Raw genomic sequence first — 40,681 nt, 5'->3', positions numbered from 1 at the left:
AACGCCGCTGAGTGCGTGCGTCGGGTTCGTTTCGTCATTTCCTCGGTTCCTTTGCCTGCATTATCGCTGGCTCAGGCCCCGGCCGTTCCACTTATCCCGCTGTCTGATTTTGCGCGGCCACCTCTCAGCGATTCAGATTTACCAAAGAAAAAGGGCCTAGCCATCGGCTGAGCTCTGTTGGGCGGAGGAGGATCGAACTCCCGACCTTCGCATTGCGAATGCGAACAAGTCGACATTGATTGAGGTGGATTAGCGCATACCGAAGTCATCAAATACATGAATTTAAACGAACTTATCTGATCTCACCTCTCATTCCTGTTGATCGAAATTCCTCCATTGGCGCATAATCCGGTTACATGGCGGTTACATGGAATCGCCGACTTATGGGTAAGGAGGTTGGGTGGCGAAGGTCAACTTCACTGCGGCTCGTGTAGAGGCGCATCGCTGCGAAGAGGGTAAGTCGCAGTCATTTCTTTGGGACAGTAAGACTCCCGGGCTCGGCTTGCGAGCCACGCCTAGCGGAGCCAAGGCTTACATCTATCAAGGGAAGATCCATGGCTCGACGGTCCGGATGACTATCGGCGATCCGCGGAGCTGGACGATCGACAAGGCGCAGGAGCGCGCTCGCAATCTCCAGACGCTTATCGACGGCGGAGTTGATCCGCGCGAGCGAGAGGCCGAGCAGAAGGCCGAACACGAAGCCCGTCAGGCCGCGAAGCGTCGTCAGGACGTGACTGTCGGCGAAGCATGGGAGCATTATCTAGAGCATCTGCGAACGAAGATCTCCCCCAAAACGAAAAAGCCGCGGTCCGAGCGATACATCATCGATCACATCAACCTTTCCTCACCTGGCGGCGGTATTGCGAAACGCGGCGGCAAAGAAAAGGTGCGCGGGCCATTGGCGCCGCTCATGCCGCGGAGGTTGACCGAGATCACGGCAACGTCGATGTCGGAGTGGCTCGAGTCTGAGATACCCCGGGGACCGACAAATGCCGGTCATGCCTTCGGTCTATTCAAGGCATTCATCCGATGGTGTGACAGTGACGAGGCATATGCCGGAATCATTCCGCACGACGCCTATTCGTCGCCGAAGGTCAAAGGCATTCTCCCCCGCAGCGCCGCGAAAGACGACTGCCTACAGCGGGAGCAGCTTTCTGTTTGGTTCAGCGCGGTACGTGGCATTGCGAATCCAGTCATCAGCGCATACCTGCAGGGCCTCCTGATCACAGGAGCCCGCCGGGAGGAACTAGCCGCATTGCGCTGGGACGATGTGGACTTCCGATGGAGGAGTCTTACGATGAACGACAAGGTGGAAGGGACAGGTGGTCGAACTATTCCGCTCACCCCATACTTAGCGAGCCTACTGCGTCACCTTCAGCGTCTCAACGAGATGCCCCCAAATAGACGCCAGGCCGCTCGGCTCTCAGAAAGGGGCGAACGATGGGAGCCTTCCGAGTGGGTGTTCGCCAGCAAAACCGCGGCGGACGGCAAGATAGCTGAGCCGCGTCATGCGCACAATCGAGCGTTGACTCCGACGGGTTTGCCTCACCTTTCCCTGCATGGCCTCCGCCGCTCCTTTGGCACGCTTTCGGAGTGGGTCGAGGTTCCGGTCGGTGTCGTCGCTCAAATCCAAGGGCATAAGCCGTCCGCGCTTGCTGAGAAGCACTATCGCCGCCGCCCTCTCGACCTGCTACGTGTATGGCACGACAAGATTGAGGCCTGGATGCTTGAGCAGGCACAGATTGAGTTCGGACTGTCAAAGTGATGGTCTGCGCACGAGCGCATCGGCTGAACACCGAACAAAGGGCAGGTGTTCAGCCATAAATCGAGGTCCATCATGCCTCTTACCGATCTGGAAGTTCGACGTGCAGCGCCACGGGAAAAAACATACCGGATCTATGATGGTCGCGGTATGTATCTTGAAGTTGCGCCCACAGGTGGAAAATACTGGCGCTTAAAGTATCGATTCAATGCTCGCGAAAAAAGACTTGCATTGGGTATTTATCCGGACGTAACGCTAGCTCACGCACGCAGGAAGCGGGACGAAGCACGGGCCATGCTGGCCGATGGAATCGATCCAAGCCAAGCCAAGAAGGAGAAAAAGCGCCTCGCCCAATTGAGCTCAGCAAATACATTCAAGGTCGTTGCGCTGGAGTGGTTTGAACGACAAGCGCCAGTATGGACCGGCAGCCACTCGGAAAAAATTATGGGGCGCCTCATGAAGGATGCGTTTCCCTTGCTGGGGCCGCGCCCAATAGCGGAGATCACTGCGCAAGAAGTTCTCGAAGTGTTGCGCCGCGCCGAATTGCGTGGCGCAAACGACACCGCACATCGGCTCCATCAGACTTGTGGGCAGATCTTCCGTTACGCAGTTGCAACAGGACGCGCGATGCGTGATGTGAGCGTTGATCTACGCGGTGCTTTGCGGCCCAATCAGCACACACATTTTGCAGCCTTTACGGACCCGGACAAGGTGGGTGAAATGTTACGAGCGCTAGACGGATTCTCCGGTACGTCCGTTGTCGGTTCTGCATTGCGGCTAGCGCCTCTGTTGTTCGTCCGCCCCGGAGAGCTGCGTCAGGCCGAATGGTCACAGTTTGATCTTGATCGTCGAGAATGGCGTTACATCGTATCGAAAACAAAAACTGAGCATCTCGTCCCACTTGCGAAGCAGGCCGTGGCTATCTTAAGAGAGCTGCATGTCCTTACCGGGAATTTGCGATATGTATTTCCTGGCCGAGATCGCAGGAAGCCGATGAGCGGAGCGGCGATAAACGCAGCATTACAACGGCTAGGATTTGATACGAAAACAGAAATCACTGGCCATGGGTTTCGCGCTATGGCGCGAACGATTCTTCATGAACGTCTTCACTTCCCAGCTGAAGTTATAGAGCACCAGCTTGCACATAGGGTGCCCGACATTCTCGGTTCAGCCTATAACCGCACCAGGTTCCTTGATGAGCGTGTGAAGATGATGCAAGCTTGGGCCGACTATCTGGATCGCCTGAAGTCCGGGACAGACACAGAAGCTGAAAACCTAAACGAGACCGCCCAAACGGCCACGACCGCTAAGCGGGACGACACCTGGTGCCTACTCAATGCTTTCATTGACCAATCTTTTCTGCCCGGATCGGTAGCGGGAAAAACCTCGCTCTCAATTTCCTACTTAGCTATTGCAAAGTTGCTGCGTCATTTAGCACGTGCGTTTGCCGTTGCCCATTACGCGGATCGCGTCAACGATCGCCTCAAAAGACCTTAGCGTGATCTGGGACACATATCGAAACCTCCGTGACACGCGCTTCATCGCACCGACTAACAGACGACAGTGGCCCTCACTTAGATCACTCGAGCAGCCATTCGACCTATTTCGCAACGCCCGCCTTTACTCTACGGACGACCTGAACGGGGCGTATAACACATTTGTCCGGCCAATCGGATCGCTACGATCTCGCGATGATGCGGCTTTCATGCAAGCGGCGGCTCAATTAGCGAAGGATATGGAAAGAATAGCCGGTAGCCACGTTCAATCCGATGAGGGCTCCCGGCGACGGTCCATCTGAACTGCACCAGCTACTGGAACGATTGACATCTTCTGAACAATTTTGCTTTCAGAGGACGAAGTCGAGGCAGCGAATGAAGATCCGCTCGCCTGGCGGGGTACGCCGGTGCAGAACTCCGGCTCAATCGCTGTCGTTGCAAAATCATTCCCAGTGACCGGTCATCCATTGCCGGCACCAGCCAGACAAGCTAGAGTGTTCCGCAAACTAAAACCAAAGACCAATTCGCTTTTCTGGCAAGCCATGTTCCGCTTTTACGTCAAGCAGATCGACACGCCACTATTCGGCGTAGTAGAAAATTCTAACCAATCGAACTGGCATTCGCACTTCTCAGCTGGCGCATCCACGATACCAGTGGAGCTGGACCACAGTGCCCTCGATATGATCGCTGAGGACTTGGAGCTTGATATCGAAGGTCTAGCCATCGATGCCCAACGCTATGCGCAAGGCCTATATCGATCAAAGGCGAGAGGTCTAACTGGCTCGCGACTCGGGGACCTAGGGGAAATCATTTCTTTTTTGACAAATGCGCACCAATACAAAACCATTACCCGCGTGGTCTCGTGGCGTGCGGGTGCCGGACAGACGGTCAAGGGATCTCGATTCCCCCAACCAGACTTCCTCGTCACAGACACGACAGGACTTGTGGCGGCGCTTGAGGTGAAGTCCACGGAGTTGTTCGATTTCGTTGATTGGCGGGACAACACAAAAAGCTGGAGGTTTTTGCAGCCTTGCTCGTCAGTAGCGGGATGCCGTGAGCAAGCCCTGCCACAACTAGGTTTTGTCGGCAATGTGCCAGCGACCCAGCGACACAACCTGGTGATCAAAGACGGCGCAATCGTCCCTTTCCCCGTGACCAAAGGCATCGCCAACGCAGTCTTGGCACTTGACGGACGAATGAATACCCTTCGCACCGACGCGAGATTCCGGACCCCACCCATATGCCGTTCGGAGAACCGCAGTTGCTGGGATTGTGTTCCCGAAGGTTGCCACTTCGTAATCGTGAAGATGCCGAATGCACCGGGCATGTTGTCCCTTGGCGGTCCTACCGAAAACAGTGAAGGCTGGATTCACGCTTACGCCCGATGGAGCAAAGCACTTTCATCTCAAAATCCTTACGCGGTGGAACGTGAGATAGGCAAGCTCGCCGGACACCTTGAGACGTGGCTGCGCCCTCAAGAAGTTGCTTACTCCGACGTGCTCAGCGAATTCTGGATGACATATCTGTGGGACTCGATGCGCGGTCGGGGGCTAGAGACAGCCTTGCCGCAATCGCTCGTCCCCCCGGAAAGAGAGGCCCTGATCACGGGTTCCGCCACTTCACGTTTGACAGGACCTGTTGTATCGACGTCAACGTTCGAAAAGATCAAAGACCTGCTCAGCCGAAAGCAATCCCAATCTCCATTCGTGGTCTGCGCCGCGCTCACAGGTACGAACCCAGGCAAAGGCACGGTTACCGTCAAGCGCAACCGAGATACCGTCGAATTTTGCTATATGCCGCCGGAGTGGTGGACTGACAGGCCTGTGCAGTCGCGCGAAGAGGCAAAAATCATCGCGGAGCAGTTGCTTTCATCGACGCTGCAGCTATTGAACTGGCATGGACAGCAAAACTACCGGGCGTATCTAAAGGAGATAACCGTCAAGGTTGGTGAGAGAAGCACGCACTTGGGCTGGGATTGGCACCCGGTTCCAGCCGGCGTACCGTGGGAATCAAGACCCTGGTACGCTGGTCCCCATTGGTTAAGGGCACTTCCGTTGGGACTATCAGGTGTTCGATTGAAGGTGCGGCCAGACGGGCGCGCCACACTGAGCATTCCGTCCACGTTGATCTGACAGAGATGCTGGCTAGGATGACCCCAATGAGGCGGCGTTGCGCTCACGGCGACCATGTACACTTCGATGAAAGCGCAATGTATCAATGTATGCGACAGCACGCCCCTCAACTCCGCCCTCGGATAAACCAGCTGCTAGAGCATCGGCTCCCTTTGAGGTAGTGCGTGGCTTGGATCCCAGCCGCGTCCGGCTAAAGGCGTCCTGCTTTGTTTAATCGTCGCCCGTCTTATCCGTCATTCGGGAGGGTGACGATGGGGTGCGCCCGCACCGCCATCGCGACTCTCTCACAGGCGGAATTTATGCCCAAATAGACCAATCAACTGACAATCGTCAGCCTACAGAGGGGAAAAGCAATCTACTTTGCAAACGCAGCGCGTTCGACGCTCAAATCACGGACACAACTCTCGTATCGACCAGCGCCTCCAAATGCTCGTGAAGCAGCTTTGGAATCGTGCCACCTGAAATCAGAACCCCGGCTTCCATGTTTCGCTCCATTGCATGCCCCGTCAGATTGGCGCTGGTAATAAAACAAACGTTACCGTCAGCGACGGCGACCTTGGAGTGAACCCGTCCATCGGCAAACGGGGCAGCACGCTCCACCCACGCATAGAGCGTCACGGAAGGTAGCAACTTTCTCATCTTGCCGATCGCGTCGAACGAGATGCTGCCTCCATGATCCAAAGACGATTCAAGCAGCATCGAGATACTCGCGCCGCGCACGCTTGCGTCGTTCAACGCCTGTACGATGGTCGAGACGTGGTAGGCCACGAAGCTGGTGATGAACAAAGTCTGCGTTGCCGCGCCGATGACTTGTAGCAGCGCTTGCTCTGTTCGACGGGCGGAGACGAACGGTGTCGTCGGCCCCGTCCACACGAGTTCGGTAGACTGCTGCTTCGACGCGCTATCGAATGCGTGACCGGCGGCCAGCAACATTGAGGCCAACTCGCCGGGTTCGACGGACGTGGCCTGCCATGCAACAATGAGCCGATCAATGACGGCTTTGGCCGTGGCCGTGCCGACGACATCCGACAGCGAGACGCTCGCCTTCGCGTCCTTGCCCCTCCGAAGTCTAGCCGCTAGCGCGCGAACCTTCTCCGGTGAAACCAGACCCACCACGGCCGTGACGGCTTCCAGCAGGCTTTCCATGTCACAGTCCCGCGAAGAACGCAGCATTCGCACGTTCGAGTGTCTGCACTAGCAACGATCGGTCGAGGTACCGATTGCCTCGTTCACAGGAGGTTTCGGCAACCAGGCTACATGCATGGCACGCGGCGGCGTGCAGCGATCGATCTTTGCTTGGATCATGCTCCGAGCAGAGAGGATCCGACGAGCAGACCTTCGATCGATTCAGCGCCTGCCGAAGCAGCCGACCGAGGTTTTCCGGTTTGCCGAGATCGACGAGACCGCCCAAGGTCCCATCGGAGTCGGCGGCCGCCGTGTAAATGAGGATACCTGCCTGGGGATTTCCCCCCGACACGTCAGCGTAGATCCGTTCGCGGATGCTCGCCGCGTTGTAGCCACATTCTAGTGCCAGTTCACGGATAAGGAGGTGCGAGAGTGTGTGAAGCATGGCGTAGCGGATACCCGGGTAGCCACCTTCGCTGGGTTCTAGGCCGCGCGAATTGCGCCACCCGCGGTGACCGCCTTGAAGCATTCGATCCACACTGCCAACGCCATCGAACCCCGCCCACCTTTGAAGCTCCTCTTCGTCGAACTGGATGAAGATGCCCTCGCCGTGAACCTGATTCGCGGGAACCCATTCTGGGTTGCGCCGAGCAAGGCCCGCCATCTGCGGGCGCCCGTTCCGATCACTCGCTTCCTCAGGCGCTTCCACGCGGGTGAAACCCAATAAAGCATTGACCTCACGCAGCCTCTCAAGCAGCAGAACTCTGCCGATGTGCTTTTCGAAGCCAGCGGGCGTAGCGACCTTCTTACTCATGAAGTATGGGTAGTCTGCAGGCGGGTTGGCCGCCGTTAGCACTTCCCACTCCGGCCCCTTGATGTCGGAGTCGCCAACAGTGTCTTGCTCGCCCTTGCGATGGGCGTCAATGGCCGACCAGACTTCCGACGCTGGGTACTTGTCGATCCCCGGCAACGCGCCAGTCTTCTTCAGCGTCTTCACCGTCACGGCGACGGCCATCTCAGAATCCAGATCTTCAAAGTACTCCCAGCCGTCCAAAATTAATTGGTCGAGCGGGTTTTTGGCCTCGGGGATAGCGAGAGCAGACAACGTAATCGGAAACCAGCTATTTGTCGAACCAAGCAGAACCGCGCGAGCGTCCTCGTCGCACTCGTCGTCAAAATGATCAAGGTGCGGATGCCTGCCTCGACAGCTCGGCAAGTTTTCCTTCCCCGCCTTGCCAAAGGCGTGTGCCATGCTGCGCGATGCGCCGCAAGCATCGCACTTCACCCACAGGTTCTCAGTCTGCAACGATGCTCCGCTCTCGAAGAAACGCAGCATTCCCTTGCACGGGCTGTTGCCGCCGTGGACGAAGTAGCGCCAAGGGAAGTCGTCGAGATGGCCGTCGCGGCAGGCCAAGAGGAAACGCGCCGGAACAGCATCGGCATCCTTCGCAGGCTGGTCGCCCTTGGAACCTCGACATCCCTTGTGAACGAAACGGGTTCGCTCGGGGCGGTACCGGTTTTCCTTAATTTCGAACAACCCGGCGTCAAAGGGCGAAAGCAGACCGCACTTCACGCAGCGCATCCAGCGCGGAAAGGGTCGGACGGGGACACCAATGTTCGCCTCCGCCGACCACACATCGGCGAGCTCGTTCTTCTGGAAAGGCGCTACGCGCAGGTTCTCTACCTGCGGCCCGAGAACTTTGCGGACAGCAGCGAGCAGGCGCGGCTCTGGAATGGGTTGGCAACGATCTTTCTCCCACTGGTCGATGCCCAGCGTCACAACCGAAAGGCTCGGCAGATCAATCAATGCGCCCGGCCCGTATGTCCAGAGCAGTTGGCTGGGACGAATTTCCCCGACGGGTGTTCGATTGTTGGTCATGCTCAGTCCTCGTCCTTCGGCACCGGACGGGGCTTCCACCCGTGATCGTCCGAAATATGCCCCGTGTTCATGATCAGGCGCACGCCCGGCTCCACCTCGCGCATCGACATCGGAACCGTCCAGTTGCTCCAGGTTTTCGTTCCCGGCGCCTCGATCAAACCTTTTATCGTCGCTGCCTGTGCCCCGCGCTTCTCGTAGGCTAATGTACGGCCGGGAACGCTAACCTCCTTCGCCCATTCGTCCGCACGTTCCTTCAATTCACGCTCAGCCAGATTCTTGATGGTGTGCGTCTCGCTGACATTCCAAGCCCGCCTCACAAGCACGTTCATGGCTTCGGTAATCTCGGGCTTGTCAGACTTGTCCAGCTCGCTCGCGCCTATGTTCGGGCTGAAGGCATCGTTCTCCAGACGCATCAAGCTCAGGAGCGCGCCGGTCAGACCACGATCCATGGCGCGAGGCGAAAATGGCGTCACCGATTGTGCTTCCACGTGCTTGTAAAACGTCGCGTGGTAATGCTCAAAGGTTTCGTAATGAGAGAGGTCTCGCGGCCGCGCCCATGTGAGCACGGTGCAGACCAAGCCGGGAAAGGAGCGGCCCACGCGACTGGTGGCCTGGATGTATTCCGCCGTGCCTTTGGGCTGACCATTCACCGCCATCAGGCCCAGGCGATTCACGTCCACGCCGACCGATAGCATGTTGGTCGCGAGCACCACGTCGATCGCGCGGGGATCACCCTCATTCCACTTCGTAACGTATTGCCCACTCTCCGTATCGAACGCAGCCTTGAACTTGACCTCCAGATCGTCAAGGTATTTCGGGATATCCTGACTGGAAACGCGTGACGTCAGCTCACGAATGTTGTTGACACTACGCTGCGCGAGCGCGGGACGCTTGACCATGCTCATCTGCACGCGGTAGGAACGCGTCTGTACGTCATCCTCGGCCAAACGCCGCATACCGCCCAGTTCGCGTAGCGAGTTGAAGTAGCCGACCATCGTCATGTACGGGTCGGCTGCTTCACCGAAACGATCGAACAGGGCTTGGGCTGCTGTGAGGAAGGCTGTATAGACGCGGATAAGCATTGCAGGCCGCGAGCTGCCGGGGGAGCACACTCCGAGATAGAGTCGTCCGGGCCGCTCTTCGATTGAGCGCTGCACCGAGAAGTAGTTGTCCTCCACGTCCAGGCCGTGCGGCGGGAACACAGACACGCGTCGCATGAATACGTTGTTCACTTGCTCCTTGGCTTTGCGCACCGTAGCCGTGGACGCAACGATCTTCGGCTTGACTGTTTTGCCGTCGAATTTCCAAGCGCACAGTTCATCGACGGCGGATTCGTACAAACCGACCATCGTACCCAGCGGGCCGCTAATGAGGTGGAACTCGTCTTGGATGATCAGATCGGGCGGCCGAATCGCTGCGACGTTCTTGACCCTGACTGCAGACAGCCCTTTCGCGGCCTGATGATTACCATTGCAGCAGTCTGCTTCGTGCCAGAGCAGACCATGGCGCTCGCATTCCTGGCTGACGCGACCAAACAACGTGCGTACCTGACCACGCCACGCCATCATGGCGAACTTGTCCACGGTAGCGATCATCATCGTCGGAGGGCGGTGATAGATCTCTTCGTCCACCGTCAGCACCGGGATGCCTGGGTGCGGTAGATTACTCGATCTACCACGAGAAAATACACAGCTACTCTTCTTATCGCCACAATAAACCACAGTCCGACCGCGTTCCCTATCAACAACGACATCTTTCCCGGGATCGATAGAAGACCCGCACCAAGGACAACTCGTGAGCTGAAGAGGTGAAGTTCGACCCGCCTTGTTCTTACTCGGATCGCGAAGAGTTTGAATGGCGTAGTGACTTTCATCCGTCGTTCCTGGCGTCACCTTGTTGCCCACCCACAGTCCGATGGTGAAAGGTTCCTTGCCAAGCGATTCGTCGCCTTGCATAAGAGCGTCGCGCCGGAGCTTTTCCATCGCGCAGATCAACGCGGTGGCCCTCTGGAACTGCTGCAAGGTCAGCAGACGTAGCGTATAGCGCATGATCACGGCCAACCCGCGCGAACTGTCGTAGCCGCCGAGCCTGCCTTGCATGCGACGGATCGCCATGGTGAACGCCGCCACGCCCAGATAGGCTTCGGTCTTGCCACCGCCGGTCGGGAACCACAATAGATCGGCATGGGATTCCATGGGCTGCACACGATCCGGATGCGTGGGGTCGGCCAGCGACGGGATCGAAAGAAGCAGAAATGCCAACTGAAACGGTCGCCACTCCGGCCGTTCGAACTGATCGACTGTCACGTCCCGGCCTCGTCGGACTTCAAGCGCATACTGGCTGCGCACGCGCTGGATCGCCATAGCCCGGTTGGCGAAACGGAAGGCCGCTAAGGCGTTCTCGTCGCTCGTTAGGGTGTCGATGCCCTGCTGCAAGCGAGACTGAATTTCCTGACACCGATCCAGCGCCTGACCGGCCTGCGAGTCATAGCCGACAACGTCCGCGCCGATGCGAGCGCGTTGCAGAGCAATCCACGAGGCGTAATCCTTAGTCAGCATATTCAGGGCGTCGACCAGCTCTGCGACTCCGAGCGCGGCGAGGCGCTGCATGTCGAGTAGGCCGCTTGTGACCATCTCCTTCATCGCGGGGCGATCCGCTGGGTCTCGGCCCGGTGTCTCTGTGACTTGCACTTCGTACTGCGGGAGGACACTGGTCCGCACCTCGGTGGCCAACATCACGCCGTCAGACTCAGACGTCACGGCGTGTACGGCGACGCCATGCCCAACTGCGAACTCCACTCGGTTGCGGTAGATCATCTCCAGTGACAACCGCTCTCTGAGATCGTCCGTTTCGGTAGAGTCTGCTGACTCTGGCAGAAGCACCGGGCGGCGGCGGAAGATGGCGCGATTAGAGACATTGGCTTCCGCCCGAACGATCAGCTCCGGCTGAAACAGCCATGCCGTGTCGCGGTTGGTCTTCGGCTCTTCCTGTGCGTTGATCAGGAACAGCGTCACCAAGCGGTCTCCGTTGGCGTTCCTAGCGCGGATAGAACCCTGTACCCGCACCGCCGGACGACTCACGTCCGGTGCCTGATGTGGAATCACGCCTTCGATCAGCGGCAGCACCACCTTGCCGCCGCAGGGTACACGCTGCCAGACCTTGGCCTTCTGCCCATTGGGCCGCGTCAGCTCGTGCTCCTCGTTTGAAACGCGCTCATAGCTGCCCCAGCGCGCCTCGACCTCAATGCGCTCGGCATCGCCATCAACGCAAAAGGTCATACCGAAACTACTCGGCACCAGAGACTGATTGCTGGATGCGTCGATTTCGTCTGGAGGCTCGGCTTCGGAGGCGCCCTTCGGAACCGGTACGTCGCCCCCCTCCGGTTGCGCTTTGACGATCAAATCGTCGGCATCGTCCTCGACCTCATCAGGATCAACAGGAAACTCTTGGCCACGCTCGGCTGCTTCACGTGGTGCCAGCTTGCCGACCAGGTAGCGATCGCGCACGCCCATATCCACGATGAGCTCGTGTGGCCCCCCCGCCGGGCCGAGCAGGTCGTCTATCGCGGCCAGTTGTAGCAATTCACGGATGTAAGCAGGATTCTTGATCGGCGACACACCATCAATGGTCTGGTGCAATGCCGCGAACAAGGCTGCGACAAAATCTTGCCACTGGATGCGGCCGACATTCCCTGACGACGGCGGAGCCAGCGACAAGGTACCGATCGGCATGGGCGCATCGATGTTGGAAACTCGGTCGAAGTACAGCGTGGTCGTCTCGAGATCGGAGCGAATCCGCAACACACGTCCGACGCGGACGAGTTCCTCGGCCGCATTCAATACGAGGACCCAATCGTCCTCGGCAATGGCTTGATACTGAGAGCGAATTCCATTCAATTTCAAGGTATAGCGCGCGTTCCTGCTATCGGCACCGAGGCCGTGATCGATAGCGATCCAAGCATTGGGCTGCTTGTCGGCCGCTACATTCGATTCGTTCTTGTCATTTTCTTTCATCAGTCTCACCTCGTCGGCAGGCGCTTGAGTCGATATTGCTTTCGGTTCAAGCTGCTTTTCGTCGTTTCACCGGTCGCCATAGATTTCGCTATGATCGACGCGCTCCTTCGCTATCTGGAAAATGGGTTCGATATCGCGATGCGGGACTACGCGAGCGATATTCTCGGCATCATGGGTCAGCCCGATCGCGACGGAGAGTCTGCCCCCGATGTCGACGCCGAAGTGTGGGATCTTTGCGCCGAGCGGATCCAGTTCAATGAACCGAAAGCGGCTCGACGCACCGAGCCGTCGCCGAAGATCAATCTGTACCGCTTCAATGGCCCGGCGATAGAGTTCACAACCGGAACCACCGCCCGTGACGAATATCGGCAACCCTTCGCACCATGCCTTGCTTTGCGGGTCTCCTCGCGAATTGGTTCGGGTTCCGTCGATCACTCCGACGATGCAGCGTGCGACTCGATTCACGAAGTCCGAGTCGATCACATCGACCTCGCTCTGACATTTGCGGTGTCGTTTCGCGAAGCCATCGGCTGGCTCAACCGGCGACGCATCGTCCCATTTCAAATCAAGGTCGAGTAGGAAATGGCGGTTGTAAGAGAGGTAATGGGTTCCGAGTGGGCGTACGGCCGAAAAGAAGATCGGAATTCTCGGAGATAAGTCGAGATCGGTAGGCATGACGATGTTGAATGTCGCCACGTCGAGCGTGGCCGCACCAATGTCGATCAGAGCGTGCAATCCTCCAGTCACCTGGGGCGATTCGAGGTAACCGGCAATCTGCGCTACAAACTCCGGTACGACACTCGGTTCCGTCTCCAAGCCGCTGCCCGCTTCGTCAGTCCTCCACGCGACAGCGATGTCGGACTCGCGGAGATTGTCCCCGGCCGCCAATCGCCATGCAGTCCGCGCGATGCGCCTGAGCACCCGGACGACTTCCGGTTTCTCGTGCGGCTCGGTGGGGCAACCAATGTTCAACTCCCAACGAAGCGACCGCGACATGAGTTTTCGCCCAACCTCTGCGTGCCGATAGAGGAATGCCCTAGCGTAACGAATGACCAAGGCGAGGTAGGCCAAGGTGGCCGTCGGACACTCGTCTGAGCTGCCCAATTCGATGACCGAGAGCTTGAGATTTCCCCGGACATCGGTTTCGGCGAGTCGCCGCCAACAGTACTCGCCATCCGGTGCGACAGCGACGAAACCGGGTATCAAATAACGCCCCGCCGGCGAATCGTCACCTGTGACTGCGAACCAATCTACAGGAACCAGATCGACGCCCGCACGAATCGCAACTTTCGTGAAGGCGGATCCGAAATCGACCCCGATTCTGACGACCATGGGTGCAGCTTTCCCGTCTTGTCGATCAGCATGCTGCAATGACCTGCCGGCTTCGCCCCAGCCAGGCATGACAAGTGTGCGCCCCCCATCGATGCGCGGTCGGAAGACGGGTGGCGTCGCGGCCCTGTTCGAAGGTGCCGGCGGCTGGTCGGAAGGCGACCTGATGACGCTTGGAGTGGTGGATTGCCGAACGGTATTCCGGATAGTCGACGCGCCCTTATCGTGGACACCGGTCTGTCGATCAGCAACCATCGGGGGAATCGGAGCGGTGTGGGAATTCCCCTTCGATTCGCCATCTCTCTTCGATATCGAACGTTCGTCGGCCAACCAGGACTTCGGTGGATCGAAGTCGACCTTGGCCGCCTTTTCACCTCGTTTCTCTCCTGGTACGTCTTCGTCACGCAACGCACGTTTGACATCCTTCAGTTGTTCTTTCCACGTCTTCACGGCCGTCACCCCTCCCGCAGCACGTCCACGAGCAACACGCAGATCTCTCGCGTTTCTGCCGAAAAGGACTGGCTCTTCCTGGCCAGCGTCGCCCGACGAGTTTCCATCCTCGCCAAGAAGTCCTCCAGCTTCTTACGCTCCGCGTTCGCCAGACCCTTGCGTCGTTTGCCGTCCGGGCTGTTCCCGTACAGTGAAGCGAAAGTCTCGTGGCTGGCGATCCGCTTCTCGAATCCCTCGCGCTTCTTGCGAACGTGGTCGTCCAACAGATGCGAGAGCACGTCGGCGCGGTCTCGATTCTCGCGCCATTTTTCGTCCTTGAGTGCTTTGTAAGAGTCCCTAAGAATCTCCTCGCATCGCTCCGCGGCTGCGACCCCTGCTTCCGGAGCGACATCGACCTCCACCGTCGGCCAGTCGACGCCCGATTGCCGGACCATGTCGAGCAGGGTTTCCGCCTGTCGATCGTCGAGGGGAGAATCCTGATCGAGAGATGCAGCGGCGGCGAGGAGGTGTTCCTCCTCCTTTACGCCTGAAAAGCTCGCCAATCGGGTCATCAGAGCGTATCGGCCCGCCGCGACGCTACTGGTAACGACTCTGGATGCATACAGCGGAAAGCGATCCTCCTCGTCTTCGGTCTTACGCGAAAGGAAGCGAACGATCGGATGAAAGCGATGGACTATCTCCTCTCCGGGTTTAGGCCTTTCGGTGATCCTGTCGGTGAAGCGGCAACGCCTCGTCTGGCCGGTGCCCAGACCGGTCTTCCCGACCAGATTCTCCCTCCTGACGAATTCGTCCAACTCCGCCGCCACTCGGGGACTCAGACTGATGTCGAAGGTGTCCGATTCGCCACGTGCCGCGACGAACCGGCACCCTGAAACGTTCCGGAGATGTCCATCGACATATCGAATCAAGTCGTGACGGGTGACGACCTTTCCCTCGCCCCGCGCCGCCTCGATTTGCGCAAGCAACTGCTGGCCGTGAGCCACCAGCTGGATCGCCTCTCGCTCCAGCTCCTCTTGCTTACGCTTGGCGTTCTCAATCGCAAGCGCCACCTCCTCGATCAGGCGCGCTTCTTCCCCGGCGGTCAAATACCTGGACAACAGGACATCCTCGAGCCGTCTGACTTGGCCAAGAATCTCTTCCGTTGCTCCCAGGGCGCTCTCGAATACCCCGATGCGCTTCGCCAGCCTCGCGAGGATGAGCGCGTCGATCGTATCCTTGTGGACGAAGTTCCACACCAGGATGCGCTTGGATCGTTGCCCGATGCGGTCGATGCGCCCGATCCGCTGCTCTATGCGCATCGGATTCCACGGCAGGTCGTAATTGACTACGAGACGACAGAACTGCAGGTCAACGCCTTCCGCCGCGACGTCCGTGCACACCAAAATACGGCAGCTGCGGTCGTCGCGAAAGGCTGAGACCACTGCCTCCTTGTCGAACTCCGCACCGCCCATCAGCAACCCGGCTTCCACGTTCTCGGCGGATAGACGATCGACCAGATAGCGTGCGGTACCACGATAGGTGGTAAACACGATGGCCTTCGCCTCGCGATCCTCGGAGAGAAATCGCTTCATTGCGAAAGCGAATTCTGAGAACTTCGAATCGTTCCGAATCAGTTCGCCGAGGTCGAACTCACGCAACGTCCGCCTCGCCAGCCAATGCTTTAGGCCGGACGACTTTTCGCGCAGCACTTCCTCGTCTTCGTCCGTCTCATCCATCGCCACCGCCAGCGCGTCGGCGTCAAGCCCGCCGTCACGCCAGGTCCGAAGCAAAGCCGCAGGGCTCGACGCGACCATCCGCTGTGGTGTGGACAGCAAGAAGCCGTGCTCGATGCCGTTGGCTAGCGCATACTCGCGCGTGCCCTCGGTGATCGCCCGATAGAGTTCCCGCTCCACAGGTGACATCTCAGCCTCGAACACGGTCGGGTCGCGAAACACCCGCTCTGACTGCACCTCCCGCTTGCGCGTGCGGCTGACGATGTGCGCAAGCAGGTTAAGTCTCTCAAGCTTGGCTGCAATATCGATACGCCTCTCATTTGTCCATTCCTCGACCGCCTCCACCTCCTTGATCAGGCGATCGACACGCTCGGATTTCTCGAACCATCGCGACGATTTTATCTCGCGAATCGCCTCCAAGATTTGGTCGGCATCGCTCTTTGGATCGCGCACTGCGTCGCTCGCGGCGATTACCGGACGGTTGGCTAAAACGACGTTGCGGAAGTCCTCCGGATACTCGAAATGATCCGGATCAAGGAGGCGCAACACGTTGAACAGATCGTCCGAGCCGAGGTTGATTGGCGTGGCCGAAAGCATCAATTGATGCGTACTGACATCCCTCAACAGGCTGCCGGTTCGCCACGCGCCAGTTTCTTCGTTGCGCATGTAGTGCGCTTCGTCGAAGATAACCAGATCAAGCAGGGGCTCCCGATCGGCATTGCGATAAAGGAGGTCGGCAAGACGGGCCCGAACCGAACGCCTGGGCGTGTCGCTCTCAGAGGGATCCCACCCGCTCGGTACACGGATGCCCTGATAGCTGACGATCCATGCCCGTTCCCGGTTCTCGCCCGAATCGGCCTCCTGCAGGAACTCCGCAGCGTCGACGACACGGGCGTCGAGACCGAATCGGGACGAAAGCTCCGCACGCCACTTTTCCCGAAGCATCGCTGGACAAACCACGAGCAGCCGCCGCATGTCGTATCGGGCGCGCAGTTCGGTCCAGATCAGCCCCGCCTCGATCGTCTTGCCCAAGCCGACTTCGTCGGCGATCAGCAGCCCGTTGACCGGAGAATCCAGTAGGGTTAATAGCGGTTTGTACTGGTGCGGGTAGAAGTCGGTCTGAGTGAGCCCCATAGCGTAGACGACGTTTGCCAACCGTCCCGCAAGGTGGACGTGGGTCAGCAAACTCCGCAAGTCGTCTACCCGCCCGTAGCGTCCTTCGCGGATTAGCTCCAGAGGGTCGTCACCGCCCGCATCGGCCGCAACCAGCTCCTCCTCGTAGTGCCAGTCCAGCCGGCCGTTCCAGTTCACGCGATATTGCTGGCCAGATGCGCGCGGCCGAATTTGATCAGTGACCGTGCCGATCTTGGCAGGATCGTCGATGTGGCGAACGAGTTGTCCTGGATTCCATGGCATGTCGGCGTTCCTCGCTATTCGATCAAACGATACCGGACACCACGCCGTTCCCCTTGGCGCTCGACGAGACCTCGCGCCAGGAGATACGCGATTACTGCGTTCCATTCGTCATCCCCGACTCCGGTGGCGGTGAGGATATCGGCCTTGGCATGCCAACCGTCGTGCGCCTTTAGATATTCGATGAAGGCGTGCACCGGCCTGACCCGATAGTCGGCGCGGGATTCGATGGCCTTGAGGTGGCGCCCCTCGTTGGCGGGCACGTCATCAAATTCGAGAGAGGATTGCTGTGTGGGTGTTTTTTTGGTGCGCTTGGTACGTGATCTGGGCATAGCGGCGGCAGTAGTTTTGCTGCCGTGCAAGCCTTGAGCGACTTCTTCCTCGTAACACCGACGATTCAACTCGGACAGCCGCCGCAGCACTTCGACGCGCGCAGTCTCAGAAATGGTGAAACGGACGCGGTCATTCTCCGGCAAGGACGACACTTCATGGAAGCCGTGTTCGAGGTCAAGGTCGTCCCAGCCGTATGCACATGCTACGGCGACGTCCATTTCGGTCTGCAATGCACGCAGTCTCTCAATGCGAGAATCGCGTTCCGTGTCGGTATGGAAGTGGTTGTAGAGCTTTGTTAGGCCGATACCATTTTCGGCCATCAGTTCTGCACGCAACCGATGAAAATGCGCCCCTTGCTCCTGGAGCTCATTGTGAAGGCGGCCAGGGAACGCAAATGTCTCAAATGCATTGCCGATGGAGTACTTTAGTCGCGTCTCCAGCCGCGAGCTATAAAGGCGTGCCCATACTTCGTGCAAAGAAGACTGGCAGACTACAAAAAGTTCCTCCTTGGAGAATACATCCGTTCTGTCCGACATGATGTACTCGTTAGGTACAAGCACATACGACAGATACTTAGTTACCTCGCTGCATACCAGTACCTTTTCTTTTGGATTGTTTTGGGGACTCCCCCCCTCCGGATGGCGCTCGAAATGGCGGCCACGGCCGATAGCGTGGTAGAGGCCTGGGCGCTTCTCCCCGAATTGCCACCAACGCTCAGGTAGCGGCCTTCGAAGGGCAAATTCCCCGCGTGCGTTAAGGCGCTGTCGCTCTGGCTTGACTCGCTCTTCAATCCATCGCCACGGCAAGTCGTATTCTTGTGCGCGTTCCTCCGGCCAGTCCCAGAAATTAATCACCCAGCGGCTTGGTCGCTGTTCGGGGTCTGAATTGAGGTCGTCACCGTTGATGTAGGGGAAGATCACTTCAGCGTTCTTCGGATCTGCATCCAGCATCCGGAGTGCCTCACCAGGTGAGAGCACGAAGCCCATTCCGAGGACGATTGAGCCTTGATACGCGATGCCGCCGTTCGCTTTGAGACGTTTTGGACTCCACTCCTCGCGATCGGAGAGGAAAGCCGAAATGAATGGCGCCGGGCGTCCGAGCAGCGAGCGTTCGCCCCGCCACTCGCCCTTGTGGACCTGCACGCGACTGGTGACAACAGCTGCCTTTCCGGGCCAGGGTTCGTTCGGGTAGGCCGCATATATTACGGCGCCAGCACCGACCATGGCCTCCAATCCGACCTGTCGAGTGTCGCCTTCCGCGATGGTATTAACCGCGAGCAACCCGAAACCGCCGCTGTCGCGCAGTAGGCTCCAAGCCCGCAGGAAGAAATAGGCGACCAGATCCGCCGAGCCGCGACGCCCCTTGGCGATGTGTGCGACGAGCCAATCGCGGAAGGCCGTGCCCGCAACGCCGGTGATGCGCTGCCCACCCAGGAAGGGTGGATTGCCGACGATCCCGTCGAAACCACCGCGTTCGAGCGCGAACACCTCTGGAAACTCCAACGGCCAATGGAAAGGCCGACGCACGGGCTTGTCAGCGGGTAGATCGGTGGACAGTGCAGCGATCAATCTCCGGCGCATCGATGCAAGCTCTTCGCGGCTGCCATCGATAGCTTGCCCAGCTTGGATGGCCAGCGACGCTAAGGTGTTCTCCAGTGCCGTGCCGCCGTCAGATGCAAACACTTCCCCGATGAACGCATCGGCGATGCACTCCGGCACTTCAAGCCTGCGACGCGCTTCGGTGTCCAGATGTGCCATGGCTTCGACGTCGCGGATGTCGCGGATTGGCATCTCGCGTAGGCGCAAGCGCAGTTCGATGGCCTCGCGCACGGCTCGCTCGACGTCTTGGCCGAACAAACGCAGTTGGCCTTGGCCGGTGGGATCCATCGAAAGCTGGGTGAGTTGATCCAACCGATGGATGCCGAGCAGACTGTCGCCACAGCGCAGGTTGTGGTCAAGGAAGCCGAAGGGACGCCCCTTGGCCAGCGTCACCAGCCAGATGGATAGCTTGGCTAGTTCGACGGCCAATGGATTCAGATCAACGCCATAGAGGCAGCGTTCGGCGATCAGGCGGCGGGCGACAATTGTGCGCACCTCAGTGTCGCGTGGCAGCGGTTCTTCGTTGCCGCTGGCGTCGGCGCCAGCCACCTGCCCATCGACACTGATCGCCTTGCCCTGCGCCTCGGCCTGCGCCCATGCCTCTACCAGTCGGTCGGCCAGCCACCGGCAGGCTTGCACGAGGAAAGCGCCAGACCCCATGGCCGGATCGCAGATCTTCAGGTCAAGCAATTCGCCGGGCGATCTGAGCACCCATTCCGCACGCGGCGTACCCTCCGCAGGGCCGACGTAGGAGATCGGCGTGAGTGTCTCTGCGACTATGGCCTCGGTGAGCGATTTCGGCGTGTAGTGGGTACCGGTTTCGCGCCTGTCGGAGCCTGTGGTGACGATAAAAGCGCCAGCGGGGTAGACCAGCGGATATCCCCAAGGATCGGTACGCACAAGATGGCCGAAGGGCTTGATGCGGTCGCGCAGCACCGTGTTACCGTGACAGACGGCCAGCAGGCGATCGGCGAGCCCATCGTCCACGGCACGGTTCAGGTCGTTGCGCACGCGGCTGGCTGAACTGCCGGAACGCTGCTGGAGCAGCTCGACCAAGCGTTCGGCACCATCCAGTCGCGCGGATTCGAGTTCGGCCAGTGTGACCCACGGCGACTGAGCGCTCTTGGTGGAGTCCAGTTCAAGCGTGACCTCTGAGGTGCGCTTGACCGTGCGCTCCAGCAGGCCCTCATAGACGTAACCGATCTGTTCGACGTCCAGCGCCCGGTAGGACAGCGTGCGCCCCTGGAATTGCTGGATGGCTTCTAGCAATAGCAAGACGGTGCGGTTGTCGATCGGCAGCGGTTTAGCAACGTCAGTGCGCCAGTCCGAACCATGGGCGCGACCTTCGAGGAAGGGAAAGCGGTCCGGATCGAACAGAGAACCGCCCAGCGCAGGCAAGCGCAGGTTTTCGTGTTCGATACCCCCGTACACGGCGCGAAAGACTGCCAGCAGACGCGACCACGCATCCCAGCGGCGCTCTAGAATCTCATCGGATTCGGCACGGAGCTGCATGCGCAAGGTTGAGATTGCGTAGTTGGCCTCGTAACGATCGTCGTCCAAAAGCAACAGGCCGCGCTCCTCGGCGGAGAGCAGGAAAACCAGCCGCATCATAACCGTCAGTGCGGATTCGTAGAGTTCGGTTTCCTTGACTCCGCGGAGCAGCTCGCGGTCTCGATCTTGGTCGGCTTTGTCGAGAGACTGGATCAGCACTTCGACCGCCCGCCGCACCTGTTCACCCAAGGCGTCGGTCACTTCGTCCTGGAACTTCAGCGAGCGATCGAAGAGTGCGGGCAGCCGTTCGGACTCGTCCACGAAGAAGCGCCGGATGCCCAAGAGATGGAAGAAAGCTTGGAGCGTAATGGGTTCCTGATTCCAGATGTGCGCATACCAGCTGGCGAATGTGGTGACCGCACCCGCCGCCGCATCAATCAACATCCAGCGTTCGCCGTTGGTTATCAAGCCGAGACGGCATCCCGTCGCGCCGCAGAGAATCACCATGCGCTCCGCCGGCGTGCTGGCCCAGCCGTCTAACTCGTGGGCATCGAGACCGACGTCGTGTCCGTAGGCGTGGACGAGCATCAACGGTTTGTCGTCGTTCCCGACGACGGCAAAGTCCGGCGACAAGCTCACGCCATGCTCGGGCAGATCAACATTCAGGTGGGAGGCGCACCAGTCCCTGCGCTTGAGGACGTCGCCACGGCCATCCTCGTCGAGTTCCAGCCCACGCGACAAGATTTCGTCAATCCACGCAGCGTGCAAATCGGCAAAGCGTGGATCGTCGGTTTCCAGCGCCTCGCGCCATTCGTCGTAGGCTTGGCGCAACCGCTTGCGCTTGCCGCCATCGAGTTCTTCCAACCCTTGCGGGAAGGCGTCCTTGAGGACTGGGACGGCGAGGAACGGGCCTGAAATTTCGATGAGCGAAAGCCAGTCGTATTGGGCGTCTTGGATGCTCATGCGGAACCTCCGGTCGACTCGGGCACCACGAAGATCACCGCGACCGGGAAGGTGCGGTCATCGAGCTTGGCGTAGCGGGATTCGATAGCCTGCGTTTCCGTCCGGCGTTCGTCGGGAATGCGCGCGAGTCGAGCTTCCAACGCGGCGATATCACGTCGGAGCTGCGTTCGCTCGTCCTCGCTGAAGAGCAAGAGCTGTTCGGGCTGCTGCTCCTTCTTCAACTCAGACTGGATAGCCGTCTCCAGTTCGTCGAGCACGGTGCCGATGTCGCCGATTTCCTGCTGCTTGCGGGTCTGGAGTGTGTTGGTCAGGAACCGGAGACGCTCCTTTGAGCGGGCATCGACCGATTTGAGGATTGCATCTTGCTGACGGTCGAAGCGGACACGGAGTACGTCGAACAGCGACACGGCCACCTTGATCGGTTTCGCCTCGTCCAGCCACTGCTGGACACGAGTAACGCTCTCTTCGCGGCGGAAGGATTGGTCACGCAGGTAGCCACCTGATACCGTCAGTTCCTCGTGCAGCCGGTGATGATTACCACCCGTGACGACCAGCCGCGAGACAACGACCACAGCGGGGCCGTCAATGTACGCGTCCGGCACAGTGCGGACGGTGACACGGTGCAGCTTCTTCACATCGTCTTGCGCCCAGATCTCGGCACGCAGCAAGCGCAAGCACATCTGTACCAAGCGATGGTTCAGGTGGACGAGCACAACGTCGTCGCGATTACTGGCGACGGCATGGTCAAAGGTAATCGGCCGTATCCGCTGGGTGTGAGGGTGACGTAATCCTTCAAGACAGCGTGCCCATGAGCCAGACAGCTCCGGCATCCGGAAGACGCTGCCTGACAGCGCACCCGCCAATTCGACGGGCACCAATGGCGGACGACCTGCCAGCGCGAGACTGGTTTTCACCGCCATCAGGATGTTATCTGGGGTGAGATGGAAATCCTGCCTAGTAGCGAGCAGACGCTCGTGCAACTTGGCGACTCGCTCCTTCAACTCGCGTTCGGCACGAACGAAATTTTTGGCCCGAGAGATCCGCGCCTCGGCGAGACTTGTGTCCAAATTTTTCAGGGAGCCTTCGATGAGAGCGGACATCTGCGGCGCGATGACTGGGTTGACGCTGCCCATGTCCGCGCGCATCGAGTCCAGTTTCCGCAAGGCGCGCAGGATGTCCTCCCCATGGCCGCCGACCGATGAACCGCTCGTGTCACCACCGTCTACCGGATGCCAGATCAACACTTCCTTCTCGCGCTGCCCGTGGCGGTCGATGCGCCCGTTGCGCTGCTCCATCACGTTGGGGTTGTACGGAATCTCTAAGTGGATGAGTCGATCGCAGTGATTCTGCAAGTCAATGCCTTCGGACGCCGCATCGGTGGCGAGCAGGATGCGCACGGGCGAATCCTGCGGCGATGCCTGGAACGCCGCCTTAATGGATTCGCGTTCTTCTTGGGAAAGACCGCCGTGGAGCAGACCAAGGCGCTCACCGCCGAAACCGTGGCTGGCGAGGATTTGATGCATCCATTGGTGCGTGGTGCGGTACTCGGTAAACAGGATCACCCGACGATCGTTCCACCGACCATCAGGCTTGAGGTTGACCGTGAGCCAGTCGAGGGTGGCTTTGGCCTTTGAATCGGCCTGATTCCTGGTGCGCTGTGCCCATACTCTCAAGTCATCCAGCATCGCCTGCTGCTCCACCGTCAGTGGCAACGAGCGGCGCGTTGCCTCCTCAATGGCTTCGGCGTGGGCGTTTTCGACGTCCTGATCGTCGGCGTAGTCCTCGTCGGCTCTCAAGATGACCTTATGCAGAATGCGCTCGGCCATGGCGTCCTGCTTCGCCGGCCGTGCTTCGGACAGCGATGCGACGTGCTTTTCGAGCGTGGACGCGAACGCAGCAGGCGACGAGAGCAGGCGCTTCTTGAGGAGCCGGTTGACGAACACCGTGCCGAAGCCGTTGCCAGCCTTCTCGGCATCTTTTTCACGGCTGGCGCAGTAGTCATGCAGCTTGCGATGAATCTCGCGCTCTTCGGTCGAATACGGAACCGTGAGTGCCTGCAAGGTGCGCCGGGCGTACAAGGGGTTGCCATCTGCATCGACGAGATCGCTTTTCAGGCGGCGGATCATCACCTGACTTAGGCGTTTCTCGTCCGGGAGAATGTTGCGCGCGAAACGCTGATCGTCTAGCAGTTCAAGCAGCGCGGTAAACGACTCGGTGTAGCCGTTGTGCGGCGTCGCAGTCAGGAACAGGCGATGCTGGCAGTGCGGCCCGATGGCTCGGATGAAGCGCGTGCGCTGGCTCTCCAGCGCGTAGTGCGCGCCCGCGGCGGGAGCGATATTGTGCGCTTCGTCCACAACCAGTAGATCGAATTTTCTCGAACGCGGAGCGCCTGAAGAGATCAGACCGCGCATAGCGCGCAACCCCTCGCCGCTCTTGGCCCAATCCATCGACGTTATGAGACGCGGATGTGACATCCATGGATTGGCATGAAGACCGCGCTCGCGCCGCAGTCGTTTAATGTAGTCGGTGTCCACCACTCGGAAGTCGAGGCCGAACTTCTCCAGCATTTCGACGCGCCACTTCTCCTGGAGCGACGCGGGGCAGACGATCAGGACGGTGCGAGCACGGTGCCGCAGGAGAAGTTCCTGAATGACCAGCCCGGCCTCAATTGTCTTGCCAAGGCCGACATCATCTGCGATGAGAAGATTGACGCGAGCCATGTCAATGGCACGCACCAGCGGATCGAGTTGAAAATCCTCGATGCTGACGCCGCTGCGAAATGGAGCTTGGAGAAACCCGCGGTCGGCATTTGTGGCAGCCCCCCAACGCACAGCGTCAAGAAAGGCATCAAGCATGTTCGAATCGTCTTGCCCTGTAACAGACGGCAAACCTGCGCGCTCAATGACTTGGGCACCTGGCTCGATCTCCCAGATGATTTCCAGCTCCTCACCAAGTCCGTCCTCATCGATAGACGACAATGTCACGCAGTGTTGACTCGCAGTGGACTCCGATGTCAATGTAGATGCATCGACGTCCGCCACAATCCACTGACGCCGGCGGACTTCAACAAGTTGGCCCGGTTCAGGTCGCGCACGATATTTGAGAGGCTGCCGCTGGCTATCGACGTACATCGGGCTTCGATTTTCCATTCTTAAGTATCGCCCGCTGCGCGCGCAACGGAACACCATGTTTCAAGCTGGATGCCATGAGCTCCAGCATGCCGAACGTGAGATGAGAATTATTGTCCACTTCAGGTCTGCTGCATATCGGCACTTATCAGTTTGGAAAGAACGCTTTCGGACACTTCCGCCCTTGCAACTCTCGCCAGTGCAGACGCGACACCCGACGAGCGAGTGTCAATCATTCAACAGAGCCAGCAAGAAGTCGCGACGCTCAGGGGAGGCTCGCAGTGATGCCCGCCCCAACCATGCCGCACAACAACCACTTGCCGGCTTTTCACCTGTGTTTTTATACAGTATATTTACATCCGAAATCGGAGTGCGACCTCGGCCGCTCGTGTCACACGGAACATCGCCCGGAAACGGTATGGCACACGCATGTCTTCCGGTAAACTCCGGCGACGAAAGGTATGCGGCACGCGCTTCTTGATCACAAGCTTAATGTTAGCGGTGGCGATGATCGCCGGCGACGGAAGTGATTGCGCAGCCTCCTATCGAACCCAGCGCGCCAGAAAACAGGCCAAGTACGATGAGGAATGGGGAGAATTAAATTCCACCCGAATGCGAAAATTGAGTTACGCACGTCCAGAAATGTAGCTTTATAGTAAATTTTTTATCAAATAATACTCCCTTTGGGTATGAAATCCACTGCAACTTTCTAGATGGCTAAACCGACTGCTAAACGCTCGCCCCCCCCTATCGAAGCTATCGACCTGTTCTGCGGGGTCGGCGGCCTGTCCCACGGTCTGGCCCGTCAAGGAGTCAAGGTCATAGCCGGCTTTGATTTGGACCCGGCCTGTGAGTATCCATACACGGCCAACCATCCCGGCTCGCAGTTCGTGCATGGCGACGTAGGACAAGTCACAGGCAAGCAACTGACAGCACTATGGTCACCCGGTGCAATCAAGCTGCTCGCTGGCTGTGCGCCGTGTCAGCCGTTTTCGAGCTATGCGAATACGGCCACCGTGGACAAAGCCAAGTGGCGCCTGCTGAAAGAGTTCGCCCGGTTAGTGGAAGAATGCGTACCCGATCTAGTCACCATGGAAAATGTGCCTGGCCTACTAGGCACGGCACCGTTTAAAACTTTCCTGCGCACGTTAAAGCAGGCCCAGTATCACGTGGCATACGGTGTTGTGAATGCTGCTGATTACGGTGCTCCACAGCAACGTAAGCGTCTAGTACTAGTGGCGTCCAAGCTCGGGGGGGTTGATTTGCCTAAGCCAACGCACGAAGGAGCATCCAATTGGGTGACCGTTCGCGACGCGATAGGGCATTTGCCTGCTCTCACTGATGGCGAACAATGCGCAAAAGACCCGCTACACCTGGCTTCAGCTTTATCGCCGCTCAACCGCCAGCGCATTCGTGCCTCACGCCCAGGTGGCACGTGGCGCGACTGGCCTAGTAAGCTCGTAGCCGAATGCCATCGGCGCGAAAGCGGAAAACACTCTACTGGCGTGTACGGACGAATGGAATGGGACAAGCCGGCCCCGACCATGACGACACTATGTAACGGGTATGGCAACGGTCGCTTCGGTCACCCACAGCAACACCGTGGAATTTCGCTGCGCGAAGCGGCCGTCTTTCAGTCCTTCCCCGATGACTATCTTTTCGTTCAAGAAGACAAGCCTGTGGTCGTAAAGACCCTTGCGCGCCTGATCGGCAACGCTGTGCCCCCCAAGCTAGGTGAGGCAGTAGCGCGGTCGCTCTACGCTTCTATCGCCGCCTTGACCGGTACAAATGCAGCGAGTGCGACCGGTGCAGCCAAGTAGCGTCTGTCCTTTAGAAACGCGTTGACCTCCGATGCGACACGCCTGAGCGTGCGAAATACTGCGAGCACTTCCTGACGCAGCTCTTCGAATGCCAGGCCCTGCCCTAGCTCCGAAAAACTCAGTTCGCCGTGAGCCAACTGGTTACGTCGCCCCTTTGTGTATTGAAGCGCAGAGTGAGTTAGGCGAGGCGGCGGCTTTTTCTCTTCGGCCTTGAATACACCGAACCGGCGCAACTGATTGAAAATTGCCAGGCCGTCAACGCTACCTGATAAGCCGGCCTCACGTTTTTCACGTTGGCTACTGTCTTGCCAGTCGTTCAGCCAAACCTGAAAAAGGTATTCCTGAAGTGGTGAGCGGATGTTGCCTTGTGTCGTGGCTGTTGGGTTTGCCTGAAAGTGTCGCGCGACCATCGACATAAGTTGTGCATTAAGCTGGTCCATGCCTTGACAATTCATGCCGATAGTATCGTGCATCTCATCTAACAGCTGCACCATACATGCTTCCATCACGCTGTACAGCAACAGACTTACGTTAGCTTTCAACGTATGGGTAAGTGCTTTGTCCAACGGAAGTTGCAGGCGTCCGTCCGAGGCGCTGATAAATGCGTCCTTCTCCAGTGCCATCTGCAGAAACCGCAGATACACCTTCAGCTCGCGAGCACGAGAGCGTAGAAGCGCTTGAGTTAAGGGCACCAATTGCATCATACGAACAACTCCTGCTGATCGGGTTCGTCGTCAGGTGCATCGGCGTTAGCACTGGCTTCAACGAGGTCCGTATCTGGATCCTCTTCTACGTCCTTGTTCAACAGGTGATCACGCACATAGTGAATGCGATTGAGAAGCTTGGGACGCGAATTGCTGGCGTCCGATCGCGTATGCTTAATAAACTCAGGACTATCTAGCCAAGCTGTGACATTTGCCGGCTGCAACCCGGGCTGCGCCCGGAGGGCGAGAGTCACGCCGACAGCGATCGCTTCGAAGCGGATGCGCGGCACTGTGCTGTAACCCTCACGTTTGAAACCATTCGGAAAATGTTGCCGCACAAACTCTAGCGCACACTGAAACTCGGCCGACATCGTCTCAAGCTCGCCGCTAGTAGCGTGCTTGTTCCGCTCCTTTAGATAGTCGGTCAGAAACTGGTCGACGCTCTTCTGGAATGCCGTGTAGTTGTTGGCATAGGCAAAGTAGCGCAACGCCAACTCTTCGTATTCTTTACGCTTTGCATTGCGATCGCTCAGGGGGACCATATCTTTAAATAGCTGTCGACCGGCACACTCAGTGATCATCTTCATAAAGGGCCCGTCTTCCACCCCTCGGCGTACTTCCATGCTGGTGAGCTTGCTGCCACCAGAATTGAGGCGATCGAACATTTCACGGCGCGCCTGCTCGTCCGCCTGCTCTGTGAGTTCGATAACGCGGACCGTTGACCGTTTAAAGCGCAATTGTCTCGGTTTGGCGAAATCGGAAAAGACGAGGCCATTTGCTGTCGTTAGGCGGGCCAAGTTTTCCAAGCGCAACCGACCCGAAAGAAAATTATCCAGAGTGCGCAAGCGTTGCGAACCATCTATGACTTCCAAGCTCCCCTCTCGGTCGCCAGATCCGATATCTGCCGCAAAAATAAAAGGGACGGGGAGCCGGATTAGAATAGATTCGATGAAGCGAGATTGTTGTTTTGCAGTCCATACCATTTCGCGTTGATAGTCTGGTATGAATACTTCGGACGTGTCCGTTTCGCGACCGTTGGTGAATTTTTCGACCAACACTTCGATCGGCCATTCGCGAATTTCATAGTCCGTGATTTTCTGTAACTCGGCGATTTGATCCTCGACCAAGTTAGACTGAGGAAAATTAGGTAACGGCAGAGTTTCTTGGTTCATAAATTTATTCTGAACGGAATAATATATCCAGCTTTTCTCAACGTGCGCTGCAGATAGCCGCGCAAAGGACTAGCCGCAGTAACATGCTCCATCGCGAATAAATGCGGTTAGAGCCGACACCGTCTGATCTAGACGCGAGGCCTTTGTTTCACATTCCCAGACTGTAGCAACCCTCCACCCCTGCCCTTCGAGTTCCACGACTTTGCGGGCATCCCGAGCTCGGTTGGCAGCGATTTTCTCGGACCAAAACTCTCGATTGGTGGAAGAAAGCCGACCTGCCCTACATTCGTGCCCGTGCCAGAAGCAGCCGTGGACAAAGACCACTGTTCGGTATTTAGGGAATGCCATGTCCGGTCGACCAGGAAGCGCCGCGGGGTGAAGAACATAACGCAAGCCTTCCGCATGCAACCGCTTTCGCAGACGCACTTCGGGAACTGTGTTCTTTTGGCGAACACGGGACATCAGCTTGCTGCGCGCTTCCTTTGTCAACGTATCGATCATGCGGCCTTATGTCACTACATGCGATCGAGGTGAACTGCAACTCTTTAACATCCCTTTCAGTATGCAATACGCAGGGATGTTAGGCCAGCCCCTAATCGCACCGGTGGCGATGCACGTTGACCCACTCCCGACACTTCTGATGGTGCCGGCATCCTGATCACATCACGATCGACGAACCGCCGGATCTGCACGTGCGGACAGACACGCAAGTGGCTGCGAAAGCTGTTGGCGACAACGTTACCGAAATCCGCGAGCGCGACATCGACTCTATCGAAGCCAGAAATTCTCACACACATATCACCCGCTTGAGCATCCATTCGGAATGCCTGGGTAACGCCGCTTACCCTGAATCCTCAATAGGCTGATATATGAACCACTCCCCTTCCTGTCCCCGCTGCAATTCATTGCGCATCGCCACGCGTGACTACGCCCGCAAAACCGGTGGTGCGGTCGGTACCGTCGCCGGTGCCGCAGGTAGTGCGGCCGCAGCGTTTGGCGGTGCCGAAGCTGGCGCGGCGCTCGGCATGATCGTCGGACCAGTCGGCTCAATCTTCGGCGGCCTGGCTGGTGGAATCCTCGGTGCACTGTTCGGCGGCGCTGCCGGGTGTGCAGCAGGCTCCGCTGTCGGAGAACAGATCGACGAACGCGTGCTCAACAACTACGCCTGTCTGGAATGCGGTCACACGTTCAGCAAGCCGTCTACAACCTGACACCCTCCCGCTCTTTCGCTTCTCCCCTCGTCCACTCAATGCCTACAGCCCTGGTGGGCTGTAGGCATTTTTGCGTTCTGTTTCTCTCACTCATTTAAATCAGGATCTCAAAATGCATCTCGTATCCAGCATGGCGTTCGTGAACGACACCCCGTGGCACGGCCTCGGCAACCAGCTCGCCCCCAACCAGCCCATCGAAGTCTGGAAGAAGCAATGCGGCATGGACTGGAGCATCGAGGAAGCCGAAGTCCGTTTCGTCTCCGGCATGGCAGGCTCATCCCTCGGCTCGATCCACGCATTTCCCGAACAGAAGGTGCTTTACCGCAGCGACACAAAGTTGCCGCTCTCCGTCGTCTCATCGCGCTATCAGGTAGTACAGCCGGAATCCATTTTGGAGTTTTACCGCGATTTGACGGAGGTCGGCGGGTTCGAACTGGAAACTGCCGGGGTCCTCAAGGACGGCAAGAAGCTTTGGGCACTCGCCAAAACCGGCCAGAGTGCAACACTCAAGGGCCGTGATCGCGTAAATGGCTATCTGCTGCTTGCGACCGCATGTGATGGGTCGCTCAGTACGACCGCGCAGTTCACGTCGGTACGAGTCGTGTGCAACAACACGCTGGCCATTGCGCTCGGCGACAGTACCGGCGCGGTCAAGGTGCCCCACCGCTCGCAGTTCGACGCACAAGCTGTCAAGCGTCAGCTCGGCATCGCGATCTCTTCGTGGGACGGATTCATGGCCCGTATGAAGGCGCTGAGTGAATGTCCGGTCAACGATACCGCTGCTGAAACCTTCCTGCGTCGCGTGCTGACCTACCCCACCACTGGTGCCAGCACGCCCGTCGCAGCAACCAACGACAGCGCGATCAAGGCCGTGCAGGAACTGTTCGCCGGTCGCGGCAAGGGCGCCGACATGGCATCCGCTGCCGGTACGGCGTGGGGCCTACTGAATTCGGTGACGGAATTCGTCGATCACCACCGCCGCGCCCGTTCCGACGACAACCGGACCGACTCGGCCTGGTTTGGCGCCGGTGCCGCCCTCAAGCAGAAAGCTTTCGAAGAGGCCATGCGATTGGTGGCCTGAATCCATGCCCCCTTTCCCACTCATGCCTCACGGGGTCTCCCCGCTAGGCATTTTCATTTGTGGAGGTACCGATGTCATTGCCTGAACCCATGGAGCGTCAACGCAGCCGACCGGCATTGCGGCTCGTCGAGACGAAGGACATGCCGCGCGAGGACTGGCTTGAAGTCAGGAAATCCGGGATAGGAGGTTCCGATGCGGCGGCAGCCGTCGGGCTCAGTCCGTATCAGTCCCAGCTCGAACTCTGGCTAACGAAGACGGGCCGGGAGGAGAACCTGCCGAAACCCGATCCGGACGATACGACCGAGCCCGTTTTTTGGGGTCACCTCCTCGAACCCATCGTCGCTGCGGCTTACACCAAACAGACCGGCAACCGTGTACGGCGCGTCAACGCGGTTCTTCAGCATCCCACGATTCCGTTCATGCTCGCAAACGTGGATCGCGAAGTCGTGGGAAACCGCGACGTGCAGCTGCTCGAATGTAAAACCGCTGGCGAATTCGGTGCACGGCTCTGGCGGGATGGCGTCCCGGAATACGTGACCCTTCAGGTCCAGCATCAGCTCATGGTCACGGGCAAGCAGGCCGCCGATGTCGCCGTATTGCTCTGTGGCCAGAAGCTCGATGTACATCGCATCGAACGCGACGATGCACTGATCGCCCGACTGGTCGAACTCGAAGCGGCGTTCTGGCGCTACGTCGAAACCGATACGCCACCGCCTGCCGATGGTTCGGAATCGGCAGATCGCGCGCTGCGCTGCCTGTATCCGGGCGCGGGTGGCACGGTCGACTTCACGGATGACCGTCGCCTGTCGTCGGCGTTCGCTGACCTGGTCGCTGTACGGGCCGATATCGAATCGCGTCAGGCCATCGAAGCGCAGCTCAAGCAGCAGCTCCAGCAGGCCATGGCCGAGGCCGACCGGGCACAGTTCGAGACGGGTTCGGTGTCGTACAAGCGCAGCAAGGACGGCTCAGGCGTCGATCTCAAGCGCCTGCTCGCCGATCACCCCGAGCTTGCCTCCCGGTACGCCATCACGAAACCCGGTTCGCGCCGATTTCTCGTATCGACCTGATCCGCTTTTCCATTCCCTCTACTTAATCTACAGGAGCCAGACATGCTTAAGGGCCTTGCGATAGTGCCACCAACAATAGGGAGGATCTCGATAGGCAGAGTTGTCGAGAAGAACGGCAAACGCCTCCCCGAGAAAGACGATCAATTTACCCTCACGACTCAAATCCAGCAGCGTGGTGAATGGCTTCTGCACCCACTCAACGAAACCCTGCGCAAGGCTAATACCGGCAAGCTGCGCGCCATCCCCGTGCGCTTCCTGTTCAACGATCCCGACCTGAACCTGCGAGCGGAATACTCGTCTTTCGACCGCGATACCGGGCGGCCAGTCTGCGTCGGTAATGGCGAAACCTGCCGTCGCGCGGGAGACAACGGTATCGAGGAACTGCCCTGCCCATCACCAGACGCGTGCGGCTTCGGCAAGGGCGGTGCCTGCAAGCCCTACGGGCGGCTCAATGTACTGATTGGAGACGAAGACGAACTCGGGAGTTTCACGTTTCGCACGACGAGTTTTAACTCGATCCGCACATTAGCGGCTCGCCTGCACTACTTCGCCGCGGTATCTGGCAACCTGCTCGCCTGCCTGCCTCTGGAACTGAAGCTGCGCGGCAAGTCCACCACGCAGAGTTACAGGAGCGCGATTTACTACGTCGATCTCTGTGTACGAGCGAGCAGCACGCTCGAAGCGGCAATTACCGAAGCGCGCGAACTGGACACACGGCGCAAGGCCGCTGGCTTCGACCAACAGGCACTCGATACCGCCGCGCACGCCGGGTTCAGTAACGGCGCATTCGAGGAGAGTATCGAGGATGGCGGCGCAGTCGTGGACGAGTTCTACTCACAGGAAACGCCTGGTGACGCGCCGCACGATGCCCGCGCATCCCCCGCAGCGGCAAGCGAGTCGCCGCCGTCAACGCTGCGCGACAAGATGGAACGCAGGGCCGCGCAGCTCGGCGTCAAGGCAGCATGATGCGTCGCACTGCGCTTGCCCTGGCGGTCGTGGCGACGACGACGGCGCTCAGCCTGTCCGTTCTGGCAGGCTGGCAGCGTGGTGGATCACTGCCGGAGCGAGTCGCCTGGGTAGCGATCGGCCTGGTGCTCGTCACGAGCGCGCACCTGTTACCGGCACTACTTCGGGAATCGTCGTTCCTCGTCCGCAGCATAGGTAGCGTTCTATGGGGAGCATGCCTGATCACCGCGTGTTTTGGCCATGCGGTTTTCTTCGTGACGGCCCAGCAGCATGCGGGAGAACTGCGGGCGTCAACTGTCCCTGCGCCTCCCGTTCCGGCATCCAGTCGCAGTCTCACGACGGTCATGTCGGATCGGGCGAATGCGACGGCACAACTCGCCACGGCTAATGCCCGTTACTGCGTTGGGAACTGTGCCTCTCTCGAAGCCCGTCGCACGACGCTCGCCGCCAGGGTCGATGCGTTGAACGCCGAAGCGGACGACATTCGACGCCAGCAAGTCGCGGACGACCGGACCGCAGCCCGTCGCGACGCGTTACGCGCCGATCCGGTCACGTCACGACTCGCTGCGTTACTCGGCATACCCGTCGCACGCATCGACCTGCTGTTCGGGTCGCTGTTCGCCGCCGTGCTGGAAGGGGTCGCCTGCCTGCTCTGGGTGGTTGCCCTCCGGCCATCATCGTTACCTGTCGTAACAAGAGTCGCGACGTCCGAAGGCACAACGGCTACGGGTCCTGTGGCCACGACTCCACCCACGATCGCAACAGTCGCGAACGCGCCCGATCCAGTCGTCGCGCCGGTCACGGTAAGTCACACCGATGCGGCCGTTAGTCGCAAAACTGCCTCACCCCGTCGCAGCGGCATGAGGAACAGTCACGTCCAGCGAAACGATCGGCGGTTGTCATCATCGACCTCCGAATCCACGGACGTGCACCTGGCGCAACTCGCTCGCGACGTTGCAGCCGGGATCGTCCGACCGACCGTCGCTGATATCCGCCGTCATCTGGGTTGCTCCCAAGCGAAGGCGGTCGCCCTGCGTCGCCAGTTCATTGAACTCAACGTAACGGCATAAAAGTGCGACCTCGCGCCTGACTTCCATGCCGGTTATCTCCCTTTTCTCTTATTTCGTCATGAAACATGGACCCAACCAGTCTCGTCCCCAGCATCAGCATTACCAATCTCGCCAACCAGCGCACCGCCGTCGTCGAACGCGTGCATGCCGCACTCGATCTACTCGGCGAAGCCCAGCAACTCGCGAAGGCCGCACATCTCGGATTCCCACGGCTTGTCCTCGACGAAAGCTACGGGTGTCGCGGTCGCCCCACCATTACCGGAGAGTATGCAAAGCGCGATGAAGCGGCAGCCGCCATCGTGCGCATCGTCGACATACGCGGCTGGGATTACCTGCTGTCCGAATCGGGCCTGCGCACCTTCATGGATGCCACGGCCCGCGAGCAGTGGAGCCACCAGATTGCAGAAGGCGACGTGCCCGCACTCACAGCCGACAACATCAACGCCACTTTCACCCAGCTCTATGGCGCGCGCGGTGACATGTTCGAACGGGGCGTCCTTCAATGCTTCCGGCGACTGTCCTGGAATTACCGGACGAACGAACCGTTCCGTTTCGGCAAACGCATCATCGTGAGGCACCTGCTTTCGCAAGGCAGCACGAACCACCGCATCACCAACGAACTGGACGACCTGATCCGCGTGTTCAGTGTGCTCGACGGCAAGCCCGAGCCGGATCACCGGCATGGGGCGTATTACCTCATCTCCGACGCCCGGCGAGAGCGGCAGACCGAAGCCGCGAACAGCTATTTCCACCTGCGCTGGTACAGGAACGGTAACGGGCATCTGACGTTCAGCCGCACCGATCTGGTTGACCAGATGAACCGCATCCTCGCGAAGCATTACCCGAACGCGCTCGCCTCCGAGGCGCGGTAGCTCCCGTCACCGGACGCGTCCTTCGCCCGGCTTACTTTTTTCTCACTTTCAGCGACACGCTATCCGGTCGATCCGGAGGCCTGTGCTCGTCCGTCTTCTGGAGAATTCGCCATGAATCAGCCTACCCGACTCAAACCGCTTTTCCGTCCGGGACGCCTGCTCGTCGCGCCGGATGCGCTCACGGCACTCCGTGCGAACGGCATCCCCGTCGTCAGTGTTTTACTCAGGCATGTGGCGGGCGACTGGGGCTCGGTGTCAGACGAAGACTGCCAGCAGAACGACCTGTCAGTTGCGGCAGGCCTGCGCCTGATCTCGCTCTACCGTCTGCCAGACCAGACCCGCATTCTCGTCATCACCGAGTGGGATCGCTCGAACACGACCATCGAACATCTTGATGACGTCGTGCCCGACAGCGCGGCACGCAAGGACCCGCCCGCGACTCGTCGCTACCGGAGCCTGCTGCGCTTGATCTCTGGCGGCGTCGCCGCATTCGCCCGGCGTTCGCCGGTCGGTGCCAGCGACACACCGTCCAGCGGCGCAAACAGCGACGCCAGCGTGACGTTCAATGAATGGCAGATGTTCGCCAAGGTCTCGACGGACGGATTGGCAATACCCCTCTCGATCGCCGAGATGTATGTCCGGTCAATGTGCGCTTCAAAGGCAAGCGTTTCCTGCGACTTCCCGGCCGCATGCCGGCATTCCTTGACCCGCCTGCCGAGGGCAATCGAGATCGGGGCGGGCCGGGCTACAGGAGGAGTTGGGCGCTTCGCAGTCATGGCGTGCAGGATGCCCGCCCGTCGACTGATTCACGACGCTATAAACTCTACACTTAATGTCGTGTTTACACTTCATTTTCTCCGCATCTAGCCGATATTGAGGGTTGTGGGCTCGCATCCAAGCTATCCCGCGCCCATCTCTGTCGAGTAAACACTACATCCAAACACTTGAGGAAGCTACACCGTGCAGAAAAACAAGCTCAATACGGGGATCACGAAATTCGCGCTCGGCGCGTCCATGTGCGCGGCGCTCGTCGCCTGTGGCGGGGGCAACAGCAGCAATTCGGGCACCAGTAGCCCGAGCGTCACCACGAACGGTACGGCCGCGGTCGGCTCGGCGATCGTTGGAGGCACCGTTTCGCTCAAATGCGCGTCGGGCGCAACGGCGTCGGCGACGACCGTCGCCGATGGCACATATTCCGTTACCTTGAAGTCGGCAGACTACCCGTGCGTCGCCCAGGTATCGGGCGGGCAGGCGAATGGCGCAGCCCTCGCGTCGGCGCTGCACTCGGTCGCCGCCGCACCCGGCACAACAAACGTTACCCCACTGAGCGATCTGATCGTCGGCGTGCTGGGTAATGGAAATGCAGCGGCGCTTGATGGAGCTACATCGAGCGCGCTGTCGAGCACGATTACGGCTGAGAATCTGGCGAGTGCACTCACGAAGGTCCAGACGGCAATCGCAACCCTGCCGGGCAAGCTGACGATTGCGAGCGGCTTCAATCCGCTGAATTCTCAATTCAGCGTGGGCGATGCCAATGACGCGCTGCTTGACCAGTATGCGGCGGCGCTGAGTGCGGCCGGCTTGACGCAAGCCGATGCGGTCACGCACACCGCCGCTGGTCAGGAACTGACGCTAGCAGCCTATACCACCACGGCCTTCACCACGCCTTATACGTCCTTCGGTGCCGGCTGGTCGAATAATCTCGACGGCAAAACGGTGTTGTCGATCCCCGATCCGCTGCGCGGCGCATTGTCGGCGGAGGTCAACGCCGACGCGACGACCGGCAATCTCACACTGGTTGGCACTACTCCGTTCACCGGCATCGTCAGTCTGCTCGACAATCGCGTCGGCACGCTTTGCGTGTCGGGCAAAGGTCAGGCCAGCAACGCGCAGCACTCGCTCTACGTCTACGTGTCGCCGGACTTCACGCAAGTCACCGATCTCGCGGAAATCAAGAGCGCGCTGCTGAACAACAGCTGGGAGACCTACGAGGATTGCACGAAGGACAGCATCACCTACACGACGACCGCGACCGGCCTCACCGTGACCTATAGCGATGGATCGAGCGACGCTGTTGCCGACGCCGATTTTAGCGAGGCCGGTAACGTTGAAGCTCGCCAGACTGCCAGCGGCGTCGCAATCGGCACTTCCGTCAGCCGTAGCAGGCTCTACAAATACACCGACCCGAACAGCGGCAAAACGACTTACGCCACCGTAGAAACCAGCAGCGATAAGGATTCGACCGATCTGGCCTACGACCCGACCAAAGACCTCAACAACATCATTTTGAGCGTCTCGCAATAAGCCCCTGTTAGTCGTGCTCCGCTGTTTCAGCGGGGCGCGGCTGCATCTTCCCGGCGCAGCGGCTACTTCGAGCCTGCGGTGCTTTTCTCTATCTGACGAGCGCGATTCCATGAGCGCGTGCGCCAGTCTCACTTCACATTTACCGATGAAAATGAAATTCACGACGCTTGCTGCGGCGGCGTGCCTGAGCACGGCCCTGGCCGGTTGCGGCCATTCCGAAGTTGAAACGGTCAAGGCAACGACCGTTCCCCAGGACTCCACGCACACCTACGACACGGCCCTGTCGAATCGCGCCTCGTGCGAGAAAGATAGCTGGCGCTCATTCAAGGACGACACGAACCGCTTGGTCGTCGAATACCGTTGCGGTCTGAAGAACGGTGCACAACTGCTTGCCGCGTTCCGTCAGCAGAAGATCGCCGATACACAGCACGATTTCCAGGGCTATTACAACGGCCTCGATCAGACGGCAGAAAGCATCCGCCAACGGAATCCCGAGGCTCTGGAAAAACAGCTCGCCGAGGCCCAGAGTCAGCTCGCGCAGTTGCAGGCCAATGGCGCGCCGCCGGCGGATACGCCGGCGGCGCTGAAACAAGGTATTGTCAATCGCGATAGCGCGATGGAGGCGGCCCAATCCTCGGTCGAGCGGGCACAACGGGAACTGGACGATGCCCGAAGCAACCAGACCGGCGTACAGCAGGAGCGCGTCCGTTTCGAGCAGCAGGAGAAGGATGCGCTCGCGCAGATCAACAAAACATACGGCGGCGTAACCGGGGCAAGCGAGGTGTTCCAGTGGTACGTTCGAGATCGCGATGTCGTGCCCGCATGGGTCGGTGTCGAACTGACGAAGCAGGACGGCAGTACCGCGCGTCGCGACCGGAACTGGAACCAGACGATGGGCGATCTGCTCAACCATCGTGGCGAAGATCACGTTCACGCGGTGCTCACCGTCCCGGACGATATAGTCCCCGGACAGCACGCTGCAGCAAACTGAATCGGCAGCGACGACGAACGCCGGGCCGGTTTAAGCCAGTTATCTGGCCAGGCAGAGCATCTATGCCGCCCGGACAGGCGGCATTTTTTTGATGGGCGAAGCGCATTGCACTCGTACAGACCGTACGGGCCGATGGCTTGGCAGTCATCGCTCCCGGGTCGCGTCAATTTCAGCTGGAACAGTTAATTCCGCTATTCACGCCTCCACGCCATAAGGAGGTCGTCGGCACACAGATGACGACCGGGCTGTGTCGAACGGCATCCTTACGTCTGCAGTCTAATATTGAGCAATAAAGGTAGTGATTTCGTCGTCAGAAGGTTTTTCAGCATCGAGTTCCTTTTCCATACCTTGCACCGGAGTATCTGGTCTGAGGCTCGGCAGCTGGAATGCCTGACCGTCAAGAAATTTCAGCAACGAGACAGAAAGCTCGAGAATATTCACCCATCGATCTAGCAAATGAAGCAGACCAGCCAGCTGCATCGTTTCGATTTCCACTTCCGACGCACCGGAAGGACGTGCCCGAGGCGAATGCTTGAAGATAACTTGACGGTTATCTGTCGTGTTGCATTCATTAAAACGGCGAATTTCATCATCCAATCGCACCAAAGCGCCGTAAACTGGAGTTTCCTGAAACGAATCTGAATCGAGATCAAATTCAAGAAACGTAGAACGCGTCAAAACTTGAGGTAGGACGATCGGATGAAATTTGCGGCCCATCAAATGAATGGCGAGCGACGATGTAGTATTCCATCGCCGCGTAGAAACGGTAGTGAATTCGGCATTTCTTGAGTCGAGATTTATCGGATGTTCTAGGTGGAATCTATCGATGCTCCCTCTCGGAGAAAGAACAGAATCGCGCCCCTTGATCACGCATTGTTTAACGAATTCACGTAGCTCGCGTCGCAACAATCTACGCGTGGTCATGTCTTCCACAGGAATCGATGAAAAAATCTGACCATTAAGCGCATCCACAATATCTCGAAATGTGACGAACTGATGAATCCAATTGCCAGAAGGCGCAACGCCTTGACCTTGCACAGCGAGTTTCGTTTCCGCGTTCCGGCCGACTTCCGAAATAAATTTGGAGATGAACTCAGCATCCTCCATAGACTTGCTCTCATAACTGGCAGCACTCTTCTGAATCGCCGGGGCCAAATCTGTCGTTTTGAGATGCTTGCGTTGCGCACTCCTTTCCTCTTTGGCTTGCCAGACTTCAGAGCGCACGAAACTGAGGAGTTTCAGCTTGCCCTGTTTGTGAAGCTCATAAGCTTCACGGTACTCCCGCTGTGTGATGGAAATTCGATTCTGTTCGTCATACCAACCACCAACCCGAGTGCCGATCAAAAGGATGAAGTAGTCGGCTGAGCGTACCGCCTCCAAGCAGGCTTCATAAGAATGCAGATTCAATGGCTTTTGAAAATCGTTGAATTCAGATGCCAGCACAATGAAACCTTGCTCTTCAAGGTAGAACTTCAAGGAAGAGCGCAGATCCTGAAAATCGTAGATCGTGGACGAGATAAAAACAGTTGGACGTTGCATCTGGTCTTGGGTCTGATTGTTGGTTGTTGGGGGCTGCAAAGACGGCTGACTGTCCGCCAGCTGAAAGACTTCCACGGCATGGGGGAACATGCGCCCCGTCAGCAACGACATGATGACCGAATGGCGTAGCCAGTGTGGTCTGCCGCCGGCCTGAGCAAGCTATCTGGCCGAGCCGGAATATGGTGCCACAGCTATCCGGGCGGCATTTTTTTCGGCCCGAGCGTGTCATCGGTTCGTTACCGGGCCACTAGCAGTCTTCCCGCCGTACTCTTGTTCCTTGCAACCGTCACCAATGCAAGCATTAGCTTTCCGACTCTGAGTGGCATGCATCTTCGGACCCGTAGTAAGCCGCTACGGCGCGTCGGCCAAGCCGGCGGAGTGTGTGCTCCGTCAGTTTGGCTTCAAGCTCCGGCGGTTGCCGTCCACAAGCTTCATTCATTCCGATGCAGGCCAACAAACCGCAGAAATCCGAAAGCTCAAGCATATCAATCGCGTCTGAGTCTGGGTGCAACGGCTCGATCCCTCCTGGGGAAAGCCATCGGCTCAACTGAAGCGCACCGCTGTGAACATAGCCACCACTTGCCTTCCAAGAATCGTAGTCTGCCAAATGGCGAGTTGCCTCATTCTTCCTCAACTGCTGGAGAACTGTATCGAGGGTAGGAACGCGAGGATGATCACCGAGCATGTTTTGGATTTGCTCTATCGTTGCAACCTTCAGTGCCCAGATGCCACGAAAGTAGGCCTCAAAAGTAGGGCGAATCAGTGCCGCCGCCGAGCTTCGCGCGCCATGATGTACAAGAAGCATGATTGCCTGCCGATGCTCCAGGGTCTGCATGAACATTGTCATGGCGATAGCTGTCTGAGGCCGGCCAGCAGGGATCGAATCCGGATGGTATCGATCGATCAGATCGCTGACTTCAGTTGAAAACTCGAGAGCCCTCTCGACCTTTTCCGGTGTTGCGCCAAATCGCGCACGAGATTCAAACATATTTTTCCATTGTGTCAGCCGCCGCTCAGAGCGGGTTCTGGCGATGTCGGCTTTCGGTCGGTCCGCGACGCC

At 58.7% G+C, this 40,681-nt stretch carries 24 protein-coding genes and 1 pseudogene; 12 read left to right on the top strand and 13 right to left on the bottom strand.

Annotated features, from left to right (window positions below):
• Nucleotides 1–400: 400 nt before the first annotated feature.
• The 3 genes and pseudogenes from AB4Y43_RS24735 to AB4Y43_RS24725 all read left to right on the top strand — a co-directional run bounded on the left by AB4Y43_RS24735 (nucleotide 401) and on the right by AB4Y43_RS24725 (nucleotide 5,390).
• Complete coding sequence (locus AB4Y43_RS24735) at nucleotides 401–1,765, top strand: tyrosine-type recombinase/integrase (RefSeq protein WP_368728999.1); 1,365 nt, start codon at nucleotides 401–403, stop codon at nucleotides 1,763–1,765.
• A 72-nt stretch (nucleotides 1,766–1,837) separates the two neighbouring features.
• Nucleotides 1,838–3,016, top strand: a pseudogene (locus AB4Y43_RS24730) (tyrosine-type recombinase/integrase); the annotation flags it as partial.
• Between the two features lie 736 nt (nucleotides 3,017–3,752).
• Nucleotides 3,753–5,390: a hypothetical protein gene (locus AB4Y43_RS24725; protein WP_368728998.1), complete on the top strand. Its 1,638-nt coding sequence runs from the start codon at nucleotides 3,753–3,755 to the stop codon at nucleotides 5,388–5,390.
• A gap of 384 nt (nucleotides 5,391–5,774) precedes the next feature.
• On the opposite strand, the gene drmC is transcribed toward AB4Y43_RS24725, so the two are convergent.
• The 7 genes from drmC to drmD (AB4Y43_RS24690) form a co-directional block, all read right to left on the bottom strand.
• The gene (drmC, locus tag AB4Y43_RS24720) at nucleotides 5,775–6,536 is read right to left on the bottom strand and encodes a DISARM system phospholipase D-like protein DrmC (RefSeq protein WP_368728997.1); all 762 of its coding nucleotides are present in this window, start codon (nucleotides 6,534–6,536) and stop codon (nucleotides 5,775–5,777) included.
• A 1-nt stretch (nucleotide 6,537) separates the two neighbouring features.
• Nucleotides 6,538–8,394: a DrmB family protein gene (gene drmB / locus AB4Y43_RS24715; RefSeq protein WP_368728996.1), complete on the bottom strand. Its 1,857-nt coding sequence runs from the start codon at nucleotides 8,392–8,394 to the stop codon at nucleotides 6,538–6,540.
• A 2-nt stretch (nucleotides 8,395–8,396) separates the two neighbouring features.
• Nucleotides 8,397–12,407 carry a DISARM system helicase DrmA gene (gene drmA, locus AB4Y43_RS24710; protein WP_368728995.1) on the bottom strand — a complete coding sequence of 1,337 codons (4,011 nt, stop codon included), beginning with the start codon at nucleotides 12,405–12,407 and terminating at the stop codon, nucleotides 8,397–8,399.
• A 66-nt stretch (nucleotides 12,408–12,473) separates the two neighbouring features.
• Entirely contained in the window at nucleotides 12,474–14,186 is a 1,713-nt protein-coding gene (locus AB4Y43_RS24705; RefSeq protein WP_368728994.1) for a hypothetical protein, read from the bottom strand.
• A gap of 5 nt (nucleotides 14,187–14,191) precedes the next feature.
• Nucleotides 14,192–17,314: a DISARM system SNF2-like helicase DrmD gene (gene drmD / locus AB4Y43_RS24700; protein WP_368728993.1), complete on the bottom strand. Its 3,123-nt coding sequence runs from the start codon at nucleotides 17,312–17,314 to the stop codon at nucleotides 14,192–14,194.
• 14 nt (nucleotides 17,315–17,328) lie between these two features.
• The gene (locus tag AB4Y43_RS24695; RefSeq protein WP_368728992.1) at nucleotides 17,329–21,696 is read right to left on the bottom strand and encodes a type IIL restriction-modification enzyme MmeI; all 4,368 of its coding nucleotides are present in this window, start codon (nucleotides 21,694–21,696) and stop codon (nucleotides 17,329–17,331) included.
• Nucleotides 21,693–24,827 carry a DISARM system SNF2-like helicase DrmD gene (gene drmD / locus AB4Y43_RS24690; protein WP_368729001.1) on the bottom strand — a complete coding sequence of 1,045 codons (3,135 nt, stop codon included), beginning with the start codon at nucleotides 24,825–24,827 and terminating at the stop codon, nucleotides 21,693–21,695. The genes AB4Y43_RS24695 and drmD (AB4Y43_RS24690) overlap by 4 nt, the downstream gene beginning before the upstream one ends.
• 710 nt (nucleotides 24,828–25,537) lie before the next feature.
• Between drmD (AB4Y43_RS24690) and AB4Y43_RS24685 the strand changes: the two genes are divergently transcribed.
• Entirely contained in the window at nucleotides 25,538–26,644 is a 1,107-nt protein-coding gene (locus tag AB4Y43_RS24685; RefSeq protein WP_368728991.1) for a DNA cytosine methyltransferase, read from the top strand.
• Here AB4Y43_RS24685 and AB4Y43_RS24680 read toward each other — a convergent pair.
• The 3 genes from AB4Y43_RS24680 to AB4Y43_RS24670 form a co-directional block, all read right to left on the bottom strand.
• Nucleotides 26,581–27,348 (bottom strand): MAE_28990/MAE_18760 family HEPN-like nuclease, encoded by a 768-nt coding sequence (locus tag AB4Y43_RS24680; protein ID WP_163008952.1) that lies wholly within the window; start codon nucleotides 27,346–27,348, stop codon nucleotides 26,581–26,583. The two genes, AB4Y43_RS24685 and AB4Y43_RS24680, sit on opposite strands and share 64 nt — an antisense overlap.
• Nucleotides 27,345–28,520: a DUF262 domain-containing protein gene (locus tag AB4Y43_RS24675; RefSeq protein ID WP_368728990.1), complete on the bottom strand. Its 1,176-nt coding sequence runs from the start codon at nucleotides 28,518–28,520 to the stop codon at nucleotides 27,345–27,347. The genes AB4Y43_RS24680 and AB4Y43_RS24675 overlap by 4 nt, the downstream gene beginning before the upstream one ends.
• Before the next feature lie 69 nt (nucleotides 28,521–28,589).
• A complete protein-coding gene (locus AB4Y43_RS24670) occupies nucleotides 28,590–29,021 on the bottom strand; it encodes a very short patch repair endonuclease (protein WP_368728989.1) in 432 nt (143 codons plus the stop codon).
• Nucleotides 29,022–29,389: 368 nt separating this feature from the next.
• Between AB4Y43_RS24670 and AB4Y43_RS24665 the strand changes: the two genes are divergently transcribed.
• The 6 genes from AB4Y43_RS24665 (at nucleotide 29,390) to AB4Y43_RS24640 (ending at nucleotide 34,787) form a co-directional block, all read left to right on the top strand.
• On the top strand, nucleotides 29,390–29,731 hold the full coding sequence (locus AB4Y43_RS24665) for a hypothetical protein (RefSeq protein WP_368728988.1): 342 nt from the start codon (nucleotides 29,390–29,392) through the stop codon (nucleotides 29,729–29,731).
• Between the two features lie 112 nt (nucleotides 29,732–29,843).
• Nucleotides 29,844–30,812 carry a DUF932 domain-containing protein gene (locus AB4Y43_RS24660; protein ID WP_368728987.1) on the top strand — a complete coding sequence of 323 codons (969 nt, stop codon included), beginning with the start codon at nucleotides 29,844–29,846 and terminating at the stop codon, nucleotides 30,810–30,812.
• Between the two features lie 71 nt (nucleotides 30,813–30,883).
• On the top strand, nucleotides 30,884–31,879 hold the full coding sequence (locus AB4Y43_RS24655; RefSeq protein WP_368728986.1) for a YqaJ viral recombinase family protein: 996 nt from the start codon (nucleotides 30,884–30,886) through the stop codon (nucleotides 31,877–31,879).
• Between the two features lie 42 nt (nucleotides 31,880–31,921).
• Nucleotides 31,922–32,845: a phage capsid protein gene (locus AB4Y43_RS24650; RefSeq protein ID WP_368728985.1), complete on the top strand. Its 924-nt coding sequence runs from the start codon at nucleotides 31,922–31,924 to the stop codon at nucleotides 32,843–32,845.
• Nucleotides 32,842–33,915: a hypothetical protein gene (locus AB4Y43_RS24645; protein ID WP_368728984.1), complete on the top strand. Its 1,074-nt coding sequence runs from the start codon at nucleotides 32,842–32,844 to the stop codon at nucleotides 33,913–33,915. Before AB4Y43_RS24650 ends, AB4Y43_RS24645 begins: the two co-directional genes overlap by 4 nt.
• Nucleotides 33,916–33,980: 65 nt before the next feature.
• On the top strand, nucleotides 33,981–34,787 hold the full coding sequence (locus tag AB4Y43_RS24640) for a DUF4942 domain-containing protein (RefSeq protein WP_368728983.1): 807 nt from the start codon (nucleotides 33,981–33,983) through the stop codon (nucleotides 34,785–34,787).
• A 446-nt stretch (nucleotides 34,788–35,233) separates the two neighbouring features.
• Here AB4Y43_RS24640 and AB4Y43_RS24635 read toward each other — a convergent pair whose 3' ends face one another.
• Nucleotides 35,234–35,575 (bottom strand): helix-turn-helix domain-containing protein, encoded by a 342-nt coding sequence (locus tag AB4Y43_RS24635; RefSeq protein ID WP_368729000.1) that lies wholly within the window; start codon nucleotides 35,573–35,575, stop codon nucleotides 35,234–35,236.
• 172 nt (nucleotides 35,576–35,747) lie between these two features.
• Here AB4Y43_RS24635 and AB4Y43_RS24630 point away from each other — a divergent pair, with 172 nt between their 5' ends.
• Both AB4Y43_RS24630 and AB4Y43_RS24625 read left to right on the top strand, forming a co-directional pair.
• Nucleotides 35,748–37,091 (top strand): hypothetical protein, encoded by a 1,344-nt coding sequence (locus AB4Y43_RS24630; RefSeq protein WP_368728982.1) that lies wholly within the window; start codon nucleotides 35,748–35,750, stop codon nucleotides 37,089–37,091.
• Nucleotides 37,092–37,236: 145 nt separating this feature from the next.
• Nucleotides 37,237–38,082: a hypothetical protein gene (locus tag AB4Y43_RS24625; protein WP_368728981.1), complete on the top strand. Its 846-nt coding sequence runs from the start codon at nucleotides 37,237–37,239 to the stop codon at nucleotides 38,080–38,082.
• Nucleotides 38,083–38,358: 276 nt separating this feature from the next.
• Here the strand turns inward: AB4Y43_RS24625 and AB4Y43_RS24620 are convergent, their stop codons facing one another.
• Together AB4Y43_RS24620 and AB4Y43_RS24615 are read right to left on the bottom strand one after the other, a co-directional pair.
• Nucleotides 38,359–39,732, bottom strand: a complete 1,374-nt coding sequence (locus AB4Y43_RS24620; protein WP_368728980.1) for a DUF4062 domain-containing protein — start codon at nucleotides 39,730–39,732, stop codon at nucleotides 38,359–38,361.
• Between the two features lie 190 nt (nucleotides 39,733–39,922).
• Nucleotides 39,923–40,609, bottom strand: coding sequence for a hypothetical protein (locus tag AB4Y43_RS24615; RefSeq protein WP_368728979.1), 687 nt, complete (start codon nucleotides 40,607–40,609; stop codon nucleotides 39,923–39,925).
• Nucleotides 40,610–40,681 lie beyond the last annotated feature (72 nt).

Source organism: Paraburkholderia sp. BR10872, from assembly GCF_040965835.1.
Lineage (GTDB): Bacteria > Pseudomonadota > Gammaproteobacteria > Burkholderiales > Burkholderiaceae > Paraburkholderia > Paraburkholderia nodosa_A.
The sequence above is the reverse complement of the archived record's forward strand: the minus strand, read 5'-3'. Positions and strand labels throughout refer to the sequence as shown.

Coding starts and splice junctions, on each gene's coding strand:
- AB4Y43_RS24650 (WP_368728985.1), top strand. CDS start 31,922: ATGCTTAAGGGCCTTGCGATAGTGCCACCAACAATAGGGAGGATCTCG.
- AB4Y43_RS24680 (WP_163008952.1), bottom strand. CDS start 27,348: ATGATGCAATTGGTGCCCTTAACTCAAGCGCTTCTACGCTCTCGTGCT.
- AB4Y43_RS24625 (WP_368728981.1), top strand. CDS start 37,237: ATGAAAATGAAATTCACGACGCTTGCTGCGGCGGCGTGCCTGAGCACG.
- AB4Y43_RS24660 (WP_368728987.1), top strand. CDS start 29,844: ATGCATCTCGTATCCAGCATGGCGTTCGTGAACGACACCCCGTGGCAC.
- AB4Y43_RS24675 (WP_368728990.1), bottom strand. CDS start 28,520: ATGAACCAAGAAACTCTGCCGTTACCTAATTTTCCTCAGTCTAACTTG.
- drmB (WP_368728996.1), bottom strand. CDS start 8,394: ATGACCAACAATCGAACACCCGTCGGGGAAATTCGTCCCAGCCAACTG.
- AB4Y43_RS24655 (WP_368728986.1), top strand. CDS start 30,884: ATGTCATTGCCTGAACCCATGGAGCGTCAACGCAGCCGACCGGCATTG.
- AB4Y43_RS24645 (WP_368728984.1), top strand. CDS start 32,842: ATGATGCGTCGCACTGCGCTTGCCCTGGCGGTCGTGGCGACGACGACG.
- drmA (WP_368728995.1), bottom strand. CDS start 12,407: ATGAAAGAAAATGACAAGAACGAATCGAATGTAGCGGCCGACAAGCAG.
- AB4Y43_RS24640 (WP_368728983.1), top strand. CDS start 33,981: ATGGACCCAACCAGTCTCGTCCCCAGCATCAGCATTACCAATCTCGCC.
- AB4Y43_RS24620 (WP_368728980.1), bottom strand. CDS start 39,732: ATGTCGTTGCTGACGGGGCGCATGTTCCCCCATGCCGTGGAAGTCTTT.
- AB4Y43_RS24670 (WP_368728989.1), bottom strand. CDS start 29,021: ATGATCGATACGTTGACAAAGGAAGCGCGCAGCAAGCTGATGTCCCGT.
- AB4Y43_RS24685 (WP_368728991.1), top strand. CDS start 25,538: ATGGCTAAACCGACTGCTAAACGCTCGCCCCCCCCTATCGAAGCTATC.
- drmD (WP_368729001.1), bottom strand. CDS start 24,827: ATGTACGTCGATAGCCAGCGGCAGCCTCTCAAATATCGTGCGCGACCT.
- drmC (WP_368728997.1), bottom strand. CDS start 6,536: ATGGAAAGCCTGCTGGAAGCCGTCACGGCCGTGGTGGGTCTGGTTTCA.
- AB4Y43_RS24695 (WP_368728992.1), bottom strand. CDS start 21,696: ATGAGCATCCAAGACGCCCAATACGACTGGCTTTCGCTCATCGAAATT.
- AB4Y43_RS24665 (WP_368728988.1), top strand. CDS start 29,390: ATGAACCACTCCCCTTCCTGTCCCCGCTGCAATTCATTGCGCATCGCC.
- drmD (WP_368728993.1), bottom strand. CDS start 17,314: ATGCCATGGAATCCAGGACAACTCGTTCGCCACATCGACGATCCTGCC.
- AB4Y43_RS24615 (WP_368728979.1), bottom strand. CDS start 40,609: ATGTTTGAATCTCGTGCGCGATTTGGCGCAACACCGGAAAAGGTCGAG.